This window comes from Paenibacillus sp. J31P190 (assembly GCF_059692075.1).
This window is the reverse complement of sequence record NZ_JCAUAS010000002.1, coordinates 574,578-631,436: the sequence shown is the minus strand read 5'-3', so window position 1 is coordinate 631,436 and position 56,859 is coordinate 574,578. Positions and strand designations below refer to the sequence as shown.

Genomic DNA, 56,859 nt, shown 5'->3' with positions numbered 1-56,859 from the left:
TGAATGCGATTGCCGGAGAGAAGCGCCAAAAGGTGAAGATCTTACTGCGTATTACGCCGGGTGTTGAGGCACACACGCATGAATATATTTCTACAGGCCAGACGGATTCCAAATTCGGTTTCGACATGGGCAATGGATCAGCATTCCGCGCTGTTCAGGAGGCTTCGCAATTAAGCAACGTGGAGCTATTGGGTGTTCATTCCCATATTGGTTCCCAAATTTTTGAAGTGGAAGGCTTCCGCATAGCTGCTGAGAAAGTAGCTGGCTTTGCCGTTCAAGTTCGCAAAGAAATAGGCGTTACGTTCAAGGTCATTAACCTTGGCGGCGGTTTTGGGATTCGTTATGTGAACGAAGACAGCCCGCTTCCGGTTGCCGTTTATGTTCAAGCTATTACAGACGCGATTAAAGACAACTTTGGCAGCAATGATTTTCCAATGCCTGAAATTTGGGTTGAACCAGGCCGCAGCATCGTGGGTGACGCTGGAACTACGTTGTACACAGTAGGTACAACAAAGGATATTCCAGGAGTGCGTAAATATGTAGCTGTAGATGGCGGAATGACTGATAATCCGCGTCCTGCTTTGTATGATGCTGTCTATGAGGCAATGTTGGCTAACCGCGCTACAGAGCAACCGACAGAGGTTGTATCTATAGCAGGGAAATGCTGTGAGAGCGGCGATATGCTGATCTGGGATCTGAACCTGCCAAAAGTAAATTCTGGAGACGTACTCGCTGTATCTTGCACAGGAGCATACAATTATGCAATGGCAAGCAATTATAACCGTATCCGCCGTCCTGGCGTTGTCTTCGTGAAAGATGGTCAAAGTGATCTTGTCGTGAAACGCGAAACGTTCGATAACATCGTTGGCAACGACGTCATTCCTGCAAGAATGAAACAAATGAGCGAGACCGTTTAATTGGTTTTGAATAAAAAAGAAGGAAACCACAGCTTCACGGGGTTTCTTTCTTTGCGTTTGCGCGGGAAGCGCATTTTCGCAGTCAAACAGGGCATGGTCGGGGGAGAATTGTGTAAGAAATATAGCGCAGTTTGTGAAATGGATGTTTTCATAGTAGAATAAGATATTATTTCCTAAAGGAGTGGACCACAAATGGCCAAACAAGCAAAAATTAAACTAGCAGGTGGCGGCGAAGTCGTTATCGATCTTTTCGAAAACGATGCACCGAATACCGTTGCTAACTTTGAAAAATTAGCAAACTCCGGTTTCTATAACGGACTTGTTTTTCATCGTGTTATTCCAGGATTCGTAGCACAAGGTGGCTGCCCTACTGGAACAGGAACTGGTGGCCCTGGTTACCAAATCAACTGTGAAATCAACCCGAACAAACATGAGCGCGGCTCTTTGGCTATGGCTCATGCAGGCAGAAATACAGGTGGAAGCCAGTTCTATATTGCTTACCAACCGCAACCACATTTGGATGGACAACACACCGTATTCGGTAAAGTATCCAAAGGTATGGAACTAGTCGATGCTTTCAAAGGCAAAGATTTGATGGAGAAAGTTGAAGTTGTAGAAGTATAATTCGCCATATTTAAAAAGAGGCCTGTTGATTTATTTCAATAGGTTTCTTTTTTGATTTAATTCCGAGTGAATTCATTGAAAAAGTAAGAAATTAATGTGAAAAGGAAAAAAGCACTTGCTTTTTGTAAGTGTGAGTGATAAATTTTTCATTACCAAAGTAATTTTTAGCTAGTTCTTAGTTGTAAGTTACTTTCTTATGTATGCAAAACCTTCGGGGCGTGGTGAAATTCCACACCGGCGGTGATTCGATAGCATGTACCCGTTACATGATTTCGATAAGTCCGTGACCCGTTTTGAAGCTAGCGGTACCTGACACATAGCTTCGCTACGGCTGATCCGGTGCAATTCCGGAACCGACAGTATAGTCTGGATGGGAGAAGGAAAACGCGAACATTTGATTCGCTATGCATGCTTGTACATTTTTTCACGTAAACAAAAATTCGGCAGGTCTGTTTTTTGAAGCAGATACGTCGTTGTTGTTTGATTTGATCAAAAATGCGGCAAGTATGGATGGATGAAGCTTCTTCGTGTTATCTAGACAATCTCTGGCCCCTATCCGATACACGGAGGGGCCTTTTTGCATTCAAATTTTGGAATGAACCTGAAAGGCGGTGAACTTCGTGCATGTACTGAATGACGAAGCTTACATGAGACTTGCTTTGCAAATGGCTGAAAGTGCTCTTGGTCAGACAGGGATTAATCCCGTAGTAGGGTGTGTCCTTGCTAAAAATGGACGCATCGTTGGCATGGGAGCGCACCTGAAGCGCGGACATGGCCATGCCGAGGTTCTCGCCTTGCAAATGGCAGGCGAGGAAGCTAAGGGCAGTACGGCTTATGTGACATTAGAGCCGTGCAGTCACTTTGGCAAGACGCCACCGTGCAGCGACCGACTCATTGAGGCCGGTGTGTCACGGGTTGTCGTCGCTGGAACGGATCCGAACCCGCAGGTTGCTGGGACAGGCATCGCTAAGCTGCGCGAGCATGGTCTCGACGTGGCGGTTGGGCTGCTTGCAGAGGAGGCCGCGGCAATGAACGAGGCCTTCAACAAATACATCGTCACCCGCATGCCTTATGTGACGATGAAGACGGCGAACACGCTAGACGGTCGCATCGCCTCGAAGACCGGCGACAGCAAGTGGATCACGTCGCCAGCGTCGCGTGCCTTCGTTCATACCCTGCGCCATCGGCATCAGGGGATCATGGTCGGCGCCAGCACGGTCATCGCCGATGACCCGCTGCTGAGCGCGCGCGGCGACGTACCGGCTGTGCAGCCGGTACGGATCGTCGCGGACTCGCTCTTGCGAGTCCCGCTGGGCGCCCGGGTGCTCACGGAGCAGGATCGTCAGCCGACGATCCTGCTCGCGAGCGCGCAGGCGCCCGCAGAGCGGCGTGCCGCGCTTGAAGCGCGCGGCATAACGGTCCTCACCTGCGGGGATGGCCCGCAGGTGGACCTGACGCTCGCCATGCGGCAGCTCGGCGAGCGCGAGATCGGCTCCATCCTCCTAGAGGGTGGAGGGAAGCTCAATGGCGCTATGCTGGAGCAGCGCCTGATTGATAAGCTGGTGCTGATGTTTGCGCCGAAACTCATCGGCGGAGGCTCTGCAGCACCTGTAAACATCAACTTCGATGGCTTCGCGAAGATGGATGATGCGATTACGCTCGACCGACTCAAGGTCGAGCAGTTCGGACCGGATATATGCGTAACCGGCTATCCGAATTATAAGAGCTAACGAATGGAGGACTTGCATGTTTACCGGAATTATCGAAGAAATCGGCCACATGCGCCGCATTCATAGTCAAGGGCAAGCGATGGTATTGACCATCGCAGCCAAGAAAGTACTAGAAGATGTCCACCTGGGTGACAGTATTTCTGTAAATGGCGTCTGTTTGACGGTTATATCCTTTGATAACGACTCATTTTCCGTGGATGTTATGCCAGAAACATACCGCAAGACAAATCTTCGCAAACTACAAACAGGCACACGCGTGAATTTGGAGCGGGCAATGGCAGCGAATGGCCGGTTCGGCGGGCACATTGTTCAAGGGCATGTGGATGCAACCGCAACGATCCTTTCACGAATACCCGAAGAAAATGCCGTTGTTTACCGGTTCGAACCGGAGAACAAACATATTTTCCGATATATCATTTCCGGGGGTTCCATCACAGTTGACGGCATAAGCCTTACCGTTGTTGATGTCAATGATCGTGAAGTGGCGGTATCCATCATCCCGCATACCCTTGCTCAAACGGTCCTACATGATAAAAGGGCCGGGGATACAGTCAACATGGAATGCGACGTGCTTGGTAAATATATGGAGCGTCTACTAAAGTTCGGTCCATCTGAATCTTCGGATGGAAAAGGGAAAAAGCAAAGTACGCTAACTGCGAGCTTTCTCGCCGATAACGGCTTTATGTAGGAACTTGAAGAAAGCTTTGCTAAAGCAAAGCTCTAAGGAGAGGTGAATATGACACAAATAAACTTCAACACAATAGAAGAAGCGCTAGAGGATCTTAAACTAGGTAAAGTCATTATTGTTGTAGACGATGAGGATCGTGAGAACGAAGGCGATTTTATCGCACTTGCTGATAAAACTACGCCAGAGGTCATTAATTTCATGATCAGAGAGGGACGCGGGCTCGTTTGTGCACCTATAACGGAAGAACGTGCACGAGAACTTGAGCTGCCTCCCATGGTCGCTCGGAATACGGATTATCACGGAACAGCGTTTACCGTTTCTGTTGACCATATGGATACAAGCACAGGGATATCTGCGCATGAGCGTTCAAGAACGATTATGGGCTTGATTGATCCCGCAACAAAACCACAGGATTTCCGCAGACCTGGCCACATTTTCCCTCTGATTGCCAAAAACGGCGGAGTCCTTCGCAGAGCTGGACATACAGAAGCGACAATAGATCTAGCTATCTTGTCTGGCTCTTACCCAGCAGGCGTCATTTGTGAAGTCATCAAGGAAGACGGGACGATGGCTCGTGTACCGGATCTGATGGAAATTGCAGCGAAACATGACTTGTGTATTATCACGATTCAGGACTTAATCCATTACAGGAATCAGCAGGAGAAATTAGTTGAACGTGAGGTTGAAATTAAGCTTCCTACCGACTTCGGCGTATTCAAGGCAATTGCTTATACGAACCTGCTTGATAACAAAGAACACGTAGCCCTTGTTAAAGGGACAATTGACCCTTCAAAACCGACCTTGGTACGTGTGCATTCCGAATGTTTGACTGGAGATGTTTTCCATTCTCATCGCTGCGACTGCGGTCCACAATTGGATGCGGCATTAAAACAGATTGATGAAGAGGGCAATGGTGTATTATTATATATGCGACAGGAAGGTCGCGGAATCGGTTTAATCAATAAATTGAAGGCTTATGCCTTGCAAGAGCAGGGATTAGACACCGTAGAAGCGAATATTAAGCTAGGCTTTGCTCCAGATCTTCGGGATTATGGGATCGGTGCGCAAATTTTGAAAGATCTTGGCATCACGCAGCTTCGTCTATTAACGAATAATCCTCGCAAAATTAAAGGTCTGGAAGGCTACGGCCTTGAAGTGGTTGAGCGGGTTCCGATTCAAATGGATAGTAAGGCTGATAACCTCCATTATTTACAAACGAAGAAAAACAAACTTGGTCATATGCTCAGTTTCCACGACTCGGGCAGCGGCATTTAAATCCAATCTAATCCAAATAACTTGTTCAAATAAGAAAGGGAGTATCTCACCATGGCTAACATTTTTGAAGGACATTTAATTTCACAAAACTTAAAATATGGTATCGTTGTAGGACGTTTCAATGAATTTATTACATCCAAATTGTTGGGTGGCGCACAGGACGCTCTGAAACGTCATGGTGTAAATGAAGATGAAGTAGATATTGCTTGGGTTCCAGGCGCATTTGAACTTCCGTTAATCGCTCAAAAAATGGCTGAAAGCGGGAAATACGATGCTGTTATTACACTGGGTGCGGTAATCCGAGGATCAACTCCGCATTTTGATTATGTGTGCAGCGAAGTAGCGAAAGGTGTTTCTGCTATTAACCTGAAAACGGGCGTACCTACGATTTTCGGCGTCTTGACTACAGATTCCATTGAGCAAGCGGTGGAACGCGCGGGTACCAAAGCTGGAAATAAAGGCTGGGAAGCTGCCGTAACAGCGATTGAAATGGCGAATTTGACGAAGCAATTCACTTCGTAATGCTTTCTTATTATCATCTGGAAACACTGCTGCCTAGGTTGTTCGCTTTTCTGGTCGCAATGACGCTGCACGACGCAGCTCATGCGGGGGTAGCTTGGCTGCTCGGAGATCGTACAGCTCGAGAAAGCAAACGGTTATCGCTAAACCCCTTGGCACATTTAGATGCCTTGGGGCTAGCTATGATCATCTTCGGACCCTATGGCTGGTCGAAGAGATTACCGGTAGATGAATCACGATTTAAGAAAAGACCGAGGCTATCCCATACACTTGTTTATCTAGCGGGTCCTTTTACGAATTTGTTGCTCGTTTTGTTCTTCTGGTGGCTCTACTTCTTTCTTCCTTCTTTGTTAGGAGGGACCGAGTCCATAACCGTTGAACAGTGGCGAGTCTATTTGCAGTACTGCGTCATCGTTAATTTAATGATTTGTCTGATACATATGCTGCCCCTTTACCCGCTCGACGGTTGGCATATTTTGAAAGGACTTGTTCCTTCTCACAAGCAAGGATGGTTTGCACGCAATCAACGTTATGCACTTATTCTAGTTATTGTTTTACTGATTACTCCAGTTGGTCAATGGGCGCTCGGACATGTTTATCCGTTTGCCGCGCAATTTGTTATGAATTTATTTTCAATATGACAAGGGGGAGAACGAAATGAAAGTAACCTATAAGCTAGAAGCATTTGAAGGCCCCCTTGATCTATTGCTTCATCTTATCGATAAAAATGAACTTGACATTTATAATATTCCGATCAAAGAAATTACAGACCAATACTTGGGTTATGTTCAAGCCATGCATGAATTGGAGCTCGATATTACGAGTGAATTTCTTGTGATGGCAGCAACTCTTCTCTCTATCAAGAGCAAAATGCTATTACCTAAGCCGCCTGTTATTGAATTTGATGAATATTTTGATGATATGGACGACTCTCTAGATCCTCGCGCAGAACTTGTTGCGAAGCTGATTGAATACCGAAAGTACAAATCGATTGCCGATATGCTTAGGGATAAAGAAGTAGAACGTAGTCTGGTTTACACGCGGGAACCTGAGGATTTGACATCATACTTGCCTGATATCCAGGAGAACCCGGTTGAGGGGCTTGATGTCGCAGATCTGTTGTTTGCCTTTCAGCGAACGCTAAGGAAGCTGGCTAACCGCAATGTGGTTACGAGAATACGTAGAGATGAAATATCTGTCAAAGAACGCATTAGAGAGGTAGTCGATTTACTTAGAGTTAAAGGCGGCAAGCTGCTTTTCTCGAAGCTATTCGATTACGAAATGACACGTGAAGAAATTGTTGTGACTTTCTTAGCGATACTCGAATTAATGAAAATGAAAAAAGTTATTTGCTATCAGTACAAGCTGTTTGAAGACATCGTCATCCAAGCGAAAGAGGAGGTTTCTGACATTGACACTCAATTTCCAACAGATGAAATCAATTATTGAAGGACTGCTCTTTGCCTCTGGCGACGAAGGTTTGGATGCCAAGCAATTAGCTGAAGTCATGGAGCTTGATCTTTATTTGGTTCGTGATCTGCTTAAAGATATGAGAACAGAGTTCAAACGAAAGGGTCGTGGCGTTCAGATTGTGGAAGTAGCTGGAGCGTATCAGTTAACAACCTTAGCTGAGCATGCGCCCTATTTTGAACGACTAGCTTATTCACCTTCACGATCATCCTTATCGCAAGCCGCGTTAGAGACTTTATCCATCGTTGCTTATAAACAGCCAATTACAAGGGTCGAAATTGAGGAGATCCGCGGCGTGAAATGCGATCGGGCCTTGGCAACCTTAACCGGCAAAGACTTGATAACGGAAGTCGGACGCGCCGATGCGGTAGGTAGACCGATATTGTACGGAACCTCCAAGCAATTTCTAGAATATTTCGGGCTTAGTTCGATTACAGAGCTCCCGGATTCAGCAAGCTTCCAAGGGAATTTTGATCTTGAAGAAGAAACACGTCTATTATTTGACCGATTAGGCGGGGATCAGAAGCAGATTACGCTTGAAGATGTAAGTGATGAAACTGAATAAGAACGCGCACACATGCATTTCATTTCCTTTTTAGGGTCATACTAACTCCACCTACGAGAAGACTTTTTCTTGCAGGCGGAGTTTTTTGTCTATATTAGGAGGGATTCTAAGTTGTTGTGGCTGTGGATTGTGTTTCTTTTTATCATTTTTGCGATCATCGTTTTCTTACTTAGTTTCATTCGTGGAGAGTTCAACTTCACGAGAGTGAAGGACAACGATACGTTATCAGTGGAAATGCGGGCGTTATTCGGGCTTATACGCTATCGTTACGTCATTCCAATCATACAATTCAAAGGCTTTACGAAGGGGATCATGATTAAATCGGAAACCATAACCAAATCCAGTTCCAAACTTAAAGATGAAAGCAAGGATCATATCACGAAAGAAAAAATACTCTACCTTTACAATCAAGCTAAGGAAGCACTTGTACATACATTAAACCTTTATGATTGGATGAAGCAGACATTAGCGAAAGTCGAATGTACCGATTTGAAATGGATAACTCGCGTTGGCGTAGGTGATGCTCCTGAAACAGCAATTACAACAGGGGCAATATGGGGAATCAAATCTTCGCTGCTTGGTTTTTCCATTCGCTATGTGAAGTTAACGGCTAAGCCGCAGATTGATGTTATTCCGCAATATAATGAGAAGCAATTTTCGACCGATTTTCGTTTTGCAGGACGTATCCGCGTATGGTTTGTAGTAGTTGCAGGAGTTCGTTTGATTAGCAGAGCGGCCAAAGTAAAAGGTGGTATTCGCACGTGGATTCAAATTGTTTTGAAAACAATGAAGATAAGATCACGAGTTAAAACCGCTTCTTAAAGTGTACATAACGATAATCCACTAAGGGCACTATACAAATGAACCATTATTGCATTTTGACGTTTTTGCTTCCGATGCCAGTTTATTTGGCTAACAACTCTAAGGAGGAATACGATCATGTCCGAACACCCGATTCAAGGCCTCATGAAAGTCGCCATGGAAAATATTAAAGAAATGGTCGACGTTAACACGATTGTCGGTGATCCTGTTGAAACGCCTGATGGTAGTGTTATCATGCCGATTTCCAAAGTAGGTTTCGGTTTTGCCGCAGGCGGCAGCGAATTCGTGACAGATTCAGAAATTGAAATCGAAGGCGGATCTGTAGGTAGAAGCGATGCGCTGAATGCGAAGGTTGCTCTTCCTTTCGGCGGCGGTAGCGGCGGCGGGGTATCTATAACACCTATTGCTTTCCTCGTCGTAGGCAAGAATGGCGTGAAAGTTGTTCCGCTGGACAACCAAACACATATTCTTGAACGCCTCATTGACTCGGCACCGCAAGTGGTAGACAAAATCCAAAGCATGATTAAAGGTTTTGGCGCCAAGACACCTGCCAGTACTGTAGGTGCTACCGGGACAAATGTAACTAATATCGAGAATCAAAATTTCATTGTTTAGCTGATTGGCCATCGTTTGAGCTGTCCTTTGGGGACAGCTTTTTCATGTTTTATTCCTCTACAGCAGGTAACGGATATATATATATACATGGGCTAATGCCAGAGACACAATGGTTATAGGTGCACCCACCTTCAGAAATTCTATATAACTGAAACCTTTGCCCTCTTTGGCAGCGAGTCCGGCAACGATAACATTGGCCGAAGCGCCGATAATTGTGCCATTTCCTCCTAAACAAGCCCCTAAAGCAAGCGACCACCATAGGATATTGATTGGCTCCGAATCAACGGCAAGTCCAAGCCCCTCAGCCATATCTTTAATTAAGGGGATCATCGTAGCAACGAATGGAATATTATCAATTGTCGCTGATGCAATACCAGAACCCCAGAGAATTAATAAAGAAGCGGTAGTGATGTCTCCTTCCGTAACAGCTAGAGCTTTCATGGCTAGAGCTTTAATTAATCCAACCTCTTGTAAACCTCCCACTAAGCTAAAAAGACCAGCAAAGAAGAAAATCGTTACCCATTCAATAGAATCAAAAGCTTGTTCCACATCGTGTTCCTTGAGACCGAAAAGCATGAGCAAAATAGCACCCGTTATAGCGATAACTGCGGCATCAACATGAATAATCGCATGAAGCATAAATCCGATAATCGTCAGTGATAAAATAAGTAAAGATTTTTTCATGAGCAGCTTATCGTTGATGTAATCACGTTCATTCAACTCTAATAGTTTAGTTTGCAATGCAGGATTAGGCTTCAATTGCTTTCTATACATCATATACAGCATGAATAGGGCAACACCGAAAATAAGGATCGTAATAGGCGCTAAATTGAGCAGAAAGGCATTAAAGGTTAAATGCGGGTTAGCAGATCCAATCATTATGTTGGGAGGATCACCAATGAGTGTAGCTGTACCTCCTATATTGGAAGCTATGATTTCAGACATTAAGAAAGGGGTGGGGTTAATTTCTAGTATCCGAGTAATCGCAATAGTGACAGGAACGACCAATAAAACCGTTGTCACGTTATCTAAGAGGGCTGATCCAACTGCTGTTAACACAGACAGCACGAGTAAAATTCGCAAGGGATCCCCCTTCACAGCTTTCGCGGCGCGGATGGCGATGAATTGAAATACACCCGTTTGATTCGTAATTCCTACGAGAATCATCATGCCAATAAGAAGAGTGATGGTCTCCCATTCAATATACTGTTGAAACACTTTGTGCACATCTAGGATACCGGCAAATACCATGATCACAGCACCAAGTAAGGCAATGACCGCACGATTCACTTTCTCAGAAATAATGAGCGCATACGTCACAATAAAAATAAGCAAGGCAATCCAAGTTAGCATGTTTTCCTCCTAATATAGGGATCTTTGAGCTATGCTCAAAGTCTCTCCGCTTTTAAGCTTTAGCTTGACTGACTTTGTAAGTTTAAGTATGTCCATATTCAAGGGGAACCCCAAAAAACGCAAAAAGAAGCCTGCTGTGGCAGGCTCCTCCGGTGATCTCCGTATTGAATTATTTCTCATTATACGGACTGATTTCTGTTTTGTAAATAAGAAGACTTGGACATATCCCCATTTCATAAGCATATACTTGTACAAAGTTTTGTCTAGTCAAACAAGGTACAAGTTCTTTTGCGTAGGGGGAAGACGATGAAGATAAGAGTCAGGTTTATCCTATTATGGGGCGCGATCATTAGTATACTTTTGGCGCCATTTGGACAAGTGGAGGCAGCACCGCCTGGCATCCATACGAATGCAGTGGGTGCTTCCCTTATTGATGTGGAGTCAGGCCGTATCCTCTATAGTGAAAAAGGGGACACGCCTATGCGAATAGCCAGCTTGACCAAAATTATGACCGCTATCATTGCGATTGAACAAGGTAAATTGACGGATAAAGTCAAGGTTAGTAAAAATGCGTTCGGCAAAGAAGGTTCTTCCATTTATCTAAAGCTTGGCGAAGAAATGCGTCTGCACGACATGCTGTATGGTCTTATGATGCGTTCCGGAAATGATGCAGCAACCGCAATCGCCGAGCATATTGGAGGAAGTGTGGAAGGCTTCGTCTATTTGATGAATGAGAAGGCCAAGATGCTCGGTATGGAACACTCGCATTTCACCAATCCTTCGGGCCTCGATGAGGGAGAAGGTCATCGCTCCAGTCCGAATGATATGGCTAAGCTGACGGCTTATGCGCTAAAAAATACTGTATTTCAAGACATTGTTTCCACGAAAATCAAGAAAGTGCCGAATCCGAATGAAGCTTGGGATTATTCATGGCTTAACAAAAATAAAATGCTGTCTCTCTTTGAAGGTGCTGACGGTGTGAAAACAGGTTATACGAAGCTTGCCAAGCGCTGCTTGGTCTCATCAGCCACGAGAGACGGCCAGCATCTTGCCGTTGTTACGCTCAATGATCCGGATGATTGGGGGGATCATGCTCGGTTACTTCAATATGGTTTTAAATATTATCCGTTACAAACGATTGTCAAGAAAGGCGATGCCGTTGAGGGCACTCCTTGGGTTGCGGGGAGGACGTTCTCTTATCCATTAGCTGAAGGTGAAGCTGCGCAACTGACTCGGAAAGTAGCACTAGTCGATCCAGCTTCTATGGAATATCGGTTAGCCGAACGAGGGACGCTGCAATTTTCACTCAACCAGAAGTCAATTCAAACTGTACCCATCTATGATTCAACAAGCCCGTTACTGCAAGCGACTAGTCAGTCCACATTCTCCTTTAAAGAAAGTAATGCGTATCAAGATACATGGCTCTCACACTACGGATATATTTGTAGATTGTTAATACAGAGCCTGTTTACAGTCTCGGAACCACAATGGGCGGATTAAACTAAACTTATGCTTACAATGCTAGTTTTGCTAAAGCAATACTCTTAGGAGGCCATTCGATATGGTGAATTGGATATGGTTGTTTTTTATTGTTGTTGGGTTTGGCGTGGCGGCATTTAATGGGAATGTGGAAACAGTCACACAAGCAGCTTTCGATGGTGCTAAGAGCGGAGTTACGGTCTGCTTTGGACTCATTAGCGTGCTAGTCTTTTGGATGGGTATGATGCGGATAGCCGAAGATGCTGGTCTTCTTAGCAAACTTGCGAGATTATTGCAGCCGGCGGTTCGTTTCTTATTCCCTAGTGTTCCTAAGAATCACCCAGCCATCGGCTACATCATGTCCAATATGAGTGCCAATATTCTTGGTCTTGGGAACGCGGCTACACCTATGGGGATTAAGGCGATGCAGGAGCTGCAGAAGCTGAATCCCGATAAAGACACGGCTAGCACAGCTATGTGTACACTTTTAGCGCTTAACACTTCAAGTATTACACTTATTCCTACGACGTTAATTGCCATTCGAATGAACTACAATTCTTTGAATCCTGCGGAAATCGTTGGCACAACGCTAATTGCGACTGTCATTTCGACGGCCGCGGCTATTTTTGTGGATCGATGGTATCGAAGGTCACGCTCACCCATCCCTCCTTTGAAAGGATGATTACGAATGTATGCCTTCGTTTCGCTCATCTCAGCATGGGCAATCCCTATCATGATCGTCTTCATTCCTTTATACGCGGCCTATCGAAAGGTGCCTGTTTACGAATCGTTTGTTGACGGAGCTAAAGAGGGCTTTGATACAGCAATCAAAATCATCCCTCATCTAGTAGGTATGATGGTAGCCATATCTGTCTTCCGTGCCTCCGGTGCGATGGATTTGTTAATCGGCTGGATGCGTCCATTCTTTGAAAGCATCGGAGTTCCAACCGAAGTGCTGCCTTTGGCCATCCTGCGTCCGATTACTGGAGCGGGTTCGCTAGCTTTTACAACGGATCTTATCGAGCAGTTTGGCCCTGACTCCATGATTGGCCGGATTGCTTCGACGGTTCAAGGGAGCACGGATACGACTTTATATGTGATTACGGTATATTTTGGCGCTATCGGCATTCGGAAGGCTGGTTATGCGCTAAAAGTAGGGCTTATTTCTGACTTAGTCGGCTTTATTGCTTCCATCATCATCTGCTTTTTGGTATTCACTTAAAATGATTATTCCATCGTGCCTTGCAACCGAATAACAGACTCAATAAGTCTTCGCTCTTGAGATTTACATGGAACTCCGTTATCATTAGCTTGAGGTGAAAGCGGATCATGGAAAGACTGCAAAAAGTATTAGCCGAAGCGGGGATCGCATCCCGTCGGAAATGTGAGGAAATTATCACAGCGGGACGTGTTCAAGTGAATGGTGAAGTCGTCACCACGCTTGGCGTGAAAGTAAACTCGGAAGAAGATGAAATTAGAGTTGATGGACGTGCTATTGGTCAACAAAAGAAGATCTATGTGATTTTGAATAAGCCCAAAGGTGTTATTACAAGTGCTACGGACCCAGAGGGACGTAAAGTTGTAACGGACTTCTTGCCTGGGATTAGAGAACGCGTTTATCCGGTCGGACGATTGGATTATGATACAGAAGGGTTGCTCCTTCTCACGAATGACGGTGAATTTGCCCATTTACTCACGCATCCTAAACATCATGTTCCCAAAACCTATCAAGCCACTGTAAAAGGGGTACCGCACGGAACGTTATTAGACAAGCTAAAAACGGGTATACAGTTAGAGGATGGCATGACGGCTCCGGCTGAGGTTGAATATGCGGATGTGAATATGGAGAAGAATGAGTCCATTATTCAAATTACGATCTACGAGGGCAGGAATCGACAAGTCAGACGTATGTTCGAGGCCATCTCTTTTCCTGTGATCAAATTAAAACGAATTAAATTCGGTCCAATCTTTTTAACTGGCTTGCCAAGAGCCAAGTATCGTCACTTGACGCCTAAAGAGGTTGAGGAGCTTAGGAACGAAGCTCTCAAGACACATAACGTTCAAAAAGGCCAATAAGAATTGGCCTTCTTTTCGTTATAATAAAAGAATAAACCTATGTGAAAAAACTAACATTGTTAAAAAAGCGAAGGTGATTATACGTGGGTCCAAATAAGAAATGGGTACAGATTGGGATATTTGCGGTCGTGCTTATTATTGGCGTGTTTACCATTATTACCAATTTGTCGGCATCTGACAGCAAGAAGTATCCCCAAACAGGCGACAAAGCGACGAATTTCTCCTTAGTCGGATTAGATGGTAAAACACATGAATTATCGGAATATAAAGGCAAACCGGTTTTGGTTAATTTCTGGGGAACCTTTTGCCCGCCGTGCAAAGAAGAAATGCCTGCTCTCCAAAAGCAATATGATAAATGGAGCAAAGAAGGCGTGGTTTTCTTAGAGGTTAATGTGGATAAGAATAAAGTAACGGTGCAAAGCTTCATGGATCAGTATAAGTTGAATATGCCTGTACTCCTGGATGCCAAAGAAGTCGTACGTAAGCAGTATGGCGTCATGGATTATCCGACAACCTTCTTTATTGGTGCAGACGGCAGAGTGGCCGTGAAGAAAATCGGTCAGATGACGGAGTCTTTTATCGATGAATCGATCGCTAAGTTGGTTGACAAGTCTTAAAATGAATGAATGCTTAAAGTTTTCAGGAGGTCATCATGTTCTACAACACCAAATGCGATTGCGGGCATCAAAATCCCACAGGCACTACGCTTTGTGAATCTTGTGGTAATCCGCTGATTGACACGGAGGGCAGAGATATACTGGAAATGCGATACGACGGTATGGCCCGTCGCTCTCAGAAATCGAACCCTTCTTTGCTGGATAAAGTCTGGAATTTCTTTTCCTCGGTTAAAATAGCGGTATGGATCATTATTTGGACGGTCGTCGCATCTGCCGTCGGAACTATTTTTCCACAAGAAAATACGTTCTTAGATATGGATCCTGCTCAGTATTATTCGCAAAACTATGGTACACTCGGGACCATTTATCACTTTCTTGGCTTCTCCCACACGTTTAGTTCGTGGTGGTTCATCACGCTGCTATTTATGATAGGAACATCCCTAGTCATTTGTAGTTTAGATCGGGTGTTACCATTATATCGCGCGCTATCTAAGCAGCAGATTCGCAAACACTTGAATTTTCTCACGAGACAGAAAGTGACACTTGTCACCGAACTGCCGCCGGGAACGGATGAGGAAGCATGGACAAATAAGCTTGGTGCGCTTTTGCGTAAAAAAAATTATCGTGTACATACAGATGGAACAGCGCTATTAGCTGAGAAATACCGTTTTAGCCGCTGGGGCCCCTATATCAATCATATTGGTCTTATTATTTTTCTGATCGGTGTGTTAATGAGAAGCATTCCAGGCTGGCATATGGATGAGTACATGGGTATTCTAGAAGGGGAAACCAAAGCAATCCCTCACACTTCCTATTTCATTAAAAATGAAAAGTTCACGTTGGAGCTGTATGACGAGAAAGATTTGCCAGAAAGTATTAAGGCTAAAGGACAAATTGTCCCGAAAACCTATGAAACTCAGGCAGTTTTGTATCACTGTTCCGCGAATTGTGACGATTCATCCAAAGAACCGGTACTTACCGAAGTGCACAAAGAGAACATCATCGTGAATCATCCACTTGATTACAAAGGTCTTCAAGCTTATCAATTCGATTATAAATCTACACCAATGCTCATCTCCGTGAAGCCAACACTTAGCAATCCTGCAACAGGTGAGTCTTATGGAAGCTTTGAATTGCCGATGAATAATCCTAAGGATGAATATCAAGCAGGTCCCTATAAGCTGACGCTGAAAGGGTATTTCCCCGAGTTTGGTCTGGAAAAGGGACAACCCATTAGCAAGTCAAATGAGCCCAAGGCACCTGCATTTATATTTAGCATTACAGGTCCAGATCTAGCAGCTAACGGTGTACCTTACTTGTACTTCCCAAGACAAATAGATAAAGAAACGTTCTCACAAGATACAATTAACGGCCCGATTAGCCAGAAGCTGAAGCTTGCAGTCGGCTCTATGGAAGGTGTTCAATTTGCCAATTATACAACCTATCTGAACATTCGCGTAGACAAGGCTATGCCGTATATTTGGGTAGGATCTGCTATATTCATGATTGGTGTGATTATGGGCTTCTATTGGCAGCATCGCCGTATCTGGATTCGAATTGATAACGGGAAGCTTACTTTGGGCGGTCATACGAACAAGAATTGGTTTGGACTTCGGAATGAAGTAGCAGGAGCACTCAAGAAGAATGGTATAGAAGTTTTACCGAAATCATTAGATATTGGAGGAGACCAGGGGTGAATGTTAACTCACTGAGCAGCACCTTTTTACTTATAGCTTTTTTCGTTTACCTCGTTGCATTTCTATTGTTTGTCCTCTCGATAACCGGTAGGAAATGGAGTAACCGTGACCCCGAACAACATACGAAGCGTTGGGGTTTTGTTGCTTTCATTGCTTCATTAGTTGGATTTGCGTGTCACGTGACTTTCTTTTTTACGAGATGGGCGGAAGGTAATCATATCCCGACATCGAATATGTACGAATTCATGACCTTTCTAGGTATGATGATCATGTTTGCCTTCTTGATCGTATATCTCATTTATCGCACGCCTGTCCTTGGAGTATTCGCATTACCGATTGGCTTTATCATCATTGCTTATGCTTCTGTTTTCCCGAGTGAAGTACAGCCCTTAATTCCGGCATTGCAAAGTTACTGGCTCAAGATCCATGTAACAACCGCAGCTACAGGTGAAGCTTTCTTCGGAGTCGGCTTTGCCGGTGGACTGATGTATTTGCTTCGAGCAGTCGACTACAAAGGCACATCCAAAGTGGATAAGCGTGAACAAAGAGGCGTGGAACTTACGATCTTTTTCATTCTGATGTTAATTGCCTTCATAGCCTCCATCTTTACATTTAATGGTTCGGGCTATAAAGCCGTTTTCTCCAAAGAAGTTATCACGACCAATGTACAAGGCCAACAAGAAACGAACATTCATAACGAAACTTATGTATTGCCTCCAATTGTGAAGCCTTATGATACAAAACTCGTAGAAATGAAGCCGTTCTTGGGCATGTCGGAAGCTTTGTTCACAGCTCCGTCTTGGATGGAAGGCGCAAGTGCAGGACGTAAGTTGAATACGGTCATTTGGTCGATACTTGGAGGTCTTCTGCTCTATGGACTCGCACGTGCTGTTGCGCGTAAGCCAATTGGAGCTGCTATTGGTCCCATCGTCAAAGGAATGGACCCGGAGGATTTGGATGAAATCAGCTATCGTGCCATTGCGATCGGCTATCCGATTTTCACATTAGGCGCATTGATTTTTGCGATGATTTGGGCTCAAGAAGCATGGGGCCGTTTCTGGGGTTGGGATCCCAAAGAAGTTTGGGCCTTAATTACTTGGTTGTTCTATGCGGTGTTTTTACATCTTCGTCTCTCTAAGGGCTGGCAAGGTAAGAAATCAGCTTGGTTGACTGTTATTGGATTTATTGTTGTTATGTTTACATTAGTTGGTGTGAACCTTGTCATTGCAGGTCTTCACTCCTATGCAGGTGTATAAATCATTCGAACTTAATTAGATAAGGATGTGAAGCTCCATGGAAATGAAAGCTAGCATACTCGTAGTTGATGATGAAGAACGCATTCGTCGACTTCTCAGAATGTATTTGGAAAAAGAGGGCTATATCATTGAAGAAGCAGAAGACGGTGAAACAGCGCTGCGGATGGCCACAGAAACGGACTATGATTTAGTGCTGCTCGATGTGATGCTGCCAGGTATTGATGGGATAGAAGTTTGCGCAAGGCTTCGTCAAGTGAAGTCCACGCCTGTCATTATGCTGACAGCCAAAGGCGAAGAGACGAACCGAGTTAGCGGATTTGAAGTTGGTGCAGATGACTATGTCGTCAAACCTTTCTCGCCTCGCGAGGTTATTTACCGGGTTAAAGCGATTCTTCGTCGTTCTTCGGCGACAGCTTACTTGTCCAAGGATGCGAGTTCGAGCAACAATATTGTATTTCCTAACCTTATCATCGAACATGATGCACATCGGGTAACCGCAGGAGGACAGGAAGTAGCTTTGACTCCGAAAGAATATGAGCTGCTGCACTATTTGGCTGTATCCCCGGATAAAGTATTTTCTCGTGAAGAATTACTTAAGGATGTTTGGAATTATGAATTTTTTGGAGACCTACGAACCGTAGATACCCATGTAAAAAGACTCCGTGAAAAATTAAACAAAGTATCCCCGGATGCAGCGGCAATGATCACGACCGTATGGGGAGTAGGCTATAAGCTAGAGGTGCCCAAATAACGTGTTTATTTTCAGAAGTGTCGTAGGTAAGCTCTGGTTAACAATTATTGGCCTAGTTGGGGTTGTACTGCTCATACTAGGTCTTTTTCTTGTCAATTACATGGAAAATTATTTCGCTCAAGCGAATGATCAAACGAAAACCCTGAAGAATATCGCAGTTAAATTCTCGGAAGAAGCTTCGCATCACATGTTTGATGAGCAGTTTTATCAATTGAGTAATGAACTGCTAAGCTTTCAAGATGCAAGAATGCTGGTGATCTCCACCGATATGAAGGAAATGGTTATTCCATCAACACAAGGGAGCGAATTAGCCAGTTTCCATGTGACCGACTTTTATAAGGAAGCGGAGCTTCGACAAGTATTCGCAGGTCAGACGATATGGAAACAAGTCAATCAGTCCGCTACAGCTCGGTTTAAAGCAGGGGCTGAGTACCTCGTTGTTGTCGTACCGCTAAGAAATCTTCAAGGCACCATTGTTGGTGCTACGCTGCTGTATCAATCTCTACAATCTTTAGAAGCCACTCAGTCTTACATGTTGAGATTGTTTATCTATGTGTCCATAGTTGGCTTCCTTATGACGACTTTCTTCGCGTTCTTCTTGTTCTCCCGAATTACTAGACCGCTTCAGCAGTTGAAGAAAGCAGCAGATTTAATCACCATGGGGGAATATGGTACCCGTGTTCCTATTCAGTCCAAGGATGAAATAGGCGAGCTGGCCAAAACGTTTAACCACATGGGCGAGAAGATGCAGGAAAGCATCAGAGCCCTTAGTCAGGAAAAAGAACATTTATCAAGTATTTTGCGAAGCATGACCGATGCGGTCATCACGCTCGATGCGAACGGATCTGTCATGCTGACCAATCCGCAAGGTGAGAAGATTGTGCAAGAATGGAGCACGATTGAATGGTCAGAGGATGATGAGGAGACGAGACGCTTCCGCAAACCAGATACAGCGCTCGGAGATTGGGGATTAATGAGTTATAGCAATCCTTATTCGAGTCCGATTCCTGTGCCGCTGATTCCGCTGTTTGAAGCGGTCGTGGACGAATCATCGGAAGCTGCTACGAAGCTTCACGTGCAAAACGGTGTGTGGTCCGTCGCGATGACACCGTTATACACGAGCGATCAAGTGCGCGGCGCCGTGGCCGTCCTCCGTGATGTCACGGAGGAGGAACGTCTCGATAAGCTGCGCAAGGACTTCGTAGCGAACGTGTCGCACGAGCTGCGCACGCCGCTCTCGATGCTGCAGGGCTATAGCGAAGCCCTGCTGGATGACATCCCCTCCACGCCGGAGGAGCGCGTGGAGCTGGTGCAGGTCATTCACGACGAGTCGCTCCGCATGGGGCGCCTCGTCCGTGACCTGCTAGATCTGGCGCGGATGGAAGCCGGCCATCTCGAGCTGGTCTTCAGGGAGGTCGAATTCGACTCCCTGGTAAGACGCATGCACCGCAAATTCGCGGTGCTGGCCAAAGAGCGCGGCATCACGCTAAGCGCTGAGCTGCCTGAGGAGCCCCTCATCCTAGGACGGGGGGATGAGGACCGGCTTGAGCAGGTGTTGACGAACCTGCTCGACAATGCTTTTCGGCATACCGCCACTGGGGCTCGTATTGCCATTAAGGCAGAGACCGCCGTCTACAAGGATCGGCCGGCGATCCGCATTGAGATCTCCGACGAGGGGCAGGGGATTCCTGCCGACGACCTGCCGTTCATATTTGAACGCTTCTACAAGGCGGATAAGGCTCGAACGCGCGGTTCTTCGGGTGGTACAGGGCTTGGACTCGCCATCGTGAAAAACATCATAGATGCACATCACGGTAGTGTTACTGTACAGAGTGCTTTGGGACAGGGAACTACCTTTACTTTACTTTTACCTTGTGAGCCCTAAATAAGGTTTAAATAACGAATTTCGACATAAAAAGAGGCGTTTGCTGAGAAAACTCACAGCAAACGCCTTTAATTTTGTAGAATATTCAGACAAAATCTTGTTGTTCGTGAAACACTTTGTTACCTAATCGCTATTAGGTTATACCGTAAGTGCACGAACATTCACGATTTCGGCTTGTGTTGCAAGGTCTGCCAGTACTTCGGCAGGAGCAGATTTATCAATGGTTAGCACCATAATCGCCGAGCCGCCAATAACTTTACGCCCTACTTGCATCGTTGCAATGTTCACATTATTGCTTCCTAGAAGCGTACCAACACGGCCAATAATACCTGGTTTATCGTTATGAGAAATCAACAACAGGTTACCTTCTGCAGCGAAATCAACCGGATATTGATCGATACGAACGATTCGTTCGCCGTAGCCAGCTAGTAAGGTACCAGCAAGTGTTTTCTCTTCTTGCTTCGTTTTTACTGTAACTGTAACTAGATTTGTAAAGCTGTTGGATGTGTTTGACGTTTGAACAACGATATTCACATCACGTGATTTAGCTAAGTGCATGGCATTCACGATATTAATAGATTCTAGTTGGTTCTCGAACACACCTTTTACGATGTAACGTGTTAATTGACTTGTATCCACATCAATTAAATCACCCGCATAGTTTACAACGATTTCATAAACAGCGCCTTGTGCGATTTGACCAAGAATGGAACCGATTTTTTCACCGAGCCCAAAGTATGGTTGAAGTTTGTTCAATACATTAGCAGGCACAGGCGGTAAGTTAACAGCATTTTTGAATGGTTCATTACGCAGGATATGAAGAACTTCTTCAGAAACGTCAATCGCTACGTTTTCTTGAGCTTCAATTGTAGACGCACCAAGATGAGGGGTTACAATGATTTTAGGGTGGTTCAAGAATGGGTGATCCTTTTGTGGCGGCTCTACCTCAAATACGTCGAAAGCAGCTCCGGCTACAATCCCTTGATCAATCGCTTCAACCATCGCCATTTCATCAATTATACCGCCGCGTGCACAGTTGATAAGGCGCATACCTTTTTTCATAATATCGAATTGCGGTTTGGAGATAAGGTGACGCGTTTCTGGCGTGAGAGGCGTATGAACCGTGATAAAATCTGCTTTTGCAACAATTTCGTTGACGGTACCAAGCTTAACGCCAATTTTCTCAGCGCGTTCTTCCGTCAAGAAAGGGTCATACCCGATGACTTCCATGCCGAACACTTTAGCCCGTTTGGCTACTTCGCTGCCGATACGTCCCATACCGAGAATACCGAGCGTTTTGTTGCGAAGCTCAACACCGATAAATTTCCGATCCCATTCGCCGCCGACTGTTTTCTTGTAGGCTTGCGGGATCATACGTGCTGTTGACATCATCATGGCAAATGTAAGCTCACAAGTTGCAATCGTATTTCCGTCCGGTGCGTTGATGACGATAATACCGCGTTTTGTTGCTGCTTCCAAATCAATATTATCTACACCAACACCAGCTCGGCCGATAACCTTTAGCTTCGTTGCGGCATTCATGATTTTCTCTGTTACTTTCGTTTGGCTGCGAACTAGAAGCGCATCATACTCACCGATGATGGCAATGAGCTCATCTTCGGATAAACCAGATTGCTTAACCACTTCAACATCGGCTGCATCGTAAAGCATTTGAATTCCCATGTCACTAATTGGATCGGATACTAGAACTTTGTACATAATTCGAACCCTCCTTAGAATATGAACATAAAAAAAACTCCCAACCCTCAGGTACAGACACGTATGTCTGTAGCCAAAGGGACGAGAGATTGCTTTCGTGGTACCACCCTAGTTCGCTGCCCATTCGCACGGGAAGCCTCAATTGGTCTTGCGACCTGGAACTGTAACGTGTTCCTATCCCGATTGCATCTACTTCATTCAATGCAATAACTCTGGAGTGCTCCGCAAAATGTTCGCTACCGATTCGCACCTACCATCGGTTCTCTGAAAGCTACTTTACTTGCTTGGCTCCGTCAACGCTGTACTGTGATATAGAATTTTCATTAGATTAACATGCGTTTGAAATCGTGTCAATACATGTCGAATCAATTTCACATGAAAGTCATAATTGTGATTTGAACGACTGATTTTCCAAAGCTTTTCGTTTATTTTAAAGCAAGCACGCTTAGAAAGCAATGCTATTTCACTTGTATTTTAGCCTGATTTTCGCTATTGTACTCGTTAAATAGATATTGCTCTTGCAGCAAATAAGGAAGGAAGTGCCAACATCGACATAACGAGTATTCATCCCAATAAATTCCTAGAAGCATTGAATCAACAGGAACTGAAAGATAGCATCATTATCGACGTAAGGGAGCTTCATGAGTGGGAGTATTATCATCTGGAAGAAGCACAGCTTATTCCGATGCAGCAAATCCCTCATCGGCTGGGTGATTTGCCAGAGGATCGTGATATTTATCTCGTTTGCGCACATGGTGTGCGCAGCTATCGCGTAGCTGAGTATTTGCTTGCGAACGGATTTGACCGGGTCATTAATGTAGATGGAGGGATGGCAGCGGTCGCCATGCTTCGCGGTTTCCAATATGATTAAATGAGAAAAGCCGAGCGCATCTGCGCCCGGCTTTTAATTCAATTCACATCTGAGAAAAAGGGAAGCTGTGGAAGCAGCTCGTTGGCATACCATTTTGATTTCCCTTTGACAAAGTCTCCAGGCCGAACAGCATTAGTACTTAACAGCAGATCCATCGTTTGATTTACATCGTTCACGTTCATTTTCTTAGCTTGACCTGAGGCAATGAATTCATCAATACGTATCGTCAAATCCTGTGGGTAAAAAGGAGCAAAAGCTTTATTTTTAAGTAATTTGGCTGTTATGTAATGATTTTTGACATTAATGTTCATTGCACGCCATTGATCCAAATTGGCATCATTGTTGGGATCGAAATTTTCAATATCGTGATCGATTGTTCCGTTCCAAGCAACGATGGAATCGAAATAATTTTTCTGAGCCGTCAGGGCCTGTGTTTTCGCTTCTAGGAAGTAGGCATCCTTCTGAATGCCATCGAGCAGTTGTGGGCTAGTAAGTCCGTTGGCCTTGTTCTGATAACTTTTTAACGTATCAGCAAAAAGCTTCAGGCTTTTGAGATAACCTTGATGAGACTGCACTAGCAGCGGTGATGAAGCCGGCATGCTCTTTTTTTGCAGCTCATTATACTTCTCATCAGCTAGCTTGTACAACTCTTTAAGAACGGCTGAGGCATCGACGGTAGAGTTGCCTAGTTCGATTTGACTCATCAATTCGAACCATTTATTCTGAAATTCCCTAAAGGGCAAAAAGATGGTATGGTAATAAGAAACGAGTACTTGTTGGTCATAGGCTCCAATTTCCGGAACGACAGCCTTGTCGGCGTGTAAAATTTTATCGTATTTTTGATCTGATTTCTCCTGGCCGACTCTTAATCCGTAGAAAAAGGCGCCAAGTATACAAACAAGCATAAAGATAAACATGAGGGCGAATAAATAATCAGTGCGGGTTAGACGTTTATCCATAATTAAAGCTCCTTATTCTCTCTTTTTCTTTTAACTTAGTATAGGGGAAATAGCTATAAAAGGGAATATGTGAGGAAATGAGGCTGCTTCCTTGAAAAAATTTGATTTTAAGAACATTCGCTTCGGGAAAGTTGATTTGAATGAATTGAATGACCGGACACTTTTGCTTAATCTTTACATAACCCAGCTGCTTACGCTTATTATCGGTATTATCATCTTGTTTTTTCAGAGCAATCACAAGATTCTTTCGATGTTTACCATTCATGGGGGCTGGAAGATTCTCATTTGGGGAAGTTTGTTTGCTCTACTTGTCCTCGGGGTCGATGTTTTGATTTCAAGGTGGGTGCCCAAGGAAGTGTCAGACGACGGCGGAATTAATCAAATGTTATTCGGGAATCGCCCTGTATGGCATATCGCTTTGATTTCTCTGATCGTTGCAATCTGTGAAGAAGTGCTGTTTCGAGGAGCGATTCAGTATGCATGGGGCCCTTATTGGACTAGTATCTTGTTTGCAGCGATCCATATTCGGTATTTGCAGCATTGGTTAATGACAGGAATGGTTTTCAGTATAAGTTATGGTCTGGGATGGATTTACCTTCAAACTGGGAGTCTATGGACTCCGATAATCGCTCATTTTATCATTGATTTTGTAATGGGCTGTATACTTCGATACAGCAAGGAGGAAGAACAGGGCACATGAGTGTAGGGGAAAGATCACCTTTAAGGTCTGATCGGAGGCCAATAGAGGTACAGGAAGACGATACGTATTTACCGCCGCGTAATGCTGTGCATCCCTCTGAGCGAGGAAAGTGGACGCGTATATTCTATCTAACTTTACTGTGGTTATTCATTATTCTTGTGGTTAGTTTAACGGTTTGGGGCATTAAATATTATTCGTAGATGACTTAATTATACCAATTTACCTAAGTTGTGTGAAAGAAGTGAAGAAGCTATGATAGATTCATAGTTTCTTTTATTTTTTACCATATTTACTTTTTAACAGGAGGATGCAGCGATTATGTTGGCGAACCACGAATCAAGATGGATGTTTCATGTAAAATTAATTGCTATTATATTTGTATTATTTTCAAGTATCTTTTGGTCAGCGAAACCATCCTATGCTCTATCTTATGGAAGCTTGTCTTATCCGCAAGGCGATGTTGGACTCTTGCGTCCAGACATTGGAGTAACGCTTGAGCTTAGTGAAGGAAAAACGCCGGAAAGCTATCATTTTTATTTGAACGATAAGGAATTAAATGTTAGCTACGATCCCGTTTCCGTTAAATTTGTATATCGTCCTACGGCTGATTTACTGCCTGGGAGCTATAATGCTCGTTTAGTGCTGTCTTTTAATGGCTATCAACCTATTACAATTAATTGGAAATTTACAGTTATTAAAGGTGCGGTTTCGTTAACGTCTGAAACGAGCAAAGAGCAGGAGGACGGTCTTCGGGCGATCAATGATTATCGCACGAAATTGGGGCTGTCAAAGATCAAATTCAGTAATGCTTTGAATACAGCGGCCCAGAAGCATGCCCAGTATTTATCCCGCAATAAAATCGATCCCATTCGGACGTCTGTATCTTTGCATGATGAGGACCCAGCATTACCTGGATATATCGGCAAGTCATTAAGAGAACGGGTACAATTTATCGGTTACTCGCGTTCAAGCAGTGAGGATGTAGCTTATAATCGGGTTTCCTTAGTTGAAGCTATAGATAGTCTATTTGATGCTCCCTACCATCGTTCGCCATTCATGGTGCCAGGACTCGTGGAAATCGGTGTGTACCGAGATGGTGATTATCATGTTATCGAATTTGGTTTCTCAGACGGGATTGCACCAGAATTAGTCGTTTCGCCAGGAAATAGTGACGTGTATGTGCCAACCCTGTTTGATGGCCATGAGACTCCTGATCCAATTCGCCTGCATGCAGGAGCTGAATATCCGGTTGGCTATCCGATCATGGCTTCCTTAAACGGTCCCGGAGTAAAGAAGGTAAGTTTGGATGAAGCAGAGTTAAAAGACGAAAGCGGTAACTCGGTGTCACTACTGAAGAACGAGCCGGGTAAAGATGATCATCTAGATACGGAAGTAATCGTGATGCCTTCGAAACCGCTGGAATTAGATACAACCTATAAAGCCAAAATCAAATTGACAGCAATCATGGAAGATGGAAGTACAAGACCTTATTCGAAAGAATGGACATTCCGCACGGAACCTCGAGTTGGTGTTGGTGTGATTAAACTTCATAAGGATGCTGTTGCTTACTCGCTGCAAATGGCTAATTTCGGGCTAAACCGCAATCATTTAGTTTCATTTGGATTAAACGAGGACAAGTATCTGCTTGATTTAATTCCTTATCCGATGAAGCAAAATCCATATATTCAAGATGGGACTTCATACCTTTACATTAGAGACCTAGCCGCGGCATTAGGTGCAACTGTGGAATGGGACGATAACCAGAAAGCTGCTGTTTACAAAAAGAAAGACAAGACGATTATTTTTTATACGAACCGAAATGCGTATAGTTTGAATGGTGTAGAGCATTTGACAGAATCAGCTGCTAAGCTCATTCATGAAACAACGATGATACCTGTCCGGCTGCTAGCTGAAACTCTTGGAGCGAAAGTGACCTATGAGGAAAGTACAAGAACAGTGAATATTAGTTATTAATAAAATAGAGCCTTGCAGAATCGACACCTGATGTGTAGAACTGCAAGGCTCTTTAATCATTTCATTTCAAGCTCAATGGCATTCGGATCTACGAAAGAATATCCTTTTTCCTCAAGTTGGGTAAGAAGTGTGTCTAAGGCTTTAACTGTCCAAGGCAGCTCGTGCATCAAAATATTACTACCGCCATGCAATTGTTTCATCACATTTTCGATCACTTTACCGGAATCGTTATTTTTATTAGTCATATCCCAGTCTAATGAACCGTTGGACCATGTCATATACAGCATCTTATTGTCTTTCACTTTAGCTTTCAAATAATCATTGCCCGAACCAAATGGAGGTCGGAAAAATTCAGGCGATTTGCCTGTTAATTCTTTTACTATTTTTTGGACATCATCCACTTGTTGGTCAATTTTTTCATTCGTCATGCTTTTCAAATTTTCGTGGTCCCAAGCATGATTACCAATGGGATTACCGCTGTCATGAATGAGTTTGACAAGTTCGGGCTTTTGTTTGATTCGGTATCCATTCAAGAAGAAAATGGCCTTGGCATTATGTTTTTTTAGAATGTCGATTAACGCCTGATTCATAGCTTGTTCTTTAGGACCGTCATCGAAGGTTAAAAGGACGATCTTTTTATTTCCATTGGGATCGTTTGGGACAATATCATAGTTTTTGTTCATATGATATTCTTTTTTGACGACTTCTGGAGCAGGCGTTGTCACGGCTGGGACCGGAGTTGGAACCGGTGTTGCGGAAGGTACAGGACTCGGTGTAATTGTGGCGACAGCTGCCGGTGTAGAGCTCGTTGTTTCGATTGGACTTAATTTTGTTTGGTTCGCACTGCAGGCAGCTAATAAGATCATGACACTCATCATTAGTACACTGGCTTTTTTGTTCATTATCCTTCGTTCTCCTCAGGTCTTTATACTTGTAGGTCATTTCCTATAGTACCACATTTCGCAGATAACATATCTCCTTTGTTTTCCTCTCGTCTTAACGTATGCCCTCTTAGAAACTCGCACAACCTATGAAGGATTCATACTACTTGACATGGAGGGAGACCCAATGAAAATAGGTACATTTTTGCTCGGCGGTATTGCCGGTGCGGCGGCGGTCATATATCTCAATCGTAAGAGTAAGTCAATGTTGTTCTCAGCATTCAGCTCGTCCAGTGAATCGATGGGTAAAGTTGTTGATAAAGCAAAGGACTCGTTTGTGAACAAATCATTTGGAAATTCGGCAGCCAAAAACTTCTCGACTTCAAACTCGAATGGCCTGAATCAAGTTGAAAAAATTGTGAAAGAAGATCCTCATTTGAAAGCCACTGTCAATGAAATCATGCGTGAAAATAAAGAAAGTTCTTCGACTATCCAATGAACATAAGTGTTAAGCACAGTCTGGCCTACCCACGGTGCCGGCTGTGCTTTTCTTTTTATACATAACTTGCGCGTGCAATTGCACGCAATTAATGTTAACATGATAGGTGAAAACGAAAGCAAGATGCATGTCCATTTTCGTTCTCAAAGGTTCACCTTTTTGTTTTTTTATCATATTCTGTTTTAATAAGATGACCATGCTTTCGATGCAAGCTTTCCTGTCGGAAAGCTCAAAGGAGGATCCTATCATGAAAATAGAACGCTTAAGTCAGGATAAGATACGGATTTTCCTAACATTCGATGACTTAACTGAACGCGGTATTCAAAAGGACGACATGTGGAGAGAAATTCCCAAAGTACACGAATTATTTAGTGAAATGATGGATCAAGCCTATTCAGAGCTCGGATTTGACCCGTCCGGCCCGCTTGCTGTTGAGGTGTTTGCACTTCCAGCACAAGGAATGGTTGTTATTGTGACCAGAGGTAAGCTTGATTTGTATGCAAACTCAGATGCATATGACGATCACGAAGCTGAAGAAGTGTATGAAATGGAAGTAACGCTTGAACAAAGCGATTTAGTCTCCTATGCTTTCCGTGATTTTGAAGACCTGGTGCGTGTATCCAAAGTAATTAATCCCCTTCTTATGGAAGGCGGTACCCTTTATTCATACAAAGGGAAATATATTTTACAACTCGAACCTGTTGACCTGGAAGAGACGAAATACCAGGCTTTAATTGCTGTCTTATCCGAATTCGGTGAAGCCGCTTCCGTTACACAAGCTGTGCTTGAAGAGTATGGGAAGACAATCATTGCAGATGATGCAGTTAAAGTTCTCTGCCGTCATTTCAAATAAGGCTATTCCTTACTTTTTGATGAAGAATGAAACAAGCATTTTCAAAAACGATCGTTTTTGTGGATGCTTGTTTTGTTGGTTAATCGTGAGCATCTATCAACGTAGCGAAGAGATAATGGGGGAGACCTGGATGACTAGCATAGATCGCAAACGACTGGCGCCTACTCTGGCTGCTGTTGATTTGGACGGGTTATTGGCCTACTACCAAAAACAGCTCCGCGAGGAGGCTTATTTCTATTTACAAAAAAGAGGGATTACAGAAGAAACGGTTATACAGTACCGTATCGGTTTTGAAATTGGCAAGATTGGATTCTATGTTAATCAGAACCAGCTAGGTGATTACTTCGAGCATAGAGTTATTGTTCCTATTCGGAACTACGACGGCGAAATTGTCGACTTAATCGGACGCTCGATAGACAATAGAGAACCGAAATATAAACCCTTGTATGGTTTAGATCAGTATCTATTTAATTACTCAGCGCTTGAAGATTCGGATGAGGTTGTGCTTTGCAATGGGATTTTCGATGTCCTAACGTTATCTCAGGCCAAAATTCCAGCTGTTTGTGTACCTGATAACGGTATGTTTAAAGAACAACATATGTCATTATTTGCCGGTAAACGGGTTTATATTTGCATGGGGAATGATGAAACCGGAAGAAGGGATTCTACTCGAATAGAGGCCTTATTAAGGGAACAAGGCAATGAGACATACATTATTAATTTACCTGAAACCATTCGAGATATTAACGATTTGTTCATTAGAGCTCAGAATCCGATTGAAACTTTTCTTGCACTAGTGAATCAAACCGTTGATGAAACAAGACTCGTCCCTATAGCTCCAGATATCAAAAATAGCACCGTTTATTTAGAAGAATATATGAAGCGGTTCCGCGGTCAAGTGGCTAGTATCCGCACTGGCTTTGCTAAGCTGGACCATTTACTTTTCGGCGGCTTTGGGAATGGCTTGTATTTACTCGCAGGTTCAGGCTCCATCGGCAAGAGCATGCTGCTTAAACAAATAGCTGATGAACTTGCTTTTCAGCAGAATCCGGTCATTTTTGTATCATGGGATATGACGAACTTCGAATTATGGGCACGCAGCATTGCAAGGATTATTGGGATAGCACCACAGAAAGTGCTCGGGGGCAAAGTTGACCCCGAACAGGTAGCGGAGGCTAACAAGCAGTATGTGAAAATAAGTAAAATGCTCTGGATGCTTGAGTGTACGATGGAAACAACGCTTGATCAAGTAGCTGCTTCCATTGAACGGATTGCGGTTGTTGTTGGCAAAGAGCCTGTGATTTTCATTGACCATTTGCAGCGTATTCCTGCAGCAAAAGGGGTAACTCCCCTAACTTGGGAGCAGCAGCAAGCAGCTATCGCCTATACGCTTAAACAATGGTCCAGAGAATGGAATTGTCCTATTATCGCTGCTACCGCTTTAGAACTTGGCCAAGATAACGTGCCTGACAATGTTCAAGCTTCAGCGGATGTGGTCATGATAATGCAGCCTAATGAAACAGAAGAGGATCAACAGCAGTCCATATCGCTTGTTCTGAAGAAGAATCGAAATGGGACAACAGGGAATATCCCACTCATTTTCCATAATGATCGTGCGTTGTTCACTGAATAAGACATAGAAAAGTCATTTGAAAATGCTATAATGTTCATATTACGCAAGGAATCGCTTTATGGTTTACATGGTATTGAACGAAAAGGGGGAGCTGCATTTGCAAATTCTGCCGGTTATTATGGCAGCCATAGCGCCAGGTCTCTCATTGCTAACGTACTTTTATTTGAAGGACCGATACGAAACGGAACCGATTCATTTAGTTATTCGAATGTTCTTGTTCGGTGTTCTGCTTGTATACCCTACGATGGTACTGCAGAATGCGTTGATTGAAGAGTTTGGTAAGGGGACGTTTATCTCGGCCTTTTTCCTATCTGGTGGCATTGAAGAGTTTCTGAAATGGTTCATCCTCTATCATTTGATCTTTAGGCATGAAGCCTTCGATGAACCCTATGACGGAATTGTGTATGCGGTGGCCGTAAGCTTAGGTTATGCGACTTTGGAAAATATCATTTATGCTTTCCTTAATGCCTCGTCTTTCTCTGCTCTGATGATTCGAGCTCTGCTGCCAGTTTCTGCGCATGCATTGTTCGGTGTCATGATGGGTTACTATTTGGGTAAGGCTAAATTCATTCCGCACAAAGCGCAAAGGTATCTTTGGATTTCCTTGCTGCTGCCTATTTTGTGGCATGGATTGTTTGATTATATTTTGCTTATTTTCAAAACGAACTGGGTTTGGATCATGATTCCAGTCATGTCTTTTCTATGGATTCGTACGATTTGGCGGGTTGACCGTGCCAATGCTCATTCCCCGCTACGCATTGCGACAGTAGATGAGAAGATTAAAGTGAGCTAAAATAGGTCATAATGGACAGTATAGATGGCAATTCCTGGCTGTAAGCCCGGAACTACCGGGAGGGTGTACATGTCCACGACTAGAGTCAAAGTAAAAATCCGCTGCCGGTTATGCGGCGAAAAGTTTGTGCTGAAAGGCAAGAAAGAAAAAGGGAAAATTGAAACGGGATTCCGTCAGTGCATTTGCAGCAATGAGCAAGACTTTGAAGTAGAGACCGAAGATTAGCGTGAGGCCATTCTTTTAAAGAATTGGCCTCTTTTTGTTGTCATTCCTGTATAAACCTGTCTCCCCACGTAAAAACTAAGCGCAAGTTTGGGTACGAAAGGAGCAGTCGCGTGTATAAAAGATTAAGTATTGTCATGTTTCCATTCCTCTTGATTGCCTTGATTGGTGCTTCAGTGTGGGGATATTTGGAACATCAGGAAAAGAATACGATTTTGATCAAAGCAGAGAATCAATATCAACGTGCGTTCCATGATCTTTCCTTCCATGTGGATAAGCTCCATACAGAGCTTGGTAATACGTTGGCTGTTAATGCAACCTCGGAGCCTTCTTACCGAAAGGGACTGGTGAATGTATGGCGGCTGACTAGCCAAGCTCAAAGTGATATTACGCAGCTCCCGCTAACACTGCTGCCATTCAACAAAACGGAAGATTTCTTAGCTAATATGGCTAATTTCTCATACCGAATGTCCGTACGTGACATGACGAAGCAGCCTCTAAGCGAGCAAGAAATAAAAACATTGAACGCGCTCTACGATCATTCCTCTGAGATAACGAAGGAAATACGCGGTGTTCAGGAGAAGGTTTTGTCCAAGAACTTGCGTTGGATGGACGTAGAGGTCGCCTTAGCTTCTGAAAATGAAACACATGATAATGCGATCATTGATGGCTTTTCTACCGTTGACAAAAAAGTTGGAGCCTATGAGGAATTAAACTGGGGACCTGGGAATTTAACCATTTTTTCCAAAAATGATGTTAGCGTTTTGTCCGGCAATGACATGACGGCTGATCAAATTAAACAAAAAGCGGCGCAATTTCTGGGACAGAGTGATACAACCGCTATGAAAGTCGTTGAGAATGGTAGCAATGCGCCAGAATACCAAAGCTTTAGCGTTGTAGTCCCAGGCGGAAACGGCAGTGAAAATGATATTCAGATGGATTTCACCAAAAAAGGCGGTCAGCTTATTTATTTTATGAAGCCGCGAACCGTAAAAGAATCTAAGTTTGATCTTAGACATGCGCGAGATATTGCGAATGAGTTCTTGGATCAACATGAATACAAAGATATGAGCGCAGTTAGCTATGATCAGTATCAAAATATCGCTAACATTATTTTCGCTAAGAGAGAAAAGGATGTCACGATTTATCCTCAGCAAATTAGTGTTAAAGTAGCTTTAGATACTCTCGAAGTTATAGGTGTACAGGCAACAGACTATATATTTGGTCAAAAACAGCGAACGGTCGGTCAGCCCAAAATAACTGCAGCCGAAGCACGTAAGCAGCTTAGCCCGAAAATGGAAGTGACTGGCGAGTCTTTGGCGATTATCAAAAATGAATTAGACGAAGAAGTGCTTTGCCATGAATTTATCGGGAAGATGAACAACAATATATATCGTGTTTATATGAATAGTGATAATGGGACGGAAGAGAAAATTGAGACCATTCGCCCCGAACAGGCTGAAGCAGCAGCTGACGCAAAGAAATAATCATCGAGAAGAAGCAGGTTCAATCCTAGCTTCTTTTTTTTGCTATCATAATTAATAGGTCATTGGTATAATTAAGACATATTACGTCTCGGAGGTGCAGAGATTGCTTCCTAAAGTCAACCAGATATTACATATGCAAGTGAATAGCATCGACGATGAAGAGTCCAAAATTGAGTACAAATCAAGAATTGCTGACGTGACGGATAGTGTGATCGCCATAGAGATCCCGCTGAATGAGAAAACAGGCCGACTCAAGAAGCTGTATCAAGGTGATGAATTAAGTACATTCTTTTTAGGTCAGGGCGGAGTAAAGCACTATTTCACAACTTCGGTTACAGGTTTCAGAGAAGATGTGATTCGCTTAGTGGAACTGCGTAAACCCGAGCCTGAAGCCATAACGCAAGTTCAACGCAGAAGCTTTCTTAGGGTTCTGGCGGAACTTGAAATTGCTGTTAAATTGTCAGACCAAATTCAATTCATTGGCGTGACAGATGATGTCGGTGGTGGCGGGATCTCGTTTATCTGTGAGGCGCATATCCCTATCGGAATGAATGCTATTATTTCATGTTGGGTTCTTGCACCCTTTAAGAATGGTAATATTGAGCATATTCCGTTTACTGGCGAGGTTGTCCGCGTTAAACAGCTCGAGTCTGGCAAGCAATTGGCTATGATTAGATTTACGGATATAGCCGATCGTGAACGTCAGAAACTAATTCGTTTTTGCTTCGAGAGACAGATGGATTTCCGTAAGCGCTAAACGCATGAGATTTCACCTGCATGGGCATACTACCAAACAATATCAATATGTCAATGTGAGCAGGTGGGGCATCTCATGTCAAGGGATGAGGAGCATAAGTCATACGAGCAGCTGTTTATCCTCTTTTCTGCGAAGGTAGAGAAGGTGATCATTCGGACAACGCTCGTATTTTTCGTTTTACTTATATGTGTTCAAGCGATGCTGCAAATCCCTTACATACGTAAGCATTTTACCCGTGTTGAACCACTAGAGGGAAAGCCCTATGTATGGCCTCAAAATGGGAAGGAAGAGCGCTCTTAGGCACATCTAAATGTAATCCAACATACGTCCAAGTTTTGCATATGCCTATTTAATGTGCTATAATTTCAATTAATTAGCAGGCAGTGCCTGCTTTTTTGTTCGTAAGGTACTGTGAGGTATTGTTAGGAGGAACAGCAGCTTGGAAAAGTTCAATATTGCCATAGATGGTCCTGCTGGAGCCGGTAAAAGCACCATTGCTCGGCTAGTTGCTGGGGCACTTGGTTTCGTTTACGTGGATACAGGCGCCATGTATCGGGCAGTAACGTGGAAAGTACAGCAAGAAGGGCTGCTACCTGATCAAGAACAAGAAGTGGCTGCCTTGGCGAATCGCATGCAGATTGAGCTCATTCCTCGCGAAGAAGGACAACAGGTTATCGTAGATGGCGTCGATGTGACCAAAGAAATTCGTACGACAGCCATAACGGATCATGTCTCCCAAATCGCTAGCTATGGAGCTATACGCCAGCTCCTGGTCACACTTCAGAAGCAAATGGCTATATCCAAAGGCGTAGTCATGGATGGCCGCGACATTGGTACTCATGTTATGCCTGACGCTGAAATCAAAGTTTTTCTGACAGCTAGCGTAAAGGAAAGAGCAGAGCGTCGATTCAAAGAGATGCAAAACAGCGGAACTTGTACCCTAACGCTCTCCGAACTGGAACAGGACATTGCTCGTCGCGATCAACTGGACCAAGATAGAGAAATTTCACCGCTAAGACGAGCTCATGATGCTGTTTTAATGGACAGTACTTCAATGACCATTGAGGAAGTTGTGGACGAAATACTTGGGCTTTGCAAAGACAAAGTCGGAGGTGGCAAATAAGATGCTTTATCGCATCGGCAGGGCCTTATTTCGTTTTGTTTTTACCTTGTTTTTCCGTATGCGGGCATTAGGGATGGAGAATGTCCCTACACAAGGAGCAGTCGTGCTTTGCGGAAATCATACAAGTTTGTTGGATCCGCCATTGTTAGGAACTCCGCTTAAGCGTATGGTTCATTTCATGGCGAAGGCCGAGCTGTTTGATATCCCTGTGTTGGGTTCCATCATTTCTAGAGTCGGTGCTTTTCCTGTGAAACGCGGTGGCGTTAGCAGAGAATCGATCCGACTTGCGGTGCAACTGCTTCGCGATGGTAACATGTTGGGCGTTTTCCCAGAAGGATCGCGGAACAACGCCGGAGGTATGGGCAAGAAGGGCGCAGCCAGTCTTGCACTGAAATCTGGAGCTACCGTAGTTCCTGTGGCTATTATAGGCAATTATTCCTTATTCCGCCGCATGACGATTGTATATGGAAAACCGGTTGACCTAAGTGCTTATGCAGCTGCAAGCTCCGAAGATTTGGAGCAGGCAACGGAAGCTATTATGAAAGAAATTCGCCGATTACATACTGCTTATAGCAAAGGTTAACAAGAATGTATGGAATCGAAAGCTTGGAATTATACTATCTTTAAAGCGAATGGAAGTTATTGTTTTGTTTGAAACAGAGTAGAAGCTTACAATACTGCTTTGTGACTTATAAATTATTTATTGTTGGTTGTAATTAGAGGAGGGTAATCCCATGTCAGATGAAGTAAAAGTTGAAGATCAAACGCAAGAAGTACAAGAAACACAAGAAACAGCCGTATCGCAAGCAGAAGCTGAGCACGCTCTTAACAACGTTGCTGTGCTGAAGAAAGGCGCTACCGTTAAAGGTAAAATTGTTAAGGTAGACGCAGATCAAGCCTTCGTGGATATCGGTTACAAATACGATGGTGTTATCCCAGTTCGTGAGCTTTCTTCCGACGCAGAAGCAACATTGCTTGGACAAGAAGTTGAATTGAAAGTTGTTTCAATCAATGATGCGAAAGAGACATTGGTTCTTTCCAAACGTATTGTTGACAACAGCAAAGTATGGGAGTCACTGCAAGGTCAACTTGATAGCAAAGAAATCATTGAAGCTGTTGTATCTGAAGTTGTAAAAGGCGGACTAGTTGTGGATATTGGCGTACGTGGTTTCGTACCTGCTTCCATGGTTGAGCGTCAATTCGTTGAAGATTTCTCCTCTTACAAAGGCCGCACATTGCGTCTTCGTGTGAAAGAAATCGATCGCGAGAAAAACAAAGTGATCTTGTCTCAAAAAGATGTTCTAGATGAAGAATTCGAAGCTAACAAAAAGAAAATCATCGAAGGTCTTCAAGTTGGTCAAGTACTAGATGGTACTGTTCAACGATTGACACAATTCGGTGCGTTTATTGATATCGGTGGTATCGACGGACTTGTACACATCTCCGAGCTTGCTTGGCACCATGTAGAACAAGCTTCTGACGTAGTCAAAGAAGGGGATAAAGTGAAAGTGCAAATCCTTAAGCTTGATCCTTCCAATGATAAAATCAGCTTAAGCATCAAAGCAACTCAAGAAGGTCCTTGGTCCAATGTGGATCGTGAATTCAAAGCAGGCGATATCGTAACAGGTACAGTAAAACGTCTTGCAGCTTTCGGCGCATTCGTTGAAGTGGCTCCTGGTGTTGAAGGTCTTGTGCATATTTCCCAAATTGCACACCGTCACATTGGTACTCCGCATGAAGTATTGAAAGAAGGCCAAGAAGTTCAAGTGAAAATCTTGGAAATCAATACAGCTGAGAAACGCGTTAGCTTAAGCATTAAAGATACAGAGGAAGCTCCAGAAGCTCCGGCTGGTGCAGCGGCTCCGTCTGCTTCTAAACCAGACAGAGAAAGACAACCAAGAGGCGATCGTGACCGCGGAAACAGCGCAAGTCACCAAAAAGAGATTGCTGGTAATGAGAATGTATCCTTGAGCAATCAAGGTCTGTCCATGACACTTGGCGAGCGTTTTGGCGATAAACTTTCCAAATTCAAAAAGTAAATGATACGACGCTTAGGGGGACCATAAGAATGCGCATCTCACGCAAAATGGAGCATGTCCATTACGCGCTGGAGTTTGGCCAATCACGGCAGCAAGGGCTGTCGGATATCAAGCTTGTGCATAACTGTCTACCTGAGACTTCGACGGATCAAATAGCATTAACTACGGAAATCGGCGATCTCATTATGAGTTCGCCGATTTTAATTAATGCAATGACGGGCGGCGCTCAGGAGACGGAAAGCATTAATCGCGATTTGGCCATCTTGGCAAGGGAAAAGGGCATGGCTATGGCCGTTGGTTCCCAGATGTCAGCAATTAAAAACAGTGAGGTTGCATCGAGCTATCAAGTTGTTCGCCGCGAAAATCCTAAAGGGATCGTGTTCGCGAATTTGGGCAGCGAGGCAACTACGGAGCAAGCGGTCCGCGCCGTCGATATGATTGAAGCGAATGCGCTTCAAATTCATTTGAATGTTATGCAGGAACTCATTATGCCGGAAGGGGATCGCAGCTTTGTGGGCATGCTCAGCCGAATTGAAGCTATTGTTCGGCGTGTACAGGTACCCGTCATCGTAAAAGAAGTTGGCTTTGGTATCTTGAAGGATAACGCCAAACAATTGCAGGACATCGGCGTCCGCTTTTTGGATGTTGGCGGCTCGGGCGGCACGAATTTCGCCGCCATTGAGAATGCCAGACGTCCAGCGGCTTTGGAGTGGCTGAACGATTGGGGCACACCAACCAGCATCGCCCTGCTAGAGGCACTCTCGGTTTATCCGCGAGGCGGAGTTATTGCCTCTGGCGGTATAACGAACGCTTTGGAAGCGGCCAAAGCGTTATCCCTTGGCGCTTCAGCAGTTGGCATGGCTGGCGCATTCTTGAGGGTTTTACGCAGTGAGGGAGTCGATGCGCTCCACCATTTTGCTGATGAGCTTCATCAAGGACTTATTCTTATTATGACAGCGCTAGGCGCTAATACGATTCAAGCATTGCGAAATTGTCCAGTTGTCATCATAGGTGAAACAGCAGAATGGTGCAGGGCTAGAGGTATTAATTTAACTTCATATGCAGAAAGAGCCAGTCGGAGTAAATAATCGAAATATTGCCATACTATAGATCAGGCGGTGCTTCCCTCATTAAGTTGGAGTGGAAGCCTGAAGATCCGCAGGCAGGTCGGTGGCATATGCCACCTGATCGCCTATGCATGGTAGGGTGGTCCGATTATGAACTCCGGCTATTTGTCTTTAATTCTCCTTTGTATCACGTTGATCTTATTTGCCAGCGGATGGAAGGAACTGTACATCAGAAGTATATCGCACAAGGGCATGCTTCTTTTTTTTGTCTCATGGATTGTCTTTTCCAGGTTTACCGTAACGATCCAACATGTTCAAGTGGGACTCGTTTATGTCTGGGTTCTGCTCATCAGTCTGGGTATTCTCTATAAGACAAAAGGATTCATACATAAGCTTCATTTACTGTCCATCGGTCTTTTATTAGGTTCCCTTCATTTCTTGTTGCAGCAGCTTCTTGAGATGGACCCGATCCTTATCATTCGTAACTCGGAGTGGGATACGGCTTTACTGCTTGCTGTTGTAGCTCTCGTGTTACAACGTAGTGCATGGGAGCAGATCGCGGCACTCTCGATTGGCTACTTACTTGGGGATATGTATCAGGCGGGAATTCATCCGATAGATGGCTACTATCGTGTCGGTAAGGCGACTTTTCAAGACCAATGGTGGCTATCTGTTTTTGCGGCAAGAACGATGACCATCATCCTTCAGTCCGCTTATAACGGCTGTCGGAGTATCATTCGCAGCTGGATGGAACGAAGAGGAGGCTGGAAGAAGTAATGGATTGGTTCTATTCGCATCGTTATACGATAGGTATCGTTGTGGGGGTTATTTTTGGCATTCTGGCGCGTTTGAATATGCTAAGAACGGACTACAGGCAATATCCGACCTATCCTCATGGTAAGATTATCCATATTTCCCTTGGTGTCATCGCGGCAGGACTAGGAGCAGTGGCTGTTCCTGCTTTGCTGGACAAAAATTATACGGCGGTTACTTTCTTATCACTAGCCGCTCAACAGTTTCGTGATGTGCGAAATATGGAAAGACAAAGTCTATCCAAAGTTGATGAGTTAGAGTTAGTTCCACGAGGAGCGGCATATATTGAAGGGATAGCGATGGTGTTTGAGGGAAGAAATTATCTCGTAATTTTCTCAGCATTTCTTGCTTCGTTATTCAGTATTTTGTTTGCTTGGTATTGGGGGATCGTTGCTGGGATTGTATCTATTTGGATTGCTAACTTTTTTAAATCAGGTAATAAACTAGCGAAAATTGCAGACATTGAACCTGTCGATATTCGGATGGATGGACCGGATCTGTTCGTCGGATCGGTTTATATTATGAACGTTGGACTCGCAGACAGCCGCGACAAAATACTTGAACATGGGCTTGGGTTCTTAATTAAACCCAAAAATCGCAATGCCCGTGTAACGCTAGCTCATTTAGGCCAAAGACAAGCTATTCTTCATGATATTTCAACCCTGTTCGGTGCTTACCGAGATGACGGAGAGCCTTCCTTGCGTCCGATGGCAAAGCTGGATATGAATACAGGCACGTTAGCCATACTGCTCCTCCTACAGGAGAAGGATGTAGAGAAAACGTATACTGCTCTTCATCGGGTACCCGTGTTGGAAAGTGCTGTTCGAATGCCGTCTGAAGCGGGTGTAAACAAAAAGAAGGAGGCCTAAATCAGGATGTCGCAAATCCTTGCTGTTGTAACCTTAACGAAGGAACGAATAGGTGGCGGTGCTCCAATCTTCGTTGTGGATAAGGAAGATGAGCTCGAAAGAGTCTCTTTTACTCTTGAAAAGATATTGGATGCTAATGCTCACGATTTGAAAAATGGCACGATGATTTTGGTCAAGCATACCTGAAATAGCTGGTGTGCCCGCTTGTTATCATGCGGAGTCTCAAATGAGATTAGCCAAGTCGTGTCTTTTTTGTTATGATGTAAGTTGCGTATTTTTCCATGGCTGATCATGGAATTCGAAGGAGTGAATGAGTAGTGGCTAGACCTGTACTTGCAATTGTAGGCCGACCGAATGTCGGTAAGTCCACCATTTTCAATCGGATCGTAGGCGATCGTCTTGCGATTGTGGAAGATAAACCGGGGGTTACACGTGATCGATTATATGGCGTAGGAGAATGGCTCAATACATCATTCAGTGTCATTGACACAGGCGGTATTGAAATTGATGGGGAGGATGCGATCCTCAAATCAGTTCGTATTCAAGCTGAGCTTGCTATTGAAGAGGCGGATGTCATTGTTTTTATGGTGGATGCCAAAGCGGGCGTAACACCTTCTGATGAAGAAGTTGCCCAATTGTTATTCCGCTCTAAAAAACCGATCGTACTTGCTGTTAATAAAGTAGATAACCTTGCGCGTCAAGATGATATTTATGAATTTTATTCTTTAGGCTTCGGCGATCCAGTAGGGATTTCAGGTTCCCACGGTATAGGGATCGGTGATTTACTTGAAGTTGTTTGCAACTTGTTTCCCGATAAAAAAGACGATGAATACGGCGAAGAGGTTATTAAATTTGCCCTGATCGGTCGCCCGAATGTTGGGAAATCTTCGATGACGAATGCCATTCTTGGCGAAGAACGGGTAATCGTTAGTGATGTGGCAGGAACGACGCGCGATGCGATCGATACGCCATTTGAACGGGATGGACAAAAGTTTGTTATTATTGATACGGCGGGAATGCGTAAAAGAGGTAAAGTCTACGAGAACACGGAGAAATATAGCGTCATGCGTGCCATGAAAGCAATTGAACGTGCTGATGTTGTGCTCGTCGTTATCGACGGTCAAGAAGGCATTATCGATCAGGACAAGCATATTGCCGGTTATGCGCATGAAGCAGGAAAAGCGATCGTGATTGTCGTAAATAAATGGGATATCGTCGATAAAGATGATAAAACGATGCAGCATTTTACACAAACCATTCGCGATCACTTCTTGTTTTTAAGTTACGCGCCAATTGTATTTGTCTCGGCCAAAACGACTCAACGCTTGCACAAGCTGTTGCCTGTCATTATTCAAGTTGCTGAGAATCATTCTCTTCGTGTACAAACACATCTTCTCAATGATGTTGTTTCGGATGCAGTAGCCTACAATCCGCCTCCTACGGATAAAGGTAAAAGACTGCGTATTAACTATGTGACACAAGTTGCTGTTAAGCCTCCTGTCTTTGTGCTCTTCGTGAATGAGCCTGAGCTCATGCACTTTTCATATGAACGGTACTTGGATAACAAGATTCGTGCTGCCTTCGGATTTGAAGGAACCCCGATTCGTATCTTAAGCCGTAGGAAATCATCGGACAAAGAATAGGAGATGTTGTGCATTGCTTTCGATAATAACAATTGTAGTGGGTTATTTATTAGGCTCCATAAGCTTTAGTTATTTATTCGGAAAATGGTTCAAAGGCATTGATATCCGCAAACATGGCAGTGGCAATGCGGGGGCGACAAATACGCTTCGTGTTCTGGGTAAGGGACCTGCCGTTTTAGTTCTCTTGCTTGATGCTTTAAAGGGAGTTGCTGCCGTGTGGATTGGAACATGGGCAGCTCCCGGACCCGATGACATCTGGATTCGTGTATTATGTGGGCTAGCAGCCATCGTCGGACATAATTGGCCCGTTTACTTCGGCTTCCGAGGCGGAAAAGGTATCGCAACCACCATCGGTGTTATGGCGACCCTTTGCTTCATTCCAACATTAATTGCTGGTTTAACAGCTATTGTCATCATTGCGGTCACCAGATTCGTATCGCTCGGTTCCCTTATTCTAACTGCACTTTTACCTTTTCTTATTTGGGGAATGGACCGACCTTTACCAATTTTGTGGATTAGTATCTTGCTATGTGCGTTTGCCTTTATGCGCCATCGTACGAATATTGTGAAGCTCATTCAAGGTAAAGAGAACAAGCTGGGTCAGAAAAGGGCTTAGCTATGCGAAAGATGCCAGTTTTCTACGAAAACTCAGCTAATGCTTACGATGCCAGTTTTGCTAAAGCAAAACTCAGCAATGCTTACGAAGCAAGTTTTCTACGAAAACTCAGTTAATGCTTACGATGCCAGTTTTGCTAAAGCAAAACTTTTAGGAGGAGTAACCTTGTCAAACAAAGTATCGGTCCTAGTAGCTGGAAGTTGGGGGACGGCACTTGCCTCGGTACTGGCGGATAATGGGAAACAAGTGCTATTATGGTCTCGTAATGAGGATCAGGTTATAGAAATAAATGAGAAACATCGCAACAGCCGCTTTCTTCAAGATGTGGAGCTATCGCCGCTAATCGTAGCGACCAACTCGCTGCAGGAAGCGGTAGAAGATGCTGATGCGATCATTATGGTCGTACCTTCATCTGGCATGCGCGAAGTTGCGTCACGGATGCGGCCTTTTTTGAAGAAGGATACTTTAGTGGTTCACGCGACCAAAGGCTTTGAAACGGGAACGCTAAAGCGTATGACCGAAGTTCTTGCCGATGAGCTTCCAGAGATAGATCCCAAGCGGCTTGTCGTACTTTCTGGTCCAAGTCATGCCGAGGAAGTTATTCGTAAATGTCCGACGACTGTCGTGGTTGCTGCCCAGCACCTTGAAGCAGCAGAAGCGGCACAGGATTTGCTGATTAATTCCTACTTCCGCGTGTATACGAATCCGGATGTTGCCGGAGTGGAGGTTGGAGGGGCGCTTAAGAACATTATTGCGCTAGGCGCAGGTCTGACCGATGGCCTAGGCTTTGGTGATAATGCAAAGGCTGCTCTAATGACGAGGGGTTTGGCTGAGATTGCACGTCTAGGTACGGCTATGGGAGCCAATCCACTTACATTTTCCGGCTTAGCAGGAATTGGTGATTTGATCGTGACTTGTACGAGCCAGCATAGCAGGAATTGGCGTGCCGGCAACAAGTTAGCAAATGGTATCCCCCTGAGCGAGGTTCTCAAAGAGATGGGAATGGTCGTAGAAGGCGTGAAGACTACGAAAGCTGCCTATGAGTTGTCCCGTAGATTTGACGTAACCATGCCGATTACAGATGAGTTATACAATGTTCTTTTCGATGGGAAGTCACCTCAGCTAGCAGCGCAAGATCTGATGGGGCGCGTCAGAACCCATGAGATTGAAGAAGTTGCCAGCGGCTCAGCAACAAATGTATTGAAATAGCCTACACCACATTCTCTCCGCATTCATACTATACCTTAGAAGATCCAGTCATCCAAAGGTATAGGGAGGCGGCACATTTGTCGAATAAGGATATCTCGAAAGACGTTTTAAATGTGGTGAAAAAGAAGACGGGTAAATCCGTTACAGCTAAAGATATCGAGAAGATTGCCAGCGGTGTGAAACCTTCTACCCTGCAAAGCGAAACTCAACTTCGCCAACTCATCAAACAAGTTTCTGGTTTAGTGAACGTGAAGGTATCTGAAGAAACCATCAATGATATCATTCAGGCAGTCAAAAGCAGTAAACTGGATTCCAATAATATGCAGCAATTAATGAACATGATGATGGGTAAAAAATAAAAAGCATGAAGGGGAGAAAAGTTCCCCTTTATGCTTTTTTTCTCATCCTATGCTATACTTACTGGTGATCAATTTGAATGTTTCATACATAAGGAGTTAAGATTATGTCAAGTTTAGACAAAATGTGGGCATCATTCGTGGCGATCGGACTCATGGTAGTCGCGTCATTATTAATCTCTTACGCAAGAACTCGCACCACAGGAGCTCTTCGTGTTGTATTATCCGTGATTGCTTTTTTTCTATTTATTCCAATTTTACTTTACATGCTGCTATCTTTGTTTTAGCAACCTGGAGGCGAGATATCAATGTTAGAATTGAAAACACGCAAAACGCAGAAAACGATAGAGTCGGTTACCGGATTAACGATTCTGGACCACGCGCTCAAAGAAGATTTGGACTGGGGATTTTCTTGTACACGGGGTACTTGCGCCAGATGCCGTTGTTATGTAGCTTCAGGCCGGGAACTGTTGTCATTGCCTTCTTATGAAGAAGAAAGCCGTTTGGAGCCTGAGGAGATCGAGCAGGGCTATCGGTTAGCTTGCCAGTGTGTAGTGAAGCAATCCGGTCATATTTCCGTAACACATAAGCCTTATTTCTAAAATTTCTGCCTGAAAGGTGTGGGCATTTTGGTCCTGCTGGAGCCGTTACTACCAACGATTACAACCATCCATACACAATTATTGCAAGTTCCAGACGTACGATGGCTCATCGGTGGAAGCTGCGGACTGCTTTTACAAAAAGTAGATATTGGGAGAAGTCCAAGAGATCTGGACATCTATGTAGATGACAACGATGTAACTGCTGTACATTCTTCCTTATTAGATTATTCGGTGGATACACCGATTTATAGTGAAACTCCCATTTATGCTTCAATCCTAAGTCATTATCTGATCGATGGAAATGCTGTCGAAGTCGTTGGTGATTTCAAGGTCAATGCCCTGCATTCTTCTTATCAGGTGGAAGCTACATATCTTTGGGAAAACCATAGCTATTCGGTCACAATCAACGAACAGGAAGTTAAAATGATGCCGTTAGCCCATGAACTCCTCTTTAATTTACTTCGTAATCGGCCTGATCGCTATGAAGCTATTGCGAAAACCATGAAAGCTTTTCCAGAGCTGCATATGCAGGCGTTAAGTGATTTAATACAAAGAAATCGCTGGGGAAGTGAGTTTGAGCGGAAGCTGGAACGGTTGATAGATTCAAGCAAATAGCAGGAGGATAGCCTAACAGAAGGTGGACGCGATGAATGGATCAGAAGTACATTTTTGGCCCGATGACAAAAAAATAAGTGTTCGACCGGGAACGACCTTGCTGGATGCAGGGCGCAAAGCTAAAGTTCACATACGTACCCGTTGTGATGGCAAGGCGGCTTGCTTGATGTGTAAGGTCAAGGTTAGTGATCTAAGGGGCCTCGCACCTATGAATGTGAATGAACGGTTAAAGCTAGGCACTCAGGCTGAGGAGGGCTACCGACTTGCTTGTCAAGCCCGTGTCATTGGTTCCGTGCAGGTAACGGTGCCAGAAGACCCTCTTAAGGCAGCCATACGTGCCCAACTTGCGAGGCAGGCGGAGGAAGACGACTTATTTTAGAAAAAAGATAGGATGATTATGTCGTGAAATTAGCTCGAAACCTTTTATATGGTAGATGGGTAGGTATTACTCTTTGTTTAGTCCTGCTGCTCAGTGGTTGTGCTTACCCTAAGGAAATGCGTAAAGAGAATCAAATTAATCCAGCTGAGTTCATAACCGTTGTTCAGCAGGCCATTGATCTTTACCACGAAAAGAACGGCGTTCTTCCGATCAAGAATAGTGATATGACAACACCCCTCTATGAGAAATATGTGATCGATTTTGGCAAATTGAAAAAAACGAATCTGTTAAGTACGGTTCCAGCAAACGCGTTCGAAAGCGGCGGCATTTTTATTTATGTGCTGGTTGATGTGGAAACAAAGCCATTGGTTAAGCTGATGGATTTATCTGCTTATCAAAGTGTGGAGGATGTCCAAAAGAAGATCAATGATTATAAGGTGAAGCATGATGGTAACCTGCCTCAGGGCATTGCCATTAATGAAGAATTTGATTATGTTGATTTTGATAAGCTTGGCATGAAATCTCCCGAGATCAAGTCCGTTTATAATCGTAAAAATTTCATAACCTATTTGGTGAACAAGCAAACAGGAGATGTAACGATTGATTATGCGATGGATATTATGCAGCTTATCCAAAGCAATTCGTTAGAAAGCTCCTTGAAGTCAGATCGGGATTTGCGAGAGATTCTCGTGAGTAAATCTTATTTCGTGCCTATTCGCAGCAACCCGTATTTATGGCAAAAGAATCAGCCAATGCCTCAGAATAAACAATAGACGCAACCTCTTACAGAAATCTGTAAGAGGTTTTTTTAGATTTTCAGAATAACCAATACAAGTCAATCATATATTTTTTCAATGTGGTGAGACTTTGATCTTGGTTCAAAGGTCCGCTAAATATGGTTCTATAAGGAAAGCCGTATGTGCTTCATAAAATATGAGCGGCAAAAAAAAGATTATACGCATCTATCATATTTCTATCGAAAGTACATATATTTCTTACTAGTCCAAATGAATGTACGAGTAGTCAATTGTTACCGTCACAAGAGTCAGTTGACGACCAAACTGTAGGAGGGATTCTCTTGGAGAAAGTGGATATCTTTAAGGACATTGCAGAACGAACGGGAGGGGACATTTACCTGGGGGTTGTCGGAGCGGTCCGGACAGGAAAATCAACCTTTATTAAGCGTTTTGTGGAATCTGTAGTGCTTCCTAACATTCAAAGTGAAGCGGATAGGATCCGGGCTACCGATGAACTCCCGCAGAGCGCTGCTGGCCGCACGATTATGACAACGGAGCCGAAATTCGTACCGAATACGGCGGTCCAAATTTCGGTGGCCGAAGGGCTGAATGTGAATGTTCGCCTTGTTGATTGTGTAGGTTACGCAGTCGATGGCGCCAAAGGCTATGAAGACGAGAACGGACCGCGGATGATCAATACACCTTGGTTCGATGAACCGATTCCATTCCAGGAAGCAGCTGAAATTGGAACACGCAAGGTCATTCAGGAGCATTCGACACTCGGAGTTGTTGTAACTACCGATGGTACGATTTCTGATATTCCGAGGTCTTCGTACGTGTTGGCAGAGGAAAGAGTCATTAATGAGCTGAAAGAAGTAGGCAAACCGTTCATTGTCATCATTAATTCACAGAAACCGAATAGTGAGCCTGCGCTTGAACTGCGCAGCGAGCTGCAAAGCCGCTACGACGTCCCTGTTGTGACAATGAGTGTAGCAAGTGCAGGCGAAGAGGAAATGGTCTCTGTGCTGCGTGAAGTGCTCTACGAGTTCCCTGTTCACGAAGTGAACGTGAACTTACCAAGCTGGGTGATGGTTCTGGACGAGAATCATTGGCTGCGTACTCAATTCGAAGCTTCCGTACGAGATACGGTTCAAGATATTAGACGCTTGCGCGACGTTGATCGTGTCGTCAGCCAATTCGCCGAATATGAGTTCATTGATAAAGCCGCTTTGGCTGGACTTAATATGGGGCAAGGTGTAGCGGAGATTGACCTGTTTGCGCCTGATGAGTTATACGACCGCATACTGGTCGAAGTTGTCGGGGTTGAAATTCGCGGCAAAGATCATCTGCTTCAGTTGATGCAGGATTTCACGCATGCGAAACGAGAATATGATCAATTCGCCGAAGCGCTCGAAATGGTGAAAACGACAGGCTACGGCATAGCGCCTCCGACGCTCGCTGAGATGGCTTTGGATGAGCCGGAGCTAATCCGTCAAGGATCTAGGTTCGGAGTCCGTTTACGGGCAACAGCGCCGTCTATTCATATGATTCGGGTGGATGTAGAGTCGGAGTTCTCACCAATTATCGGTACGGAGAAGCAAAGTGAAGAGCTTGTCCGCTATCTCATGCAGGATTTCGAAGATAATCCGCTTAAAATATGGGAGTCCGATATATTCGGAAGATCGCTTCATTCGATTGTTCGTGAGGGGATTCAGGGGAAACTTGCCCAGATGCCGGACAATGCACGTTATAAACTGCAAGAGACGCTTGGCCGAATTATTAACGAAGGATCTGGCGGTTTGATTGCTATAATTTTGTAGATATGTAGACAAAAAAACACTCAAAAGAGTGTTTTTTGTCGTTTAATAGCCAAAATACCCACATAAATTGGAAAGCGATACTTGAAATTGCTGTCGGAGTGTATTACTATAAATTTATTCGTCTGCTTTCGAAGTTCATTTTTACTAAGAAAATCAACGATTTTTCATTGGATAATGTATATTTTCTGAAGAAACGGTGAAAACAGGAAGTAACGGAAGTGAGAAATCTTGGGGGGAGGTGAATGGCATGAATAAATCTGAATTGATTAACAAGGTTGCTGAAACCTCTGAGCTTTCCAAGAAAGATGCAACTAAAGCAGTTGATGCTGTTTTTGATGCAATTTCCGAAGCGCTGCAAGGCGGAGATAAAGTACAACTAGTTGGATTCGGTAACTTTGAAGTTCGTGAACGTTCTGCTCGTAAAGGACGTAATCCACAGACTGGTGATGAAATCGAAATTCCAGCAAGCAAAATTCCAGCTTTCAAACCTGGTAAAGCACTTAAAGATGGCATTCAATAATCACGTTTTACATAACTATTGAACGTTATATAACAACAAAGCCGTGACCGCTAATAGCTGTCGCGGCTTTCTTTATTGCTAATAGAAAATGCCTTTACAATTCCAAAATCTCCTACTATAATTACAAAAGTGAATAAGTAAACCTAAGCTACAAACGGGGTATGGCGCAGCCTGATGGGACGTATGAAACAAAGGGATTAACGGGTGATAGCTCAGCTTGGTAGAGTACAGGTCTGGGGGACCTGGGGCCGCAGGTTCAAATCCTGTTCACCCGATCTATATAAAAAGAAGTGGGTCCGCACTTAAGCGAGATCCACTTCTTTTATTTTCCACTCTTTATTATCCTTGGTGATGACGATTCGTTTAAAGATCATTTGTATCAGGAATTTACGCCGCTCGTTTTGCATGTACTTCCAGTCACCCTCAAGATTCTGAACAATACTCATTACCTCTTCTGGTGTTTGAGTAGCGGCTGCAACCTCAGGCGGTTCGATTAGATTCATTTCCTCCTGCAGCTTCGTTAATTTCGAATTAATCTCCTCGACCTTACCACGATACTCTTCACGCGTGATTATCTTATCCCCTAAATCATCGAGCAAGTTATTCTTTCGATTTTCAAACTTTTTAATTTCACGTTCGATCCGCGACTTTTCTTTTTGCATTAGTTTCACTTGATCTTCGCTTAGTGGTGGTTCGATATCTTCAACCTCGACAGTAAGTTCACGGAAGTACTCGAAGAACAACTTCTGCAGCTTTATTTCCGCTATGTCTGGTTCCTTACACTTCCCAGGCTTGCGATTCGCACACCGATAATTTACATATGCGCTCGTATCTTCTGCTTTCTTTGTCTTATTCGCATGATAGGACGCGCCACAGGCTCCACATTTGACGACAGAGCTGAAAGGGAAGTGATAACTACTACGTGACATTTCAAGTCCACCACGGCGCTTTAAACGATCCTGAGCGAGGTTAAACATGGGTTCTTCTAATATTGATTCATGCTCACCGTCTGTAATGATCGTTTCTCCGTTCTTAGGTGTCCATGCATTTTTACCAATGTAGGTGACGTTATAGAGGATACCTTTGATTGTAGAGTGGACCCACTGAGTTTTTTTAGCCGGCACTCCATCTTCGTTAAGCTGCATGGCAATCTTTCCGTATCCCCAGCCTTTGTACACGTACCATTCGAATATCTGCTTAACAATGACAGCCTCGTTTTCATTAATAACCAACTTCCCATTTACCTTGTCGTAACCATATACAGCACCTAAAGACACTCTGCGCCCGTTAGAGGCTTTCTTAGCCTGTCCGAAGCTAACACGTTCACCGATTAACTCTCGCTCATTCTGGGCGTTTGCAAGGCTTACAGTGAACATCCAGCGCCCTTGTGCGGTTGTGAGGTCGTGCCGCTCGGTAATTGTGGCAAATGATACTCCGTACTTGGTGAATATCTCATCAACCATACGTAGACCATCCAGAGCCTTACGTGTAAGCCTGTCTAAGCGCCAAAGGATAATTATGTCGATCCGCTTATTACGAATGTCCTCCAGCATATCTTGAAGCGCAGGGCGGTTCATATTCTTGGCTGAGTATCCGTCATCAACGTACATTTTAAATAGGTCATGGTTAAAACTTTTTATGTATCCCATACATGATTCTTGTTGAGCCTCTAAAGAAAAACCATGCCTCGCTTGTTCATCAGTGCTTACTCAAACTCGAGCATATATTGCAGCTCTAAAGCGGCGTGTATATTGCTCCATTTAACCAACTCCTTTTGTATGAAACACGGGTATATTTTGGTACAATTATAATATTAAAATAAATTGAAAAGGAAGTGTTTTATGAAAAGAATAAATATTACCAAAGAAATATTGGAAGAACTTTATTTAGTCCAGAAAAAGACAATCGATGAAATATGCGAAATAATAAATGTTAAGTCACCAATAACCATAAGAAACAGAATGGAATCATTTGGTATCAAAAGAAGGGATGTTAACCTCGAAAGAAGTTTAACGGTGAAATTAGGTGTTACTGAAGAGGCGCTAAAAATGGAAATGAGTAAATTGTTTTTAGATGAAAAGAAAAGCACGATTCAATTATCAAAACATTACGGTGTTTCGCATACAATAATTAAAAAATATCTTTTGAAGTTTGGGATTGAAACAAGAACAAAAAAAGAGGCCATGGGGCTATACTCCGGACCAAATAATCACAAATGGAATGAGGGCGTAAGGTACCATAGTGATGGATACAAACAAATTTATAAACCGGATCATCCGAATGCAACGATTGGTTATGTTTACGAACATAGATACATAATGGAACAACAACTAGGCAGATATCTAGAAACCCATGAGCATGTGCATCATATAAATGGCAATAAAGCAGACAACAGAATCAAGAATTTAAAAGTAATGACTAATAGTGACCATCAAAAAATAGAGGCTGAGATACGAAGAAACAAGAGACACAAAAATCAAATTAAGATGGATTTTGGGGGCATTGTATAAACAATGTCTTTTTTGCTGCTCTCATGATGTACCTCCTAAATAAAAAAAGCCCGTTAGGGCTTATTGTATAATAACATTTGCAGAAAAGGATATTTATTGACGGAGAAGTCCATTTACAATGTTTAAATATTCATTGTGAGAAGAAGTTATTACTTGTCCAATTGGGAATCTTGCATCTGTAACGTAGTCCAAATATGCGGTAAATTCATTGTTCGAAGTATTTGGATCAGAATATCTGTATGATTCCCACTTCAACAAACTTTTTTTTGCATTACTTAAATTTATATATGCATTTTTTAAACTATCTACTTGCCTAAGAAGAGCAGTATTATCTACCGAGTTTTCATTTTTCGCAAATTCGGTAAATATATTTATGTTTTTATCAACCGTTGCAGAAAGATCATAAAAATTAGAATTAAGTTTATCCTTAGTCATTTTATTTGAGTAATTATTGCTAGATCCAGTGAAATAAAGAGACAGAGTGCCTACAAAATCCTGCATATATTCTGCAGTATTTTCAGCTAATGTAAAATTATCAATTTGCATTACTTTAATTTTCATTTCGACTTTATCGTAATTTGATGAGTTGCTTGTTTTAATATCAACGCTATAAGTATTTGGATCCCAAGTTACTGATGCGCCTATTTGTCTCAATAGTGATATCGGTACAACCGTGTGTCCATCATAAATCATTGCAGGGACTTCATCAGTTTCTAATGCTTTACCATTAGATTTTACAATAACAATTGGATTCCCCTTGTAATCCCCATTCAAACTCGATGCACTTACTCCAGTTGCAATTAACATTAAAGATAAGGCCAGTAAAATAATTTTCTTCTTCATGCCGACACCTCTTTCACAATTTGAACAAATTGAGTAAATTTTACCATGAGACATAGGTCTTGTATACTATTTTCGCAATTATATGTAATGACATGTAATATATTTTTATGTACTATTAAATTATTAAATAATAGATAATTCAAAGGGAGCATGACCATGGGTTTTTTTGTCTATGTACCACTCGGGATACTAGATATTTTCGCGCTTTTTGCGTTGATGTTTAGGACATTTAGATTGCCTTATTTTGAGTACATACGTGAGATTGGAATAGTTGCAGTGACTGTATCAATTGTTTCATTTATAGTAAGAAATTACTTTGACACAAATGGTTTGCTCGATATTATATTACACTTCATTTTGTATATTATATTTTTCCGATACCTCATAAAAATCAGGGTTAAATGGGCAATAATTATTTCTTTATCGTATTTTGGTTACGGTTTAATTAGTGCATTTGCATATTTCGTATTCAGCAACATCGGGACGACGACCTCATTCATTACCTACGGAACACAAATTACTCAAATTTGTCTCGGTTTCTTAATATCCTGGTTGTATTATAAGCTCGGAATCGGCTTTTCTTTTATCGTACGACCTCCACATGATGTATTTGTAAAAAAGAAGATAACTAAGAATGAAATGATGATTATAAATGCATTAATAGCAGTAGCGGCAATCTCATTTGTTATGGCCTTATTGATACTGAACCATAAAAATTTCATCATTATTCCACTTAATCTTATATTATTTGGTATACTTATCTATATGGCATATAGAAAGGATACTGTTCGTGGATGATCCGATAGAATTAGTAGCACACAAAGTGGCTATAAAATTGAAAACGTGGAACCCAGAGATTGAAGATGATGTTGATGATATTCGATATGGAGCTGCGTACTACATCAACTATTATGGTGTGATTGTGGCGTGTCTGGCGATCGGATTTCTGTCTCATGAACTACTGAACACGATATTATCCATGATTGCGGTATCTACCTTACGGAAATACACAGGGGGATACCACTTCCCATCGTTAACTGCCTGTGCATTGTTCTCTATTGCTGTCATGAGCGCTATACCGCATGTTCCACTCAATACATCGATCACCCAGACACTCACATTAGGTGCAACCCTCATTGTCCTAGTAACTGTCAAACATAAACAGAACCGATATTTAGCATTGTCACTCATTGGATCGAACTTTCTATTTAACTCCAGTATTGTGGCACTAGCATTCTTTGTCCAATCGATGTCGCTTCTCCTAATGAAAGGTGGTGAAAATAAATGAAAAATGTATCCTCTTTGCTGGCAAAGAAATGCGCTGCTGTAGCTCCAACCGCTCCAACAGTGACTGAAAATGATGCGACTCCATTTAAAGAATGGTTCGGCAAACCTAAAGCAGTTAAAAAGTGATTTGAATTATGCTATTATACTGTACTAAACTTGACGGTGCCGATGCTGTAATTACAACTGATGATGTTTGCTACATTAACTTATGGAGAAAAAGTTATTTAAGTAAGCATACGAAAATAAGATTCATCACCCTAAAAGGCGAGTATCTATACAGATTAAACGGTTCCCTAGAAACGGTTATAGCTCAATTCGAACAATTTGGGTTTTACCCACTAGATGTTGTAAATGTGGTCAACTTAAATAAAATTTCCGCGGTTGACCATGACAAAAAACTCGCTTATTTCGACAATAAATTACATACAACTATAGCCGATGGTAAAATGGACATCATTAAACATTTTCCGGTCAAATCATGAAACCCGTATCAGATAAGCATTCTGAGCGGGTTTTCAATTTTCTGGAAAATCGCATAGTATAACTCCTCGTGAATAATTTGTAAATATATGAAGTACGACTTTATTGCTAGGGTACTAAACAACAACCTTTTCTAACAATACGTGTTATAGTTATCTCACGAAAAGACAAATGAAGTCCAAATACGACAATGGCAAAACCGTTGAAAAGCGGCGACGCAAAGCCTCGACCTAAAGCGAAAGCTATGGTAGCCGGGTTACCGAATGTGGGTTTATTTTGTGCACCGTTTTTTAGAGGTATGTCTATTGTTTCAAAAGAATTATACACCTATAGGTGTATTCCGCTCTGGGGAGAGTAGAAACTACTCTAACCTATTGCTAAACTCCCACTCGTAAAGGTCCTCTATATCACAGTTTAAAACCGCGGATATTGATTTGGCAGTTTCCAATGACATAATCTTGCGGTTAAAAATGTAATGTGAGATCATTTGAGGTGAGAGGTTTACACGCTTTGCAAGCTCTGCTTGATTAATTCCTGCTTGCTTAATGCGTAGGCGCAATAGGCATTTCCCTGCACGGAAAGCCATAGCCAGCCTCTCTTTTTGTTTCAATTTTAATTGATAATAAATGGCCTGTACCAAACGCTTGTTCTGTATTACAATACAAATACGAACAAATGTTTTGCACTTCTAAACATATTACAAACTACACAGATGCGGAGATGTCACTTAATGATTAATGAATTTATGGTTTTTCTTGCAGAGGCAAAATATGATCAGCTAGTGTACATCAAAAAAGAAATATTAGAATTAATTGAAAATAAATTAATTGAGGAAGAAACATAAAATCATTATTCTTTAGGAAGTCTTTTTATAAGGCCCATTATGTACTCTTGATCTTCTTTTGATAGTCTACTGAAATCATCTAACATATTACTTCTAAAAGTATCTAATTCAGGATTATCATTATCTTCCTCTATTCCATCATTGTATCCAGCTAACTTCATTAACTCTGCATAGCTATAATTGTATGCTTTCGCTAAACCCCTAAGGCTTTCTGGTGTAGGGTTTATTGGCGTATTTGTTCCTGGTCTTTTACCCATCTCTAAATACCTTATATAAGAATGACTTAAACCACTTCTTTCTGCAGCTTCTCTTAGAGGCATTTTCCCCCGAAGCTTCTTCAAAAAAACTCCAATAAGATCCATCGCTAACCCCTTTCTGTTAAACATGCTATACATATTGTAAAACAAATAATCAATTATTTTTGTAAAACATGTTGACTTCTTGTAAAACATGTTTTATATTTAACTTGTAAAACAAATTGCACAAAACGAGAGGGTGATAGAATGAGAAACACAGTTGAATTTCTCCTACACAGTAACGGCTTAAGCAAGGCTGAACTAGCAAAAGAGATTGGTGTATCGAGACAAACGATTAATAATGTTGTAAAAGGAAAGTCACCGTCTCTAGAAGTAGGAATTGCAATTGCTAAGTTCTTCAAAAAAGATGTAACAGATATTTTTTTATCCCAAAATGTAAAACATGTTTTACAAAAGAAAAAGAAAACCGCATAAGGAGATGATCCAATGAAACTTGTGTTCATTGAAAACAATCGACCATTAACTGACAGCATGACTGTTGCAGAAACGTTTGGGAAAGAACATCGACGAGTTATGCAAGATATCCGTGAATTAGATTGTAGCCAAGCATTTAATGAGCACAATTTCGTGCTTACCACTTATAGGGATTCCATGAATCGAGAAAAACCAAAATATTTAATTACACAAGACGGCTTTTCCTTCTTAGCAATGGGATACACCGGGAAAGAGGCAGCGGTATTCAAGGAAACATACATCGATGAATTCAACCGGATGCGAGATGAACTAAACAAACCTCAATTTCGACTACCACAAACATTCGCTGAAGCACTCGAAGGATATGCAGCTCAACTAAGGATTTCCGAAGCACTTGATAATGAACGCAAACAACTGGCAGCAAAGATTGAAACGGATCGCCCGCTAGTTTTATACGCTGAGTCAGTCCAAGTGTCGCGTGACTCCATTTTGATAGGAGAACTCGCCAAACTACTTAAGCAAAACGGTATCGACATAGGTGGTAATAGATTATTCAAACTTCTTCGAGAAGAAGGTTACCTGATGAGTAAGGGTGACCAGTACAACATGCCTACACAACGTTCGATGGACCTGAAAATCATGGAGATTAAATCAGGGACGCGCGGTGGATCGAATGGAGAGGTGCATATCACTCGAACAACAAAGATCACCGGAAAAGGCCAAATCTACTTCGTTAAGAAATTCAAAAATCTAACGATTGCACACTAAAGGAGCTAATCATATGACAATCAACCTAACTGAGAAAGTAAAACAAAACTGGTCGTACCTTTCCTTGATCGCTTCTGAGGTAAAAAAAGCTAAAGAAGAAGAGAAAGCAGCACAAACGCCAAAACAAGGAGCCTAACACTTTCCTAACACATAGGTACAAAACGTATTCTACCACAAGTAAACAAGAGTGTTTACTAAAGTTTACACAAAGGAGCGCACATGAACCTACAAATATGGGCTAAATCAGTACAAGATACGCCATTCACCGACGAAGAGTTGGTTGCTGTCAGAAGATTCGTCACCGATGCACTTGAAAGACCGCAATCGACAGAAGAAATAGTGAGATTAAATCTAGAGCTGCGGATGCTAAACCACATTGGTATCACATCCTCAGGAATTATGGTTGATATCCTCCAGTTGAAGCAAGAAAACGAAATGCTTAAGCAACAAATCAGCGAAATGGCACATTCGTACTACAAATTGGCAATGGAGAATGAACGATTACAAGAAAAACGGGATATGGGGGTTGGGGTATGAACTGCTACTGCTGCTCTAGAAAGGCTACACACCGCATATACGACGACTTAAAGCCTGTATGTACATTTCATTGTGACGAAGCTTTAGAAGAGGAAACACAGCCTATATTGGTGATGAGAATAGAGGAGGTAGTGAAACGTGTCGGACAAAGTGAAGTTGCCTAGAAAAGTGGTGGATGCCTTGGATGAATTTAAAGGCACATATGAAGGTTTCGAATGGATGGTGTTGTCTGCAGTATTGAATGTCGATGACAAAAACACATTATCCAAGTATGGTTCCACACTAAGAATATTTGGTAGTAACACTAGAAGTGAATTCAAGCTCATCTTATCTGCTTTAGTCAACGGCTACGAGGTAGAAGAGACACCAGAAGATAAGGTGAGGGGATTATACAAGAAATATGACAACGGTCTAATCGATACTCATTACAGGGCTGCATTCGATTTAATTCTCGATGCACTAAATATCAAAATTGAGGGGGTAAACGCATGACCAAACAACAAATGGTGGATTACCTTCGCACTCAGTCCTTCTGGATCAACCGGTTAGCGGAAGAGATCGAGGGTGACGAGGAAATCACATGTGCATGGGCCGTGGATCTGGACTTACCAGAGTACCAAGTCGAAGTGGTCGCGATCCATGAGCAGTTGAAGTTGAATGCTGAGTTACATACTGCAGTAGAGGAGTCGGTAGCGTGAAACAGATGGGATACGGATTCTTTCCAGGTGGAGATCCAAGAGAGTTTACACCAGATTTCGAATCTT

The 56,859-nt window shown here is 43.2% G+C and carries 68 protein-coding genes, 1 tRNA gene, 1 pseudogene, 2 riboswitches and 1 other annotated feature (2 of these 73 running past the window's edge); of the genes and pseudogenes, 61 read left to right on the top strand and 9 right to left on the bottom strand.

The window, feature by feature from the left end:
* The 11 genes from lysA to ytfJ all read left to right on the top strand — a co-directional run.
* Positions 1–917: the 3' portion of a diaminopimelate decarboxylase gene (gene lysA, locus AC58U0_RS06540; protein WP_497378168.1), read on the top strand. The gene continues 415 nt to the left of window position 1, outside the view; 917 of the gene's 1,332 nt are visible here — the last part of the coding sequence; its start codon lies off the left edge, out of view; its stop codon occupies positions 915–917.
* Positions 918–1,109: 192 nt separating this feature from the next.
* A complete protein-coding gene (locus tag AC58U0_RS06535) occupies positions 1,110–1,541 on the top strand; it encodes a peptidylprolyl isomerase (protein WP_047674065.1) in 432 nt (143 codons plus the stop codon).
* A 203-nt stretch (positions 1,542–1,744) separates the two neighbouring features.
* Positions 1,745–1,927, top strand: a riboswitch (FMN riboswitch).
* 234 nt (positions 1,928–2,161) lie between these two features.
* Entirely contained in the window at positions 2,162–3,271 is a 1,110-nt protein-coding gene (gene ribD / locus AC58U0_RS06530) for a bifunctional diaminohydroxyphosphoribosylaminopyrimidine deaminase/5-amino-6-(5-phosphoribosylamino)uracil reductase RibD (RefSeq protein ID WP_497378167.1), read from the top strand.
* 16 nt (positions 3,272–3,287) lie between these two features.
* Positions 3,288–3,959, top strand: coding sequence for a riboflavin synthase (ribE, locus tag AC58U0_RS06525; protein ID WP_497378166.1), 672 nt, complete (start codon positions 3,288–3,290; stop codon positions 3,957–3,959).
* 48 nt (positions 3,960–4,007) lie between these two features.
* Positions 4,008–5,234 (top strand): bifunctional 3,4-dihydroxy-2-butanone-4-phosphate synthase/GTP cyclohydrolase II, encoded by a 1,227-nt coding sequence (locus AC58U0_RS06520; RefSeq protein WP_497378165.1) that lies wholly within the window; start codon positions 4,008–4,010, stop codon positions 5,232–5,234.
* Between the two features lie 51 nt (positions 5,235–5,285).
* The gene (ribH, locus tag AC58U0_RS06515; RefSeq protein WP_029192962.1) at positions 5,286–5,756 is read left to right on the top strand and encodes a 6,7-dimethyl-8-ribityllumazine synthase; all 471 of its coding nucleotides are present in this window, start codon (positions 5,286–5,288) and stop codon (positions 5,754–5,756) included.
* A complete protein-coding gene (locus AC58U0_RS06510; RefSeq protein WP_497378164.1) occupies positions 5,756–6,394 on the top strand; it encodes a site-2 protease family protein in 639 nt (212 codons plus the stop codon). Before ribH ends, AC58U0_RS06510 begins: the two co-directional genes overlap by 1 nt.
* A gap of 16 nt (positions 6,395–6,410) precedes the next feature.
* Complete coding sequence (locus tag AC58U0_RS06505; RefSeq protein WP_057306357.1) at positions 6,411–7,202, top strand: segregation and condensation protein A; 792 nt, start codon at positions 6,411–6,413, stop codon at positions 7,200–7,202.
* Positions 7,186–7,788, top strand: a complete 603-nt coding sequence (gene scpB / locus AC58U0_RS06500; RefSeq protein ID WP_171643426.1) for an SMC-Scp complex subunit ScpB — start codon at positions 7,186–7,188, stop codon at positions 7,786–7,788. The genes AC58U0_RS06505 and scpB overlap by 17 nt, the downstream gene beginning before the upstream one ends.
* A gap of 111 nt (positions 7,789–7,899) precedes the next feature.
* Positions 7,900–8,610, top strand: coding sequence for a DUF2953 domain-containing protein (locus tag AC58U0_RS06495; RefSeq protein ID WP_497378163.1), 711 nt, complete (start codon positions 7,900–7,902; stop codon positions 8,608–8,610).
* A gap of 117 nt (positions 8,611–8,727) precedes the next feature.
* Positions 8,728–9,225, top strand: a complete 498-nt coding sequence (gene ytfJ / locus AC58U0_RS06490; protein ID WP_497378162.1) for a GerW family sporulation protein — start codon at positions 8,728–8,730, stop codon at positions 9,223–9,225.
* Positions 9,226–9,282: 57 nt separating this feature from the next.
* On the opposite strand, the gene AC58U0_RS06485 is transcribed toward ytfJ, so the two are convergent.
* On the bottom strand, positions 9,283–10,578 hold the full coding sequence (locus tag AC58U0_RS06485) for an ArsB/NhaD family transporter (protein ID WP_497378161.1): 1,296 nt from the start codon (positions 10,576–10,578) through the stop codon (positions 9,283–9,285).
* Between the two features lie 306 nt (positions 10,579–10,884).
* Between AC58U0_RS06485 and AC58U0_RS06480 the strand changes: the two genes are divergently transcribed.
* The 9 genes from AC58U0_RS06480 (at position 10,885) to AC58U0_RS06440 (ending at position 20,339) form a co-directional block, all read left to right on the top strand.
* Complete coding sequence (locus AC58U0_RS06480) at positions 10,885–12,078, top strand: D-alanyl-D-alanine carboxypeptidase family protein (RefSeq protein WP_497378160.1); 1,194 nt, start codon at positions 10,885–10,887, stop codon at positions 12,076–12,078.
* Between the two features lie 61 nt (positions 12,079–12,139).
* Positions 12,140–12,739, top strand: coding sequence for a nucleoside recognition domain-containing protein (locus AC58U0_RS06475; RefSeq protein ID WP_497378159.1), 600 nt, complete (start codon positions 12,140–12,142; stop codon positions 12,737–12,739).
* A 6-nt stretch (positions 12,740–12,745) separates the two neighbouring features.
* On the top strand, positions 12,746–13,279 hold the full coding sequence (locus AC58U0_RS06470; RefSeq protein ID WP_057301846.1) for a spore maturation protein: 534 nt from the start codon (positions 12,746–12,748) through the stop codon (positions 13,277–13,279).
* 107 nt (positions 13,280–13,386) lie between these two features.
* On the top strand, positions 13,387–14,133 hold the full coding sequence (locus AC58U0_RS06465; protein WP_060649492.1) for a pseudouridine synthase: 747 nt from the start codon (positions 13,387–13,389) through the stop codon (positions 14,131–14,133).
* 83 nt (positions 14,134–14,216) lie between these two features.
* Positions 14,217–14,750: a redoxin domain-containing protein gene (locus tag AC58U0_RS06460; RefSeq protein ID WP_497378158.1), complete on the top strand. Its 534-nt coding sequence runs from the start codon at positions 14,217–14,219 to the stop codon at positions 14,748–14,750.
* Between the two features lie 35 nt (positions 14,751–14,785).
* A complete protein-coding gene (gene resB / locus AC58U0_RS06455; RefSeq protein WP_497378157.1) occupies positions 14,786–16,447 on the top strand; it encodes a cytochrome c biogenesis protein ResB in 1,662 nt (553 codons plus the stop codon).
* The gene (gene ccsA / locus AC58U0_RS06450) at positions 16,444–17,703 is read left to right on the top strand and encodes a cytochrome c biogenesis protein CcsA (RefSeq protein WP_497378156.1); all 1,260 of its coding nucleotides are present in this window, start codon (positions 16,444–16,446) and stop codon (positions 17,701–17,703) included. The genes resB and ccsA overlap by 4 nt, the downstream gene beginning before the upstream one ends.
* 37 nt (positions 17,704–17,740) lie before the next feature.
* Positions 17,741–18,454, top strand: a complete 714-nt coding sequence (locus AC58U0_RS06445) for a response regulator transcription factor (protein WP_029192975.1) — start codon at positions 17,741–17,743, stop codon at positions 18,452–18,454.
* Between the two features lies 1 nt (position 18,455).
* Positions 18,456–20,339 carry an ATP-binding protein gene (locus AC58U0_RS06440; RefSeq protein WP_497378155.1) on the top strand — a complete coding sequence of 628 codons (1,884 nt, stop codon included), beginning with the start codon at positions 18,456–18,458 and terminating at the stop codon, positions 20,337–20,339.
* A gap of 138 nt (positions 20,340–20,477) precedes the next feature.
* Here AC58U0_RS06440 and serA read toward each other — a convergent pair whose 3' ends face one another.
* Positions 20,478–22,058 (bottom strand): phosphoglycerate dehydrogenase, encoded by a 1,581-nt coding sequence (gene serA / locus AC58U0_RS06435; RefSeq protein ID WP_497378154.1) that lies wholly within the window; start codon positions 22,056–22,058, stop codon positions 20,478–20,480.
* 74 nt (positions 22,059–22,132) lie between these two features.
* Positions 22,133–22,364: a binding site (T-box leader), on the bottom strand.
* Between the two features lie 283 nt (positions 22,365–22,647).
* Between serA and AC58U0_RS06430 the strand changes: the two genes are divergently transcribed.
* The gene (locus AC58U0_RS06430) at positions 22,648–22,929 is read left to right on the top strand and encodes a rhodanese-like domain-containing protein (RefSeq protein WP_497378153.1); all 282 of its coding nucleotides are present in this window, start codon (positions 22,648–22,650) and stop codon (positions 22,927–22,929) included.
* Positions 22,930–22,967: 38 nt separating this feature from the next.
* On the opposite strand, the gene AC58U0_RS06425 is transcribed toward AC58U0_RS06430, so the two are convergent.
* Positions 22,968–23,888, bottom strand: coding sequence for a hypothetical protein (locus tag AC58U0_RS06425; RefSeq protein ID WP_497378152.1), 921 nt, complete (start codon positions 23,886–23,888; stop codon positions 22,968–22,970).
* 91 nt (positions 23,889–23,979) lie between these two features.
* On the opposite strand from AC58U0_RS06425, the gene AC58U0_RS06420 reads away from it, so the two are divergent.
* The 3 genes from AC58U0_RS06420 (at position 23,980) to AC58U0_RS06410 (ending at position 26,562) form a co-directional block, all read left to right on the top strand.
* Positions 23,980–24,588, top strand: coding sequence for a CPBP family intramembrane glutamic endopeptidase (locus AC58U0_RS06420; RefSeq protein WP_057301838.1), 609 nt, complete (start codon positions 23,980–23,982; stop codon positions 24,586–24,588).
* The gene (locus AC58U0_RS06415) at positions 24,585–24,788 is read left to right on the top strand and encodes a hypothetical protein (protein WP_497378151.1); all 204 of its coding nucleotides are present in this window, start codon (positions 24,585–24,587) and stop codon (positions 24,786–24,788) included. Before AC58U0_RS06420 ends, AC58U0_RS06415 begins: the two co-directional genes overlap by 4 nt.
* Positions 24,789–24,906: 118 nt before the next feature.
* Entirely contained in the window at positions 24,907–26,562 is a 1,656-nt protein-coding gene (locus AC58U0_RS06410) for a stalk domain-containing protein (RefSeq protein ID WP_497378150.1), read from the top strand.
* A gap of 56 nt (positions 26,563–26,618) precedes the next feature.
* On the opposite strand, the gene AC58U0_RS06405 is transcribed toward AC58U0_RS06410, so the two are convergent.
* A complete protein-coding gene (locus AC58U0_RS06405) occupies positions 26,619–27,464 on the bottom strand; it encodes a polysaccharide deacetylase family protein (RefSeq protein ID WP_497378149.1) in 846 nt (281 codons plus the stop codon).
* A gap of 166 nt (positions 27,465–27,630) precedes the next feature.
* On the opposite strand from AC58U0_RS06405, the gene AC58U0_RS06400 reads away from it, so the two are divergent.
* The 27 genes from AC58U0_RS06400 (at position 27,631) to AC58U0_RS06270 (ending at position 48,370) form a co-directional block, all read left to right on the top strand.
* Positions 27,631–27,942: a hypothetical protein gene (locus AC58U0_RS06400; protein ID WP_057301834.1), complete on the top strand. Its 312-nt coding sequence runs from the start codon at positions 27,631–27,633 to the stop codon at positions 27,940–27,942.
* 247 nt (positions 27,943–28,189) lie between these two features.
* Entirely contained in the window at positions 28,190–28,795 is a 606-nt protein-coding gene (locus AC58U0_RS06395; protein WP_029192986.1) for a genetic competence negative regulator, read from the top strand.
* A 130-nt stretch (positions 28,796–28,925) separates the two neighbouring features.
* Positions 28,926–30,428, top strand: a complete 1,503-nt coding sequence (locus tag AC58U0_RS06390; RefSeq protein WP_497378148.1) for a DnaB-like helicase C-terminal domain-containing protein — start codon at positions 28,926–28,928, stop codon at positions 30,426–30,428.
* A 97-nt stretch (positions 30,429–30,525) separates the two neighbouring features.
* Positions 30,526–31,221 carry a glutamic-type intramembrane protease PrsW gene (prsW, locus tag AC58U0_RS06385; protein ID WP_497378263.1) on the top strand — a complete coding sequence of 232 codons (696 nt, stop codon included), beginning with the start codon at positions 30,526–30,528 and terminating at the stop codon, positions 31,219–31,221.
* 69 nt (positions 31,222–31,290) lie between these two features.
* Positions 31,291–31,446, top strand: coding sequence for a hypothetical protein (locus AC58U0_RS06380; protein WP_162257309.1), 156 nt, complete (start codon positions 31,291–31,293; stop codon positions 31,444–31,446).
* A 110-nt stretch (positions 31,447–31,556) separates the two neighbouring features.
* Positions 31,557–32,930 (top strand): germination protein YpeB, encoded by a 1,374-nt coding sequence (ypeB, locus tag AC58U0_RS06375; protein ID WP_497378147.1) that lies wholly within the window; start codon positions 31,557–31,559, stop codon positions 32,928–32,930.
* 103 nt (positions 32,931–33,033) lie between these two features.
* Complete coding sequence (locus AC58U0_RS06370; RefSeq protein WP_082588369.1) at positions 33,034–33,687, top strand: flagellar brake protein; 654 nt, start codon at positions 33,034–33,036, stop codon at positions 33,685–33,687.
* A 75-nt stretch (positions 33,688–33,762) separates the two neighbouring features.
* Positions 33,763–33,987 carry a hypothetical protein gene (locus AC58U0_RS06365; RefSeq protein WP_497378146.1) on the top strand — a complete coding sequence of 75 codons (225 nt, stop codon included), beginning with the start codon at positions 33,763–33,765 and terminating at the stop codon, positions 33,985–33,987.
* A 139-nt stretch (positions 33,988–34,126) separates the two neighbouring features.
* Entirely contained in the window at positions 34,127–34,810 is a 684-nt protein-coding gene (cmk, locus tag AC58U0_RS06360; RefSeq protein ID WP_171643404.1) for a (d)CMP kinase, read from the top strand.
* 1 nt (position 34,811) lies between these two features.
* Positions 34,812–35,393 (top strand): lysophospholipid acyltransferase family protein, encoded by a 582-nt coding sequence (locus AC58U0_RS06355; protein ID WP_497378145.1) that lies wholly within the window; start codon positions 34,812–34,814, stop codon positions 35,391–35,393.
* Between the two features lie 151 nt (positions 35,394–35,544).
* On the top strand, positions 35,545–36,849 hold the full coding sequence (rpsA, locus tag AC58U0_RS06350) for a 30S ribosomal protein S1 (protein WP_497378144.1): 1,305 nt from the start codon (positions 35,545–35,547) through the stop codon (positions 36,847–36,849).
* Positions 36,850–36,878: 29 nt separating this feature from the next.
* Positions 36,879–37,937, top strand: a complete 1,059-nt coding sequence (gene fni / locus AC58U0_RS06345) for a type 2 isopentenyl-diphosphate Delta-isomerase (protein WP_497378143.1) — start codon at positions 36,879–36,881, stop codon at positions 37,935–37,937.
* Positions 37,938–38,066: 129 nt separating this feature from the next.
* On the top strand, positions 38,067–38,693 hold the full coding sequence (locus tag AC58U0_RS06340) for a YphA family membrane protein (protein ID WP_497378142.1): 627 nt from the start codon (positions 38,067–38,069) through the stop codon (positions 38,691–38,693).
* Positions 38,693–39,598 carry a YIEGIA family protein gene (locus AC58U0_RS06335; protein ID WP_497378141.1) on the top strand — a complete coding sequence of 302 codons (906 nt, stop codon included), beginning with the start codon at positions 38,693–38,695 and terminating at the stop codon, positions 39,596–39,598. Before AC58U0_RS06340 ends, AC58U0_RS06335 begins: the two co-directional genes overlap by 1 nt.
* A gap of 6 nt (positions 39,599–39,604) precedes the next feature.
* Positions 39,605–39,784, top strand: coding sequence for a capping complex subunit for YIEGIA (locus tag AC58U0_RS06330; protein ID WP_057301822.1), 180 nt, complete (start codon positions 39,605–39,607; stop codon positions 39,782–39,784).
* A gap of 131 nt (positions 39,785–39,915) precedes the next feature.
* Entirely contained in the window at positions 39,916–41,241 is a 1,326-nt protein-coding gene (gene der / locus AC58U0_RS06325; protein WP_497378140.1) for a ribosome biogenesis GTPase Der, read from the top strand.
* Between the two features lie 13 nt (positions 41,242–41,254).
* Positions 41,255–41,857 (top strand): glycerol-3-phosphate 1-O-acyltransferase PlsY, encoded by a 603-nt coding sequence (gene plsY, locus AC58U0_RS06320; protein ID WP_497378139.1) that lies wholly within the window; start codon positions 41,255–41,257, stop codon positions 41,855–41,857.
* Between the two features lie 165 nt (positions 41,858–42,022).
* Positions 42,023–43,066 carry an NAD(P)H-dependent glycerol-3-phosphate dehydrogenase gene (locus tag AC58U0_RS06315; RefSeq protein ID WP_497378138.1) on the top strand — a complete coding sequence of 348 codons (1,044 nt, stop codon included), beginning with the start codon at positions 42,023–42,025 and terminating at the stop codon, positions 43,064–43,066.
* A gap of 77 nt (positions 43,067–43,143) precedes the next feature.
* Complete coding sequence (locus AC58U0_RS06310) at positions 43,144–43,425, top strand: stage VI sporulation protein F (protein ID WP_497378137.1); 282 nt, start codon at positions 43,144–43,146, stop codon at positions 43,423–43,425.
* A 104-nt stretch (positions 43,426–43,529) separates the two neighbouring features.
* Positions 43,530–43,709, top strand: a complete 180-nt coding sequence (locus tag AC58U0_RS06305; RefSeq protein WP_056838054.1) for a DUF2768 family protein — start codon at positions 43,530–43,532, stop codon at positions 43,707–43,709.
* A 21-nt stretch (positions 43,710–43,730) separates the two neighbouring features.
* The gene (locus AC58U0_RS06300) at positions 43,731–44,024 is read left to right on the top strand and encodes a 2Fe-2S iron-sulfur cluster-binding protein (protein ID WP_497378136.1); all 294 of its coding nucleotides are present in this window, start codon (positions 43,731–43,733) and stop codon (positions 44,022–44,024) included.
* A 27-nt stretch (positions 44,025–44,051) separates the two neighbouring features.
* Entirely contained in the window at positions 44,052–44,639 is a 588-nt protein-coding gene (locus AC58U0_RS06295; RefSeq protein WP_497378135.1) for a nucleotidyltransferase family protein, read from the top strand.
* A 31-nt stretch (positions 44,640–44,670) separates the two neighbouring features.
* Positions 44,671–45,018: a 2Fe-2S iron-sulfur cluster-binding protein gene (locus AC58U0_RS06290; RefSeq protein WP_497378134.1), complete on the top strand. Its 348-nt coding sequence runs from the start codon at positions 44,671–44,673 to the stop codon at positions 45,016–45,018.
* 23 nt (positions 45,019–45,041) lie between these two features.
* Positions 45,042–45,791 (top strand): YphF family lipoprotein, encoded by a 750-nt coding sequence (locus tag AC58U0_RS06285; protein ID WP_497378133.1) that lies wholly within the window; start codon positions 45,042–45,044, stop codon positions 45,789–45,791.
* A gap of 305 nt (positions 45,792–46,096) precedes the next feature.
* A complete protein-coding gene (gene spoIVA / locus AC58U0_RS06280; protein ID WP_056614411.1) occupies positions 46,097–47,575 on the top strand; it encodes a stage IV sporulation protein A in 1,479 nt (492 codons plus the stop codon).
* Between the two features lie 247 nt (positions 47,576–47,822).
* Positions 47,823–48,095: an HU family DNA-binding protein gene (locus AC58U0_RS06275; protein WP_029193008.1), complete on the top strand. Its 273-nt coding sequence runs from the start codon at positions 47,823–47,825 to the stop codon at positions 48,093–48,095.
* A 201-nt stretch (positions 48,096–48,296) separates the two neighbouring features.
* Positions 48,297–48,370: transfer RNA gene (locus AC58U0_RS06270), tRNA-Pro, on the top strand.
* A gap of 27 nt (positions 48,371–48,397) precedes the next feature.
* Here AC58U0_RS06270 and AC58U0_RS06265 read toward each other — a convergent pair.
* Positions 48,398–49,024, bottom strand: coding sequence for a recombinase zinc beta ribbon domain-containing protein (locus AC58U0_RS06265; protein WP_497378262.1), 627 nt, complete (start codon positions 49,022–49,024; stop codon positions 48,398–48,400).
* A 24-nt stretch (positions 49,025–49,048) separates the two neighbouring features.
* Positions 49,049–49,792: pseudogene (locus AC58U0_RS06260) on the bottom strand (recombinase family protein); the annotation flags it as partial.
* Between the two features lie 144 nt (positions 49,793–49,936).
* Here AC58U0_RS06260 and AC58U0_RS06255 point away from each other — a divergent pair.
* The gene (locus tag AC58U0_RS06255; protein ID WP_497378132.1) at positions 49,937–50,605 is read left to right on the top strand and encodes an HNH endonuclease signature motif containing protein; all 669 of its coding nucleotides are present in this window, start codon (positions 49,937–49,939) and stop codon (positions 50,603–50,605) included.
* Between the two features lie 93 nt (positions 50,606–50,698).
* Here AC58U0_RS06255 and AC58U0_RS06250 read toward each other — a convergent pair whose 3' ends face one another.
* The gene (locus AC58U0_RS06250; protein ID WP_497378131.1) at positions 50,699–51,448 is read right to left on the bottom strand and encodes a stalk domain-containing protein; all 750 of its coding nucleotides are present in this window, start codon (positions 51,446–51,448) and stop codon (positions 50,699–50,701) included.
* 790 nt (positions 51,449–52,238) lie between these two features.
* Between AC58U0_RS06250 and AC58U0_RS06245 the strand changes: the two genes are divergently transcribed.
* Both AC58U0_RS06245 and AC58U0_RS06240 read left to right on the top strand, forming a co-directional pair.
* Complete coding sequence (locus tag AC58U0_RS06245; RefSeq protein ID WP_497378130.1) at positions 52,239–52,736, top strand: accessory gene regulator B family protein; 498 nt, start codon at positions 52,239–52,241, stop codon at positions 52,734–52,736.
* Entirely contained in the window at positions 52,733–52,861 is a 129-nt protein-coding gene (locus AC58U0_RS06240; RefSeq protein WP_497378129.1) for a hypothetical protein, read from the top strand. Before AC58U0_RS06245 ends, AC58U0_RS06240 begins: the two co-directional genes overlap by 4 nt.
* A 536-nt stretch (positions 52,862–53,397) precedes the next feature.
* Positions 53,398–53,479, top strand: a riboswitch (cyclic di-GMP riboswitch).
* Between the two features lie 97 nt (positions 53,480–53,576).
* On the opposite strand, the gene AC58U0_RS06235 is transcribed toward AC58U0_RS06240, so the two are convergent.
* Both AC58U0_RS06235 and AC58U0_RS06230 read right to left on the bottom strand, forming a co-directional pair.
* Positions 53,577–53,801, bottom strand: coding sequence for a helix-turn-helix transcriptional regulator (locus tag AC58U0_RS06235; protein ID WP_497378128.1), 225 nt, complete (start codon positions 53,799–53,801; stop codon positions 53,577–53,579).
* A gap of 263 nt (positions 53,802–54,064) precedes the next feature.
* On the bottom strand, positions 54,065–54,421 hold the full coding sequence (locus AC58U0_RS06230; protein ID WP_497378127.1) for a helix-turn-helix domain-containing protein: 357 nt from the start codon (positions 54,419–54,421) through the stop codon (positions 54,065–54,067).
* Between the two features lie 141 nt (positions 54,422–54,562).
* Between AC58U0_RS06230 and AC58U0_RS06225 the strand changes: the two genes are divergently transcribed.
* From AC58U0_RS06225 to AC58U0_RS06195, 7 genes are all read left to right on the top strand, one after another.
* A complete protein-coding gene (locus AC58U0_RS06225) occupies positions 54,563–54,790 on the top strand; it encodes a helix-turn-helix transcriptional regulator (protein ID WP_497378126.1) in 228 nt (75 codons plus the stop codon).
* Between the two features lie 12 nt (positions 54,791–54,802).
* Positions 54,803–55,558 (top strand): Rha family transcriptional regulator, encoded by a 756-nt coding sequence (locus AC58U0_RS06220; protein WP_497378125.1) that lies wholly within the window; start codon positions 54,803–54,805, stop codon positions 55,556–55,558.
* A 13-nt stretch (positions 55,559–55,571) separates the two neighbouring features.
* Entirely contained in the window at positions 55,572–55,694 is a 123-nt protein-coding gene (locus AC58U0_RS06215) for a hypothetical protein (RefSeq protein ID WP_497378124.1), read from the top strand.
* Positions 55,695–55,777: 83 nt separating this feature from the next.
* The gene (locus AC58U0_RS06210) at positions 55,778–56,095 is read left to right on the top strand and encodes a hypothetical protein (RefSeq protein ID WP_497378123.1); all 318 of its coding nucleotides are present in this window, start codon (positions 55,778–55,780) and stop codon (positions 56,093–56,095) included.
* 138 nt (positions 56,096–56,233) lie between these two features.
* The gene (locus AC58U0_RS06205; protein WP_497378122.1) at positions 56,234–56,587 is read left to right on the top strand and encodes a hypothetical protein; all 354 of its coding nucleotides are present in this window, start codon (positions 56,234–56,236) and stop codon (positions 56,585–56,587) included.
* Positions 56,584–56,793 carry a hypothetical protein gene (locus tag AC58U0_RS06200; protein WP_497378121.1) on the top strand — a complete coding sequence of 70 codons (210 nt, stop codon included), beginning with the start codon at positions 56,584–56,586 and terminating at the stop codon, positions 56,791–56,793. The genes AC58U0_RS06205 and AC58U0_RS06200 overlap by 4 nt, the downstream gene beginning before the upstream one ends.
* Positions 56,790–56,859 carry the beginning of a hypothetical protein gene (locus AC58U0_RS06195; protein WP_497378120.1) on the top strand. Its footprint extends 188 nt past the window's final position, so only the first 70 of its 258 coding nucleotides appear in the window; its start codon is at positions 56,790–56,792; the stop codon falls past the right edge of the window. Before AC58U0_RS06200 ends, AC58U0_RS06195 begins: the two co-directional genes overlap by 4 nt.

Coding starts and splice junctions, on each gene's coding strand:
- AC58U0_RS06230 (WP_497378127.1), bottom strand. CDS start 54,421: ATGGATCTTATTGGAGTTTTTTTGAAGAAGCTTCGGGGGAAAATGCCT.
- AC58U0_RS06200 (WP_497378121.1), top strand. CDS start 56,584: ATGACCAAACAACAAATGGTGGATTACCTTCGCACTCAGTCCTTCTGG.
- AC58U0_RS06485 (WP_497378161.1), bottom strand. CDS start 10,578: ATGCTAACTTGGATTGCCTTGCTTATTTTTATTGTGACGTATGCGCTC.
- scpB (WP_171643426.1), top strand. CDS start 7,186: ATGAAATCAATTATTGAAGGACTGCTCTTTGCCTCTGGCGACGAAGGT.
- AC58U0_RS06275 (WP_029193008.1), top strand. CDS start 47,823: ATGAATAAATCTGAATTGATTAACAAGGTTGCTGAAACCTCTGAGCTT.
- resB (WP_497378157.1), top strand. CDS start 14,786: ATGTTCTACAACACCAAATGCGATTGCGGGCATCAAAATCCCACAGGC.
- AC58U0_RS06250 (WP_497378131.1), bottom strand. CDS start 51,448: ATGAAGAAGAAAATTATTTTACTGGCCTTATCTTTAATGTTAATTGCA.
- AC58U0_RS06480 (WP_497378160.1), top strand. CDS start 10,885: ATGAAGATAAGAGTCAGGTTTATCCTATTATGGGGCGCGATCATTAGT.
- AC58U0_RS06445 (WP_029192975.1), top strand. CDS start 17,741: ATGGAAATGAAAGCTAGCATACTCGTAGTTGATGATGAAGAACGCATT.
- AC58U0_RS06465 (WP_060649492.1), top strand. CDS start 13,387: ATGGAAAGACTGCAAAAAGTATTAGCCGAAGCGGGGATCGCATCCCGT.
- AC58U0_RS06255 (WP_497378132.1), top strand. CDS start 49,937: ATGAAAAGAATAAATATTACCAAAGAAATATTGGAAGAACTTTATTTA.
- AC58U0_RS06330 (WP_057301822.1), top strand. CDS start 39,605: ATGTCGCAAATCCTTGCTGTTGTAACCTTAACGAAGGAACGAATAGGT.
- AC58U0_RS06300 (WP_497378136.1), top strand. CDS start 43,731: ATGTTAGAATTGAAAACACGCAAAACGCAGAAAACGATAGAGTCGGTT.
- AC58U0_RS06215 (WP_497378124.1), top strand. CDS start 55,572: ATGACAATCAACCTAACTGAGAAAGTAAAACAAAACTGGTCGTACCTT.
- AC58U0_RS06265 (WP_497378262.1), bottom strand. CDS start 49,024: ATGTCACGTAGTAGTTATCACTTCCCTTTCAGCTCTGTCGTCAAATGT.
- AC58U0_RS06405 (WP_497378149.1), bottom strand. CDS start 27,464: ATGAACAAAAAAGCCAGTGTACTAATGATGAGTGTCATGATCTTATTA.
- AC58U0_RS06365 (WP_497378146.1), top strand. CDS start 33,763: ATGTCAAGGGATGAGGAGCATAAGTCATACGAGCAGCTGTTTATCCTC.
- AC58U0_RS06400 (WP_057301834.1), top strand. CDS start 27,631: ATGAAAATAGGTACATTTTTGCTCGGCGGTATTGCCGGTGCGGCGGCG.
- AC58U0_RS06220 (WP_497378125.1), top strand. CDS start 54,803: ATGAAACTTGTGTTCATTGAAAACAATCGACCATTAACTGACAGCATG.
- AC58U0_RS06425 (WP_497378152.1), bottom strand. CDS start 23,888: ATGGATAAACGTCTAACCCGCACTGATTATTTATTCGCCCTCATGTTT.
- AC58U0_RS06225 (WP_497378126.1), top strand. CDS start 54,563: ATGAGAAACACAGTTGAATTTCTCCTACACAGTAACGGCTTAAGCAAG.
- AC58U0_RS06535 (WP_047674065.1), top strand. CDS start 1,110: ATGGCCAAACAAGCAAAAATTAAACTAGCAGGTGGCGGCGAAGTCGTT.
- AC58U0_RS06475 (WP_497378159.1), top strand. CDS start 12,140: ATGGTGAATTGGATATGGTTGTTTTTTATTGTTGTTGGGTTTGGCGTG.
- AC58U0_RS06505 (WP_057306357.1), top strand. CDS start 6,411: ATGAAAGTAACCTATAAGCTAGAAGCATTTGAAGGCCCCCTTGATCTA.
- ribH (WP_029192962.1), top strand. CDS start 5,286: ATGGCTAACATTTTTGAAGGACATTTAATTTCACAAAACTTAAAATAT.
- AC58U0_RS06210 (WP_497378123.1), top strand. CDS start 55,778: ATGAACCTACAAATATGGGCTAAATCAGTACAAGATACGCCATTCACC.
- AC58U0_RS06380 (WP_162257309.1), top strand. CDS start 31,291: ATGTCCACGACTAGAGTCAAAGTAAAAATCCGCTGCCGGTTATGCGGC.
- ribE (WP_497378166.1), top strand. CDS start 3,288: ATGTTTACCGGAATTATCGAAGAAATCGGCCACATGCGCCGCATTCAT.
- AC58U0_RS06410 (WP_497378150.1), top strand. CDS start 24,907: ATGTTGGCGAACCACGAATCAAGATGGATGTTTCATGTAAAATTAATT.
- AC58U0_RS06510 (WP_497378164.1), top strand. CDS start 5,756: ATGCTTTCTTATTATCATCTGGAAACACTGCTGCCTAGGTTGTTCGCT.
- AC58U0_RS06240 (WP_497378129.1), top strand. CDS start 52,733: ATGAAAAATGTATCCTCTTTGCTGGCAAAGAAATGCGCTGCTGTAGCT.
- AC58U0_RS06520 (WP_497378165.1), top strand. CDS start 4,008: ATGACACAAATAAACTTCAACACAATAGAAGAAGCGCTAGAGGATCTT.
- AC58U0_RS06290 (WP_497378134.1), top strand. CDS start 44,671: ATGAATGGATCAGAAGTACATTTTTGGCCCGATGACAAAAAAATAAGT.
- AC58U0_RS06415 (WP_497378151.1), top strand. CDS start 24,585: ATGAGTGTAGGGGAAAGATCACCTTTAAGGTCTGATCGGAGGCCAATA.
- rpsA (WP_497378144.1), top strand. CDS start 35,545: ATGTCAGATGAAGTAAAAGTTGAAGATCAAACGCAAGAAGTACAAGAA.
- AC58U0_RS06470 (WP_057301846.1), top strand. CDS start 12,746: ATGTATGCCTTCGTTTCGCTCATCTCAGCATGGGCAATCCCTATCATG.
- AC58U0_RS06355 (WP_497378145.1), top strand. CDS start 34,812: ATGCTTTATCGCATCGGCAGGGCCTTATTTCGTTTTGTTTTTACCTTG.
- AC58U0_RS06340 (WP_497378142.1), top strand. CDS start 38,067: ATGAACTCCGGCTATTTGTCTTTAATTCTCCTTTGTATCACGTTGATC.
- serA (WP_497378154.1), bottom strand. CDS start 22,058: ATGTACAAAGTTCTAGTATCCGATCCAATTAGTGACATGGGAATTCAA.
- AC58U0_RS06235 (WP_497378128.1), bottom strand. CDS start 53,801: ATGGCTTTCCGTGCAGGGAAATGCCTATTGCGCCTACGCATTAAGCAA.
- AC58U0_RS06390 (WP_497378148.1), top strand. CDS start 28,926: ATGACTAGCATAGATCGCAAACGACTGGCGCCTACTCTGGCTGCTGTT.
- ytfJ (WP_497378162.1), top strand. CDS start 8,728: ATGTCCGAACACCCGATTCAAGGCCTCATGAAAGTCGCCATGGAAAAT.
- AC58U0_RS06335 (WP_497378141.1), top strand. CDS start 38,693: ATGGATTGGTTCTATTCGCATCGTTATACGATAGGTATCGTTGTGGGG.
- fni (WP_497378143.1), top strand. CDS start 36,879: ATGCGCATCTCACGCAAAATGGAGCATGTCCATTACGCGCTGGAGTTT.
- AC58U0_RS06305 (WP_056838054.1), top strand. CDS start 43,530: ATGTCAAGTTTAGACAAAATGTGGGCATCATTCGTGGCGATCGGACTC.
- AC58U0_RS06395 (WP_029192986.1), top strand. CDS start 28,190: ATGAAAATAGAACGCTTAAGTCAGGATAAGATACGGATTTTCCTAACA.